The sequence below is a fragment of the Bradyrhizobium sp. cf659 genome, assembly GCF_900113725.1.
In the GTDB taxonomy this organism is placed as follows: Bacteria; Pseudomonadota; Alphaproteobacteria; order Rhizobiales; family Xanthobacteraceae; genus Bradyrhizobium.
This window is the reverse complement of sequence record NZ_FOQJ01000004.1, coordinates 392,708-449,487: the sequence shown is the minus strand read 5'-3', so window position 1 is coordinate 449,487 and position 56,780 is coordinate 392,708. Positions and strand designations below refer to the sequence as shown.

54 protein-coding genes (2 of these 54 running past the window's edge) are annotated in these 56,780 nt (G+C 64.9%); 20 read left to right on the top strand and 34 right to left on the bottom strand.

The genetic code is table 11. From position 1 onward, the window contains the following. From BM118_RS21130 to BM118_RS21100, 7 genes are all read right to left on the bottom strand, one after another. Positions 1–129 carry the 5' portion of a metal ABC transporter solute-binding protein, Zn/Mn family gene (locus tag BM118_RS21130; RefSeq protein ID WP_177234517.1) on the bottom strand. The gene continues 735 nt to the left of window position 1, outside the view, so 129 of the gene's 864 nt are visible here — the first part of the coding sequence; it begins with the start codon at positions 127–129; its stop codon lies off the left edge, out of view. 5 nt (positions 130–134) lie between these two features. Continuing rightward, a complete protein-coding gene (locus BM118_RS21125) occupies positions 135–1,004 on the bottom strand; it encodes a metal ABC transporter permease (protein ID WP_092187397.1) in 870 nt (289 codons plus the stop codon). 6 nt (positions 1,005–1,010) lie between these two features. Next, entirely contained in the window at positions 1,011–1,766 is a 756-nt protein-coding gene (locus tag BM118_RS21120; protein WP_177234516.1) for a metal ABC transporter ATP-binding protein, read from the bottom strand. 2 nt (positions 1,767–1,768) lie between these two features. Further along, positions 1,769–2,005 carry a hypothetical protein gene (locus BM118_RS42365; protein WP_092187395.1) on the bottom strand — a complete coding sequence of 79 codons (237 nt, stop codon included), beginning with the start codon at positions 2,003–2,005 and terminating at the stop codon, positions 1,769–1,771. A 43-nt stretch (positions 2,006–2,048) separates the two neighbouring features. Continuing rightward, positions 2,049–2,549, bottom strand: coding sequence for a hypothetical protein (locus BM118_RS21110; protein WP_008138982.1), 501 nt, complete (start codon positions 2,547–2,549; stop codon positions 2,049–2,051). Then, positions 2,546–3,157, bottom strand: coding sequence for a permease (locus BM118_RS21105; protein WP_177234515.1), 612 nt, complete (start codon positions 3,155–3,157; stop codon positions 2,546–2,548). Before BM118_RS21105 ends, BM118_RS21110 begins: the two co-directional genes overlap by 4 nt. Positions 3,158–3,423: 266 nt before the next feature. Continuing rightward, positions 3,424–4,020: a superoxide dismutase gene (locus BM118_RS21100; protein WP_014491764.1), complete on the bottom strand. Its 597-nt coding sequence runs from the start codon at positions 4,018–4,020 to the stop codon at positions 3,424–3,426. 243 nt (positions 4,021–4,263) lie between these two features. Between BM118_RS21100 and BM118_RS21095 the strand changes: the two genes are divergently transcribed. The 3 genes from BM118_RS21095 to BM118_RS21085 all read left to right on the top strand — a co-directional run bounded on the left by BM118_RS21095 (position 4,264) and on the right by BM118_RS21085 (position 6,785). Then, positions 4,264–4,791, top strand: a complete 528-nt coding sequence (locus BM118_RS21095) for a GNAT family N-acetyltransferase (RefSeq protein ID WP_092187393.1) — start codon at positions 4,264–4,266, stop codon at positions 4,789–4,791. An 81-nt stretch (positions 4,792–4,872) separates the two neighbouring features. Continuing rightward, positions 4,873–6,258, top strand: a complete 1,386-nt coding sequence (locus BM118_RS21090) for an MATE family efflux transporter (protein WP_177234514.1) — start codon at positions 4,873–4,875, stop codon at positions 6,256–6,258. Between the two features lie 92 nt (positions 6,259–6,350). After that, entirely contained in the window at positions 6,351–6,785 is a 435-nt protein-coding gene (locus tag BM118_RS21085; protein WP_092187391.1) for a DUF2147 domain-containing protein, read from the top strand. A gap of 4 nt (positions 6,786–6,789) precedes the next feature. On the opposite strand, the gene BM118_RS21080 is transcribed toward BM118_RS21085, so the two are convergent. Beyond that, positions 6,790–7,935: a DUF3095 domain-containing protein gene (locus BM118_RS21080; protein ID WP_092187390.1), complete on the bottom strand. Its 1,146-nt coding sequence runs from the start codon at positions 7,933–7,935 to the stop codon at positions 6,790–6,792. A gap of 207 nt (positions 7,936–8,142) precedes the next feature. Between BM118_RS21080 and BM118_RS21070 the strand changes: the two genes are divergently transcribed. Next, positions 8,143–8,529 carry a hypothetical protein gene (locus BM118_RS21070; protein ID WP_092187587.1) on the top strand — a complete coding sequence of 129 codons (387 nt, stop codon included), beginning with the start codon at positions 8,143–8,145 and terminating at the stop codon, positions 8,527–8,529. Between the two features lie 4 nt (positions 8,530–8,533). Here the strand turns inward: BM118_RS21070 and BM118_RS21065 are convergent, their stop codons facing one another. The 11 genes from BM118_RS21065 to BM118_RS21015 form a co-directional block, all read right to left on the bottom strand. Further along, a complete protein-coding gene (locus BM118_RS21065; RefSeq protein ID WP_092187389.1) occupies positions 8,534–8,743 on the bottom strand; it encodes a hypothetical protein in 210 nt (69 codons plus the stop codon). A gap of 127 nt (positions 8,744–8,870) precedes the next feature. Further along, a complete protein-coding gene (locus BM118_RS21060) occupies positions 8,871–9,593 on the bottom strand; it encodes an SDR family NAD(P)-dependent oxidoreductase (protein WP_092187388.1) in 723 nt (240 codons plus the stop codon). Then, positions 9,586–10,968, bottom strand: coding sequence for a class I adenylate-forming enzyme family protein (locus BM118_RS21055; RefSeq protein WP_177234513.1), 1,383 nt, complete (start codon positions 10,966–10,968; stop codon positions 9,586–9,588). The genes BM118_RS21060 and BM118_RS21055 overlap by 8 nt, the downstream gene beginning before the upstream one ends. Further along, positions 10,955–11,200 (bottom strand): acyl carrier protein, encoded by a 246-nt coding sequence (locus BM118_RS21050; RefSeq protein WP_008135396.1) that lies wholly within the window; start codon positions 11,198–11,200, stop codon positions 10,955–10,957. Before BM118_RS21050 ends, BM118_RS21055 begins: the two co-directional genes overlap by 14 nt. Before the next feature lie 152 nt (positions 11,201–11,352). Then, entirely contained in the window at positions 11,353–13,167 is a 1,815-nt protein-coding gene (locus BM118_RS21045; protein ID WP_092187387.1) for a long-chain-acyl-CoA synthetase, read from the bottom strand. 229 nt (positions 13,168–13,396) lie between these two features. Then, positions 13,397–13,672: a DUF3551 domain-containing protein gene (locus tag BM118_RS21040; protein ID WP_092187386.1), complete on the bottom strand. Its 276-nt coding sequence runs from the start codon at positions 13,670–13,672 to the stop codon at positions 13,397–13,399. 205 nt (positions 13,673–13,877) lie between these two features. Beyond that, positions 13,878–15,752 carry a molecular chaperone HtpG gene (gene htpG, locus BM118_RS21035; protein ID WP_092187385.1) on the bottom strand — a complete coding sequence of 625 codons (1,875 nt, stop codon included), beginning with the start codon at positions 15,750–15,752 and terminating at the stop codon, positions 13,878–13,880. Between the two features lie 123 nt (positions 15,753–15,875). Continuing rightward, positions 15,876–16,286: a hypothetical protein gene (locus BM118_RS21030; protein WP_092187384.1), complete on the bottom strand. Its 411-nt coding sequence runs from the start codon at positions 16,284–16,286 to the stop codon at positions 15,876–15,878. Positions 16,287–16,942: 656 nt separating this feature from the next. Further along, positions 16,943–20,572, bottom strand: coding sequence for a hypothetical protein (locus BM118_RS21025; protein ID WP_092187383.1), 3,630 nt, complete (start codon positions 20,570–20,572; stop codon positions 16,943–16,945). 524 nt (positions 20,573–21,096) lie between these two features. After that, entirely contained in the window at positions 21,097–21,696 is a 600-nt protein-coding gene (locus BM118_RS21020; RefSeq protein WP_092187382.1) for a nuclear transport factor 2 family protein, read from the bottom strand. A gap of 192 nt (positions 21,697–21,888) precedes the next feature. Beyond that, on the bottom strand, positions 21,889–22,692 hold the full coding sequence (locus BM118_RS21015) for a response regulator (RefSeq protein WP_177234512.1): 804 nt from the start codon (positions 22,690–22,692) through the stop codon (positions 21,889–21,891). Positions 22,693–22,921: 229 nt separating this feature from the next. Here BM118_RS21015 and BM118_RS21010 point away from each other — a divergent pair, with 229 nt between their 5' ends. After that, on the top strand, positions 22,922–23,155 hold the full coding sequence (locus BM118_RS21010; protein WP_177234511.1) for a NepR family anti-sigma factor: 234 nt from the start codon (positions 22,922–22,924) through the stop codon (positions 23,153–23,155). Continuing rightward, positions 23,155–23,703 carry a sigma-70 family RNA polymerase sigma factor gene (locus BM118_RS21005; protein WP_011090521.1) on the top strand — a complete coding sequence of 183 codons (549 nt, stop codon included), beginning with the start codon at positions 23,155–23,157 and terminating at the stop codon, positions 23,701–23,703. Before BM118_RS21010 ends, BM118_RS21005 begins: the two co-directional genes overlap by 1 nt. A 93-nt stretch (positions 23,704–23,796) precedes the next feature. Here the strand turns inward: BM118_RS21005 and BM118_RS21000 are convergent, their stop codons facing one another. The 8 genes from BM118_RS21000 to BM118_RS20965 all read right to left on the bottom strand — a co-directional run bounded on the left by BM118_RS21000 (position 23,797) and on the right by BM118_RS20965 (position 33,010). Further along, on the bottom strand, positions 23,797–24,495 hold the full coding sequence (locus tag BM118_RS21000) for a nitroreductase (RefSeq protein ID WP_092187379.1): 699 nt from the start codon (positions 24,493–24,495) through the stop codon (positions 23,797–23,799). Positions 24,496–24,634: 139 nt separating this feature from the next. Continuing rightward, positions 24,635–25,879: an acyl-CoA dehydrogenase gene (locus BM118_RS20995; protein WP_092187378.1), complete on the bottom strand. Its 1,245-nt coding sequence runs from the start codon at positions 25,877–25,879 to the stop codon at positions 24,635–24,637. A gap of 138 nt (positions 25,880–26,017) precedes the next feature. Then, positions 26,018–27,265, bottom strand: a complete 1,248-nt coding sequence (locus BM118_RS20990; protein WP_092187377.1) for an acyl-CoA dehydrogenase — start codon at positions 27,263–27,265, stop codon at positions 26,018–26,020. Positions 27,266–27,395: 130 nt separating this feature from the next. Then, entirely contained in the window at positions 27,396–28,523 is a 1,128-nt protein-coding gene (locus BM118_RS20985) for an acyl-CoA dehydrogenase family protein (RefSeq protein WP_092187376.1), read from the bottom strand. Between the two features lie 97 nt (positions 28,524–28,620). After that, a complete protein-coding gene (locus BM118_RS20980; RefSeq protein WP_092187375.1) occupies positions 28,621–30,492 on the bottom strand; it encodes an AMP-binding protein in 1,872 nt (623 codons plus the stop codon). A 42-nt stretch (positions 30,493–30,534) separates the two neighbouring features. Continuing rightward, on the bottom strand, positions 30,535–31,341 hold the full coding sequence (locus tag BM118_RS20975) for an enoyl-CoA hydratase/isomerase family protein (protein ID WP_092187374.1): 807 nt from the start codon (positions 31,339–31,341) through the stop codon (positions 30,535–30,537). 196 nt (positions 31,342–31,537) lie between these two features. Continuing rightward, positions 31,538–32,296: an SDR family NAD(P)-dependent oxidoreductase gene (locus tag BM118_RS20970; protein WP_092187373.1), complete on the bottom strand. Its 759-nt coding sequence runs from the start codon at positions 32,294–32,296 to the stop codon at positions 31,538–31,540. Positions 32,297–32,350: 54 nt separating this feature from the next. Then, positions 32,351–33,010, bottom strand: a complete 660-nt coding sequence (locus BM118_RS20965) for a TetR family transcriptional regulator (protein ID WP_177234510.1) — start codon at positions 33,008–33,010, stop codon at positions 32,351–32,353. Between the two features lie 158 nt (positions 33,011–33,168). Here BM118_RS20965 and BM118_RS20960 point away from each other — a divergent pair, with 158 nt between their 5' ends. Together BM118_RS20960 and BM118_RS20955 are read left to right on the top strand one after the other, a co-directional pair. After that, positions 33,169–34,341 carry an acetyl-CoA C-acetyltransferase gene (locus BM118_RS20960; RefSeq protein WP_092187372.1) on the top strand — a complete coding sequence of 391 codons (1,173 nt, stop codon included), beginning with the start codon at positions 33,169–33,171 and terminating at the stop codon, positions 34,339–34,341. Between the two features lie 177 nt (positions 34,342–34,518). Next, positions 34,519–36,063, top strand: a complete 1,545-nt coding sequence (locus BM118_RS20955; protein ID WP_177234509.1) for an acyl-CoA synthetase — start codon at positions 34,519–34,521, stop codon at positions 36,061–36,063. 127 nt (positions 36,064–36,190) lie between these two features. On the opposite strand, the gene BM118_RS20950 is transcribed toward BM118_RS20955, so the two are convergent. Then, a complete protein-coding gene (locus tag BM118_RS20950; protein WP_092187370.1) occupies positions 36,191–36,733 on the bottom strand; it encodes a methylated-DNA--[protein]-cysteine S-methyltransferase in 543 nt (180 codons plus the stop codon). 138 nt (positions 36,734–36,871) lie between these two features. Between BM118_RS20950 and BM118_RS20945 the strand changes: the two genes are divergently transcribed. Beyond that, positions 36,872–37,690: an alpha/beta fold hydrolase gene (locus BM118_RS20945; RefSeq protein WP_092187369.1), complete on the top strand. Its 819-nt coding sequence runs from the start codon at positions 36,872–36,874 to the stop codon at positions 37,688–37,690. A 2-nt stretch (positions 37,691–37,692) separates the two neighbouring features. Next, positions 37,693–38,505 carry an alpha/beta fold hydrolase gene (locus BM118_RS20940; protein WP_092187368.1) on the top strand — a complete coding sequence of 271 codons (813 nt, stop codon included), beginning with the start codon at positions 37,693–37,695 and terminating at the stop codon, positions 38,503–38,505. A gap of 182 nt (positions 38,506–38,687) precedes the next feature. Here BM118_RS20940 and BM118_RS20935 read toward each other — a convergent pair whose 3' ends face one another. Continuing rightward, entirely contained in the window at positions 38,688–39,143 is a 456-nt protein-coding gene (locus BM118_RS20935) for a carboxymuconolactone decarboxylase family protein (protein ID WP_092187584.1), read from the bottom strand. Between the two features lie 99 nt (positions 39,144–39,242). Between BM118_RS20935 and BM118_RS20930 the strand changes: the two genes are divergently transcribed. From BM118_RS20930 to BM118_RS20905, 6 genes are all read left to right on the top strand, one after another. Continuing rightward, entirely contained in the window at positions 39,243–40,112 is an 870-nt protein-coding gene (locus tag BM118_RS20930; RefSeq protein ID WP_092187367.1) for a sigma-70 family RNA polymerase sigma factor, read from the top strand. An 89-nt stretch (positions 40,113–40,201) separates the two neighbouring features. Continuing rightward, on the top strand, positions 40,202–41,458 hold the full coding sequence (locus BM118_RS20925) for a M20/M25/M40 family metallo-hydrolase (RefSeq protein WP_092187366.1): 1,257 nt from the start codon (positions 40,202–40,204) through the stop codon (positions 41,456–41,458). A gap of 193 nt (positions 41,459–41,651) precedes the next feature. Next, positions 41,652–42,329, top strand: a complete 678-nt coding sequence (locus tag BM118_RS20920; RefSeq protein WP_092187365.1) for a GntR family transcriptional regulator — start codon at positions 41,652–41,654, stop codon at positions 42,327–42,329. 118 nt (positions 42,330–42,447) lie between these two features. Further along, a complete protein-coding gene (locus BM118_RS20915) occupies positions 42,448–43,248 on the top strand; it encodes a phytanoyl-CoA dioxygenase family protein (protein ID WP_092187364.1) in 801 nt (266 codons plus the stop codon). A 163-nt stretch (positions 43,249–43,411) separates the two neighbouring features. Continuing rightward, the gene (locus BM118_RS20910; protein ID WP_092187363.1) at positions 43,412–44,725 is read left to right on the top strand and encodes an NAD(P)H-dependent oxidoreductase; all 1,314 of its coding nucleotides are present in this window, start codon (positions 43,412–43,414) and stop codon (positions 44,723–44,725) included. A gap of 180 nt (positions 44,726–44,905) precedes the next feature. Beyond that, the gene (locus BM118_RS20905; protein ID WP_092187362.1) at positions 44,906–45,994 is read left to right on the top strand and encodes a TRAP transporter substrate-binding protein; all 1,089 of its coding nucleotides are present in this window, start codon (positions 44,906–44,908) and stop codon (positions 45,992–45,994) included. A 315-nt stretch (positions 45,995–46,309) separates the two neighbouring features. Here the strand turns inward: BM118_RS20905 and pimD are convergent, their stop codons facing one another. The 5 genes from pimD to BM118_RS20880 form a co-directional block, all read right to left on the bottom strand. Continuing rightward, positions 46,310–47,452, bottom strand: coding sequence for a pimeloyl-CoA dehydrogenase small subunit (gene pimD / locus BM118_RS20900; protein ID WP_092187361.1), 1,143 nt, complete (start codon positions 47,450–47,452; stop codon positions 46,310–46,312). Between the two features lie 182 nt (positions 47,453–47,634). After that, positions 47,635–48,825 carry a pimeloyl-CoA dehydrogenase large subunit gene (gene pimC, locus BM118_RS20895; RefSeq protein ID WP_092187360.1) on the bottom strand — a complete coding sequence of 397 codons (1,191 nt, stop codon included), beginning with the start codon at positions 48,823–48,825 and terminating at the stop codon, positions 47,635–47,637. Positions 48,826–48,986: 161 nt separating this feature from the next. Next, on the bottom strand, positions 48,987–50,174 hold the full coding sequence (locus tag BM118_RS20890) for an acetyl-CoA C-acyltransferase (RefSeq protein ID WP_092187359.1): 1,188 nt from the start codon (positions 50,172–50,174) through the stop codon (positions 48,987–48,989). Then, on the bottom strand, positions 50,171–51,853 hold the full coding sequence (pimA, locus tag BM118_RS20885; RefSeq protein WP_092187583.1) for a dicarboxylate--CoA ligase PimA: 1,683 nt from the start codon (positions 51,851–51,853) through the stop codon (positions 50,171–50,173). The genes BM118_RS20890 and pimA overlap by 4 nt, the downstream gene beginning before the upstream one ends. A 148-nt stretch (positions 51,854–52,001) precedes the next feature. Continuing rightward, the gene (locus tag BM118_RS20880; RefSeq protein WP_092187358.1) at positions 52,002–54,098 is read right to left on the bottom strand and encodes a 3-hydroxyacyl-CoA dehydrogenase NAD-binding domain-containing protein; all 2,097 of its coding nucleotides are present in this window, start codon (positions 54,096–54,098) and stop codon (positions 52,002–52,004) included. A gap of 130 nt (positions 54,099–54,228) precedes the next feature. On the opposite strand from BM118_RS20880, the gene BM118_RS20875 reads away from it, so the two are divergent. The 4 genes from BM118_RS20875 to BM118_RS20860 form a co-directional block, all read left to right on the top strand. Then, positions 54,229–55,095, top strand: coding sequence for an IclR family transcriptional regulator (locus BM118_RS20875; protein WP_177234557.1), 867 nt, complete (start codon positions 54,229–54,231; stop codon positions 55,093–55,095). A 66-nt stretch (positions 55,096–55,161) separates the two neighbouring features. Continuing rightward, positions 55,162–55,959 (top strand): ABC transporter ATP-binding protein, encoded by a 798-nt coding sequence (locus BM118_RS20870; protein WP_027543335.1) that lies wholly within the window; start codon positions 55,162–55,164, stop codon positions 55,957–55,959. After that, a complete protein-coding gene (locus BM118_RS20865) occupies positions 55,956–56,669 on the top strand; it encodes an ABC transporter ATP-binding protein (protein ID WP_092187357.1) in 714 nt (237 codons plus the stop codon). Before BM118_RS20870 ends, BM118_RS20865 begins: the two co-directional genes overlap by 4 nt. Before the next feature lie 13 nt (positions 56,670–56,682). Further along, positions 56,683–56,780 carry the beginning of a branched-chain amino acid ABC transporter permease gene (locus tag BM118_RS20860; RefSeq protein WP_092187356.1) on the top strand. 781 nt of this gene lie beyond the right edge of the window, so 98 of the gene's 879 nt are visible here — the first part of the coding sequence; its start codon is at positions 56,683–56,685; its stop codon lies off the right edge, out of view.

Sequence of the window (56,780 nt, the reverse complement as noted above, 5' to 3'; positions counted from 1 at the left end):
GACCCGGTCGCCGCCGACGTTGCGGACGAAATCGCCGAGGATCGAGAAGCTGGCGACGACGTTGAGCCGTTCCGCGGCGTGCAGCGGCGAGGCGATCAGCAGCAGGGCAAAGAGCGGAAGCAAGCGCATCGCCGTCACGCTTCCAGATGCCGGCCGGGAAACAACTGCCGGACGATACCGCCGACGCGGCCGAACAGCACCGAGACGATGTAGAGCACTGTCGCGACCAGAATGATCGCAGGGCCCGACGGCACGCGGGTCTGGAACGACAGCACGAGGCCGGCATAGCCCGAGACCGCGGCAGCGACGACCGCGATGCAGATCATCACCGTGAGATCACGCGACCAGAATCGCGCGATGCCGGCCGGCAGGATCATCAGCCCTACCGCGAGCAGCGTGCCGAGCGCCTGAAAGCCGTTGACGAGGTTGACCACGACGAGCGCGAGGAAAGCGAGATGCGCAGGTCCCCCGGCCCGGCTGACGGTGCGCAGAAACAGCGGATCGACACTCTCGATCACCAGCGGGCGGTAGATCACGGCCAGCACCAGCAGCGTCACCGTGGCGTTGAAGGCGACCACCAGCAGCGTCTGGTCGTCCATCGCAAGGATGTTGCCGAACAGCACGTGCAGCAGGTCGATATTGGTGCCCTTGATCGAGACGATGGTCACCCCCAGCGCCAGCGAGGCCAGATAGAAGGTCGCGAGCGAGGCGTCCTCCTTCAGCCCGGTCGAGCGCGCGACCACGCCGGCGAGGATCGCGACCGCAAACCCCGCGATCAGGCCGCCGGCCGTCATCGCAAACAGATTGAGGCCGGAGAGCAGGAAGCCGACGGCGGCACCGGGCAGGATCGCATGCGCCATGGCGTCGCCAACGAGGCTCATCCGCCGCAGCATCAGGAATACGCCGATCGGCGCGCCCGCCAGCGACAGCGCGATGACGGCGGCAAGCGCCCGCCGCATGAACTCGAATTCGGTGAACGGACCGATCAGCGCGTCATGGAGCATTGGGCGTCACGCCGCCCGCGAACGGGCATCGTCGGCCGCGCAGGCCGCGGCGCTGTCGTCGAACGCCTCGCACATCCGCATCGCGACGACGAGGTTTTCCGGCGTCAGCACCTCCGCCGTCGGGCCCCAGGCTACAGGGCCCCGCGCCAGCACCAGGGTCTCGGTGAAATGGCTGCGCACCATCTCCATGTCGTGCAGCGCGGCGAGCACGGTGCGGCCCTCGCCATGCCAGTGCTTCACCAGCGCAAGCAGGTCGGTCGTGGTCTTGCTGTCGATGGCGTTGAAGGGCTCGTCGAGCACGATCAACCGCGCATCCTGCAGCAGCACGCGCGCGAACAGCACGCGCTGCATCTGCCCGCCCGAGAGCGTGCCGATCGGGCGGTTCTCGAAGCCATTGAGACCGACGGACGCGATCGCGCGGAGGATTTTTTCGCGCGCGGCTTTGCCGATGCCGCCGAACAGGCCGCTGCCGCGCCACAGCCCGGTGCCGATGAAGTCGAACACCGAGATCGGGAAGCTGCGGTCGATCTCCGCGCTCTGCGGCAGATAGGCGATATCACGGGAGTCGAGCCCGCCGAGATGGATGCTGCCGTCGAGCGGCCTGAGGATGCCGACGATGCCGCGCAGCAGGGTCGATTTGCCGGCGCCGTTCGGGCCGATCACGGCGACCAGCGCACCTGGCGCGACCTCGCCGTTGAGATGATGCACGGCCGGATGCCGGTCGTAGCCGAGCGTGACGTTGTGGAAATGCAGCGCCGCCATGGTCACCTCATCGCCAGAAAGACGATGCCCCAGAGCACGGCGCAAACGGCGACCGCCGCGCCAAGGCGGCCCGCCATGGTCATGCGCAGGATCGACCAGGTCGCGGCCTGGGCCGGATGCGGTGAGGTTGCGTCATGGACGTGGGCATGGGTGTGGTCGTGCCCGTGCGAATGCCCATGGCTATGGGAATGGCCGTGGGCATGGTCGTGATGGTGGGTGTGGGACGCGGCGGGAACCATGTCCGGACGTTATATTATAACATTACGCCTGTCCACGCCGGGCTCAGGGCTTGCCGATCACCATCGCGATGGCGGCCGCCACGAACGGGAACGGCACCGAGACGGCGCAGCGAAACCAGACGAACCGGGCCGGCATGAACGGGATTTCCCATAAGATCACCCGCTGGAAGGCGAACAGCGCCCAGGCGACGACATAGGCGACCACCTGCGGCACCCCACCGCCCGACTTCAACGCCACCGTGCCGATGGAAAAGCCGATCACCGGGCCGCCGGGCGTGGCGGCACCGGCGACCACGGCGGTCGCAACCCCGAGCCAACCGCTGTCCGGTCCGAGCCAGCCGGTGATCACCTCCTGCGGAATAATGGCGGCGATATAGCCCGAGCCGATCACGCCCAGCGCGATCCGCGGCACGATGTTGATGAAGTCCATCGAGCCTTCGCGCAGCGAGGCCTTGAACACCGGAGGCCCGCGGCGGAAGGCGATCAGGCCGACGCCGAACACCGAGCCCCACAGCAGGATGTCGATCAGGAGCGCCGCGCTCAATTCGCCTCCTCGTCGCTGTCGCGCTTCGGATAGAGCCGGACATAGACGAAGCGGCCGAGGCCGCCTGCGAGCACCGGCAGCGGCAGCGAGATCACGATCCGCCACAGCGTGAAATCGGTGCCCATGATCGGGATTTCCCAGGCGACTGCCCGGCCATAGCCGATCAGGGTCCAGCTCACGACCATGGCGATGGTGGCGCCGAAATCGGCGCCGACCGCCAGCAGCGCGCTCGCCACCGGATAGGCGGTGAAGGGCCCACCGGGCAGGATCGCGCCGAAGGCGGTGCCGATCAGAAGGCCCTTCAGGCCGGATTGCGGCCCGAGCGAGCGCGAGACTCTTTCGTGCGGCAGGATCTCGGAGATGAAGGCGCCGAGCAGGCAGCCGGCCAGCACGCGCGGCAGGATGCCGCCGAACAGCGAGAGGTCGTGGGTGAGAATGTCGAGAACACCGTCGGTGCCGTCACGCCGCCAGACCAGCGCCGCGCTGACCGCCACCAGGGCCGCGATGATGATCGTCGACCAGCCGATCGGCTTACGCACACGGCCCGGCCGCGGCTCGGATTCCGCGTCCTCGGCAGGCGCCGGGTCTTTCGGGAAAGGGTCTGACAACGGGCTCGGGTCGGCTCGATGGTGATGCCCGTTCTGATTAAGGGCGCCGTCCATGCGATGCAAACGGTACGATCACAGATCGATGCGCGCATGACGCAGGACTGATTCAATCAATTCCGCACAGCAAAAAGGCGGCCGCTCATGCGACCGCCTTGTCTGTCATTCCGGGGCGGCGCGCAGCGGCGAGCCCGGAATCCATCGGGCCTCAGCCCGAGTGGATCGATGGATTCCGGGCTCGCGCTTCGCGCGCCCCGGAATGACTCCAATTACGCCTTGTCGAACAGGGACTCGACGTATTCCCAGTTCACGAGGTTCTCGACGAACGCCTTGAGATAGTCCGGACGGCGGTTGCGATAGTCGATGTAGTAGGAGTGCTCCCAGACGTCGCAGCCGAGGATCGGGGTGGCGCCGTGCACCAGCGGATTCTCGCCGTTCGGGGTCTTGGAGATTTCGAGCTTGCCGTTCTTGACCTGGAGCCAGCACCAGCCGGAGCCGAACTGGCCGACGCCGGCCGCCTGGAAGTCGGTCTTGAACTTCTCGAAGCCGCCGAGATCCTCGTTGATCTTCTTCTCGAGCTTGCCGGGCAGCTTGGTGCCGCCGCCATTGGGCTTCATCCAGCTCCAGAAGTGGATGTGGTTGTAGTGCTGGCCGGCATTGTTGAACACCGCGGGGTTCTTGCCGAACGAGCCCTTGACGATCTCCTCAAGGGACTTGCCTTCCCATTCGGTGCCCTTGAGCGCGTTGTTGCCGTTGGTGACGTAGGCCTGATGATGCTTGTCGTGGTGGAATTCCAGCGTCTCCTTCGACATGAACTGGCCGAGGGCGTCATAGGCGTAAGGGAGTGGGGGCAGCGTAAAGGTCATGGGTTCTTGTCCGCAACTGGTGGGGAACGTTCTAACGGTCACCCCTTATAGAAGGTTCCGTCGCCGTTAAATACCGTCAATTTGCGAAAAGGCGCGATGCGGCCGCTTGGCCGGATTGCATAAAATCGTCGCAGCACGCGGATATCCGATCGGGCGTGGCGGTTCGCCGCAAAATATCATTGCCTTTGAAGCGCTTATGGCAGAACGAACGCACCACGAAGCGGAGACGCGAAAGAGAAAGCAATGAGCATCGAGATCGACATCCTGAACGGCGACGCTTCGTGGCGGATCGCACAGCCCCTGCTCAGCGCGGTCTGGGGACGCGACGCCGCCGAGAAGCCGTCGTGGAGCCACGTCAAATGGGCCAATGCCGACCTTCGCGTGCTGATCGAGACGCCCGAGGACGGCCTCGTCTGCCACGTCGGCATCTACTTCCGCACCGTCACCTGGAATGGACAGAAGGTTCACATCGGCGGCATCGGCGGGGTCTGCACCCGCGAGGACCGGCGCGGACGTGGCTACGCGACCATGGCGATCGACGCGGCGGTGCACACCATGCGGGCCAACGAGGCGGTCCGCTTCGCGCTGCTGTTCTGCGAGCCGCACAATGTCGCGTTCTACGAGGCCCGCAAATGGCAACCCTTCACGGGCGAGGTCTATTGCGAGCAGCCGGAGGGGCGGATCCGCTTCACCCATATGGCGCCCTACGTGTTCGACATCGTCCGCGCGCCGACGCTGGGCACGATCGACCTCTGCGGCCTGCCCTGGTGAGCCCTGCGTGAGGCGCGGCTGGCGCGCCAGCCGCGCGCCTTGTAGCATGTCGATCATCATTCAATATTCCGCCCGGTGAACATGACGATCGACGCCCCCATAGACGCCGTCCCGCCGCGTGCACCGGTCGCCTCCCCCATCGCCAGCCTGCTGACGGCGCCGATCCTGCCGACGCTGCTGCGGCTCGCGATCCCCAACATGATCGCGATGGTCGGCAGCACACTGGTTGCGATCGCCGAGACCTCCTATATCGGCCGGCTCGGCACCATTCCGCTCGCCGCGATCGCGCTGGTGTTCCCGTTCGCGATGCTGACGCAGATGATGAGCGCGGGCGCGGTGGGCGGCGGCGTCTCATCCGCGATCAGCCGCGCGCTCGGCGCCGGGGATCGCGGCCGCGCCGCGACGCTGGCGCTGCATGCCACCATCATCGGCCTCTGCGGCGGGCTGTTCTTCACGGTGATGATGCTCGTCTTCGGCCGCTCGTTCTTCACGCTGCTCGGCGGCCGCGAGCGCGTGCTCGAGGAAGCCAGCGGCTATTCGCAGGTGCTGTTCTCCGGCGCGGTCGCGATCTGGCTCGTCAACACGCTGGCCTCGGTGATCCGCGGCACCGGCGACATGCGCCTGCCTTCGATGACGCTGATCGGGGCGAGCGTGCTCCAGATCGCGCTCGGCGGCACGCTGGGGCTCGGCCTGTTCGGCGTGAAGCAATTCGGCATGCCGGGCGTCGCCACCGGCCAGTTGATCGCATTCAGCTGCGCCGCGGTCTTCTTCCTCTGGTATCTCCTGTCCGGCCGCAGCCGGCTGCCACTGGATCTCCGCGCGTTTCATTTTGAGCGCGCGATGTTTCTGGACATTCTCAGGGTCGGCGCGGTCGCCTGCCTCTCGCCGCTCCAGACCGTGCTCACCATCCTGATCTTCACGAAGATTCTGGCAACGTTCGGCACCGAGATGCTGGCCGGTTACGGCATCGGCTCGCGGCTGGAATTTCTGCTGATTCCGATCACCTTCGCCTTTGGCATCGCCTCGGTGCCGATGGTCGGCATGGCGATCGGCGCCGGACATGTGAAGCGCGCACGGCGCGTGGCCTGGACCGCAGCCGCGGCGTCCGGCCTCACCGTCGGCCTGATCGGCGTCGTCATCGCGCTCGATCCCGCGTTGTGGGTGTCGCTGTTCACGGCCGATCCCGGCGTCACCGCCGCCGCGCACAGCTATTTCCACTGGGCCGGCCCGGCCTTTGCGTTCTTCGGCATGGGCGTGTCGCTGTACTTCTCTTCGCAGGGCGCGGCGCGCGTCGGCGGACCGGTGCTGGCCTCCACCGCGCGGCTTCTGATCGTCGCGATCGGCGGCATCGGCCTCATGATGGCGCAGGCGCCGGCCTGGACCTTGTTCGCGCTGGTCGGCGGCGCCATGGTCGTGTTCGGATTGTCGACCGCGGCCTCTGTCGCCTTCGCGCGCTGGGGCAAATGAGCGCAGGCAAATAAGCGCGGGAATGTGATTCCATCCAGCGTTGCACTATCCCGCCGGGCTGCTATGGAGGCGCTCCACTTCGGGGCCTCTCCATGATTACCAGATTCGCTGCTCTCATCGTCCTTCTGGCTGCGCTGCTTGGCGCGACCACCGCCCAAGCGCAAAGCGCCGACGGGACCTGGCTCACGCAGGCCGGCGATGCCCGCGTCAAGGTCGGCAAATGCGGCGGCGGCATCTGCGGCGTCATCGTCTGGCTGCGCGAGCCCACGGACACCGCGACCGGCCAGCCCGCCACCGACAGCAAGAATCCCAATCCCGCGCTGGCGAGGCGCCCGATGATCGGCCTGCCGTTGTTCAGCGGCATGCAGTCGTCCGGCCCGAACAAATGGTCGGGCCAGATCTACAATGCCGACGACGGCAGCACCTATGCGAGCAGCGTCACGGTCACGGGTGCAGACTCGCTGCGGGTCGAGGGCTGCGTCGGCGCGCTCTGCGGCGGCGAGACCTGGACGCGCGCGGGACGCTAGCGCTTCACGCCATCATCGCCTTCAGGGCCGTCGCCGCCGAGGCATAGCCGCCCCGCGCGCCGTCGATGAAGTGCACGTGGTCGCTGCGCAACGCCGACGGCGTGAAGCAGGTCATCATCGCGGCGTCCTGCTGGTAGAGGCCGTAGCGAACGATGCCGTCGCGCGCGGCAGCCGCGAGACGATCGCTGAGGGCGCGCTCGAGCTCGGCCGTGCAGTCGAGGATCATGCGCAGGCCGTCGTCATATTTCCTGAAGTCCGAGTTCTCGACCACCTGACGCTTGTAGAGGCTGGGCACGAAGCCGCCGACCTTGATGTCGAAGCGCATGATCAGATAGGCGAACAGCGTATAGGCCAGCACGCCGGCGCGGCGCGCGAGCAGCGGGCCGCCGCGCTTGGTGCGGGCTTCATAGTCGAGCCCCTGCGGCGGCCATTTCAGCGGCGGCCCCTGCGGCGGCACCGGACGGGCGCCGTCCGGGCTGCGCTCGACGAGGTGAATGACGTCCTCGATCACCTTGCGGAACGCCAGCGGGTCCGCGCCACGCACCGGCATCACCAGAACCGACAGGATCAGGCCGCGCGAGGCCGGAATCACCTCGAAGCGGCAGGACAGGCCGGACAGATCCGGCTGCGCGCCGGCCGGCGCCTCAGCGACCGCGAACTCGCCGCGCTTCATCGCTGCGTCGGCCCAGGCGAGCCCGCCGCCGGAGAACATCGCATAGGACAGGTTCGCCGACGGACCGAAGCGGGCGACGCGTACGTCGAGACCTTGCGCCCGGATGGCACTCACCGGCACCAGCGCAACGCGCATCGTCAGATCGAGATCCTCCCGCACCCAGGTCGCGGTCGCAGCCAGCGCGTCGCGGGCGCGATCGAGATCGCCGGGCGCGACCGCAAAGCTGGCGCCGTCACCGCCGAACACGAAGGGGAATTCACGTCCCTCCAGCACATTGGTCACCGCCGCGATCACGGCGGCGCCGGCCATGTTGACCGCCTTGTAACGCTGCGCCGCGATCGCCTTGGTGGAATCGACGATGTCAGCGACGCCGATGCTCCAGTCGTCCGGCAGCGGCGCATAGAGCGCGGGGTCCATCAGGCTGGTGAAGCCGCGGAAGACGGGAATGCCGCCATAGAAGGATTCGCCTGATGTCATCGGGTGATGCCGAATGGTTGGGACGCGTCCAGGAGAAATACGTGGCAGGATCGATCCGGGTTCGCCGGCCGACGCGATCATTGGCCGAAATGGAGGCGGACAACAAGATCGCACCGCGCCGCAATGCCGCAGTTCGTCATTGATCGGCATCAAACTGCCGGCCGCAAATGACGTTTACGGTTGAGTTATCTGAAATGGCTGCGCGGGATGATCGGGGTGTCTGATTTTGGCAACAAGGACTCCACCTCGCCGGTACGCCGACGTACGGGGCTCGATGCGGTCAGTGCGGTGAAAATGCCGGAGATGCTGACCGCCGCCGTCGATGCCTGGGCCGAGGCCCATCAACTGTCGCGCGCGGATGCGATCTGCAAGCTGGTCGAGTTCGGCCTGAGGATTGCGCCTGCCGCACCGGCATCAGCGTCCACGGTCGCCTCGGACGCGACCAGCCTCGAGGAGCTCGCGGTGCACGAGATCGAGGGGCTGCTCGATCCCGCATTGCCGGAGGACGAACGCGAGCGCCGCATCCGCCGCCTCACCGAGGGGCCGCCGGAATTCTCACATGAACGGATTGACTTGCCGAAGCACCGGACGTGACCGACTAGTGCAGCTTTTCATCCTCGCGCTTGCGCAACGCGTCGTGAGACGCGTCATGGCAGCCGACCAAGCGCACGAATTGCTGCGGATACATCTCGTGACCGTGGTCGCCGGAATTCTGATGCGTCATCGGCGGGCAACGGACGTCGTCCGGCTTCGCGCGCGATTGCTCCGTCCGGCCCTGATTTGACGCGGTCATGTTTGGCATGGTCATGCACTGCTCCCTGTCGATTGGGGCAGATCGATTGACGTAACCCAATCGATTGCGGGGCATCTTACGACCAAATCCGGGGGAATGTCATTGCGCAGAATCAACGCAATTGTGGCGGCGAGGTTCCGTTTTACGCCGTATTGCCGGCATCGACCGTGAACACGGTGCCGGTGACGTTGCGGCCGCCCTCGCCGAGCAGATATTCCACCATGCGCGCGACGTCTTCCGTTTCCGGCAGCCGGCGCAATGCACTTCGGCCCGCGATGCGCTTGCGTCCCTCGTCGGAGAGATTGTGGGTCAGCTCGGTGTCGATGAAGCCAGGGGCGATCGCGTTCACGGTGATGCCGAGCTTGCCGACCTCGCGCGCGAGCGAGCGGGTGAAGCCGGTGGCGGCGGCCTTGGTCGCGCCATAGACGGACAGGCCGTTATAGCCGGTGGTCGCGATGATGGAGGAGATGTTGATGATGCGGCCAGCGCCATCCGCCATCATCTGCCGCGCGACATATTTGGTGAGGATGATCGGCGACAGCACGTTGAGCTGCACCAGCGCCTCGATCTCGGAATTGTGCATGGTGGCGAGCAGGCCTTCGGTGCCGAGGCCGACATTGTTGACGAGGCCGTAGATCGGGCCGAATTCGTCACGGATGAGCTTTGCGAAAGCGGGAATCGCGTCGATCACCGCGAGATCGCAGGCGCGGAAATGCAGAAGGCCCCCGGACTCGGCGATCGCCGCCTTGAGCTCGTCGCTCTCGCGCCGCGCCGCCGCGATCACGTTGTAGCCGGCGCCGGCCAGACGCTTGCCGATCGCAAGGCCGATACCGCGGCTGCCGCCGGTGACGAGGACATTATGCATCGGTGCGCGCCAATTTGCCGGCCGGGGTGACATCAAGTGCCTCGACGAAGCGGATCACCGCCGGCACCTTGTGGGAAGCGAGCTGGGCGCGGCACTGATCCAGGATCTGGTCGCGAATCTCCTTCACGCGCGCCTGATCGGTGCCGTCGGCGAGGATCACGTCGGCGACGACAATGCCGCCGGTGATCGGACTCTTTCGCGACTTGGCCCGCGACATCCGCACGTCGGAATGGCGGTTGATGACCGCCTCGATCTCTTCGGGGTGGACCTTCAGCCCGCCGATATTGATGATGCCCCCGCGGCGGCCGACGAAATAATAGCGGTCGCCGCGCAGCTCGACAATGTCGCCGCTGTCGACAAATCCGTCATCATCGGTGAGTGCGCCGGCGTTGCGGCCGATATAGGCATGCGCGGTACGCGTCGAGCGAATGCGCAGCGAGCCGTCCACGACCTTCATCTCGACGCCATTGCGGTTGCCGAGATAGTCGGCCGGAAAGCCTTCGAGCCCGTCATTGACGGCGAAGCCGACGCCGGCCTCGGTCGAGGCGTAGGCATGGCCGACGGAGGAATCGGGAAACGCCGCCTTCAGGCCGTCGAGCACCGCCTGGTCGGCGATCTCGCCGGAGAGACGGACGTAAGCCGGCGCGAATTGCGCGGCCGAGCCGCTCATCAGAAGCTTGCGCCAGTGCGAAGGCGTACCCGAGATGTGAGAGACGCCGCGCGCGTTCAGCCGCGCGACGTGATCGGCGAGCGCCTCATGCGGATCCGACAGCACCATGGAGCCGCCGGAGAGAACGGCGCGGAGGAAGATCTGGAGGCCGCCATAGCGGCGAATGTCGTAGAACGTCGCCCAGACCGGCGCGGGTCCACGCGCGGGGCCTTCGGCGACGATCGCGCCGGTCAGCGCTTCCAGCGTATGGCCGGCGATCTTCGGCACGCCTGACGTGCCCGAAGTGAGCATCAGCCATTCGGTGGCGCGCTCGGTCTGCGCGGGCGCGGTGGTTTGAAGCGGCAATTGCGCGGTGACGACCAGCGGCACGCCGGTCTCAGCCCAGCGATCGGGCTCGTCGGTGACGACGGCATCGATCCCGGCATCCGCGATCAGCGCGTCCAAATAGGTCGGATTGAGATCGGGCGGACACAGCAGCATGCGGCGGGCGATACCGTCGAGCTCGATCATGGCAATACCCGACCGGAGCTGGTCGGACAATTTGAGCAGCACGGCGCGGCCGGACAGCTCGCGCAGGCGGCCGCCCAAGACCGTCCGCGACAGGATGTCGGTCAGCGACACGACATCGTGCGCATCCGACAGCGTGCGGCCCTTCAGCTCCGCGCCGAGATGGTCGCGAAGCGCAAAGATCTCACGCGGGGACATTTTCGTAGGCCCGCACGAAATCGCCGACCGTGGCGGGGAACGCTGCGTCCTCGGAAATGGTGAAGGGATCGACGCCGGTCTCGTCCTCGAGCCGAGCGACGAGGATCGCGAAGGCGAGCGAGTCGAAACCCGTCTCGTGCAGGGACAGATCGTCCGAGAGTGCGGGAAGCGTGACGTGCTGTTCCCTGGCGATCTGCTGGATCGCTTCAATGACCTTGGACCTCACCGACATGACTGGCTTGCCTCTTGCTTTGTTAATCGATCGGATGTCTTGCGGCGGTTCTTGATGACCGCCTCCCCATGGCCGTCTGTTTACCCGACAGAAGTAAATGGCTTCTTGGACAATTCAGATAAAATTGGACCTATCTCCGGATTTTGGTTCCGCTAGAGCCTGATCGTACCACCCGCGATCTGCGCATAGGCGCCGGAATCGAGTGCGACATAGGCGCCCGACTTCGGATCGAGCATGAACAGCGGATCGAAGATCGCGCCCGGGTCAAATCCCTCGCGCGCGAGCTCGCCCTTCTTCTGCTTGAACGTCTCGGTCGCATCGAGCTCGCGTGAGATGCGGATGAAGACCGGGCGGGCGTAAGCCGGCAGGCGCCGTGCGAGATGCGCAGGTAACGCCGCGACGTCAAAGCCCTCATTCACGACGATCGCGCTCATCCCGGCGCGGCCATCAGTGCCGGGGACGCTGACGCCGTAAGTGGTGGCGTCGATGACGCCGGTAAAATCGCGCACGGCGTCGTTGACCTCCGAGGTCGCGACGTTCTCGCCCTTCCAGCGAAAAGTGTCGCCGATGCGATCGACGAAATGAAAGAAACCCTTGTCGTCGAGCCGCATCAGATCGCCGGTGCGGAACCAGGCGTCGCCCTTGGCGAAGACGTCGCGCAGGATCTTCTTCTCGGTCTCGCCGGCGTCGGTGTAGCCCTCGAAGCGGCCGCCGCCCTGGTCCGCCGTGCCGATGCGGCCGATGGCTTCGCCCGCCTCGCCGCGGGCGGAGGCAACGCAAAGACCCTGTTCATTGCGCAACGGCGCGCCGCTATCAGGGTCGAGCTTGACGAGACTCGCAGGGAAACGATGCGCGAGCAGCGGCGGGATGCGGCCGATCGCGCCCGGCTGGCCCTCGACGTTGAACAGGGAGAAATTGCCTTCGGTCGCCGCATAGAATTCGAGGATGCGGGGAATGGCGAAGCGGGTCTGAAAGTCCTCCCAGATGTCGCCGCGCAGGCCATTGCCGCAGACGAGCCGCAGCCGATGGCGGTTCTCGTATTCCGACGGCGGCGCCTTGAGCAGATAGCGGCAGAGCTCGCCGATATACTGGAATAGCGTGCAGTCGTGCCGCACGATGTCGGGCCAGAAATTCGAGGCCGAGAACTTGTCCGCGATCACCACCGAGCCGCCGGCGGCCAGCATGCTGCACGGCGCGACGATGCCGCCGACCGAGTGGAATAGCGGCAGACAATCGTAGAGCCGATCCTGTGGCCCGGCGCCAGTGAGGCCGGCGAACCAAAAGCCCCAATTGAGGATGCGGCGATGGCTGATGCTGGCGGCCTTGGGCAGGCCTGTCGTGCCGGACGTGTAGATCAGCAGCGCGCGATCATCGATGGTGACGTCGCCGTGCTCGTCGGGAAAAAGCGGGCCGTCGTCGAGCGCGGCAAGCGCGACATCGATGGCACGCTCGCTGCGGGCATCGCCATGGGTCCAGACCTTGGCCTCGGTCTTCAGATGCGGCTTCGCACTCTCCAGCGTCTCCACCAGGTCGTGCGCGACGATGATGTGCAGGGGCCTCGCGACATCGAGGCAATGCGCGAGCGATTGCCCGACGAGCTTAGTATTGATTAGCGCGACCACACCGCCGACGCGGCTGATGCCGAGCCATGCGGCGACATAATCGACGCCGTTCGGCATGATCAGGCCGACAGTGTCCCCCTTGGCGACGCCGACCGAGCGCGCCCAGCGCGCGTAGCGGTTGATGCGTTTCGACAAACCTTCGTAGTCGAGCGTTGCGTCATCCGTGACCAGCGCAACGCGGTCGGGCTGACGCTGCGCCCAATCGTCGATGACGTCGGCAAACAGCCGGCCCGGCAGCGTCTCGATCCGCGCGGTGAGCTCGATCGCCTTCAGCCAGATCTTTGATGCCGATGGCGCGCGCGCGGCCTTCGGTTGCTCGATGACGCCAGTGGTCATGCCGTTCATGCTTTCGGAACGTGTCTGCTGGTTCCGGCAGCTTAGTCCGCGCGCCCTGCCCAGGTGTTAAGAGACAAGGTAAAAGCCGGTTAGTGCGCGATTAACTCTAGTCATCCTTTACCGAGCCGATGGGATCGGCGTGCGGCCCGGCGTGATCCTTGCGATAGCAGATCGACGACGATGCGGCTGATGCCGCGTCACCGACAGGCTTGCGCAATCGGGCGATCTGTGCGGATCGCTAGTGCACCTTCTTGTGGCGCCGGCGCGGCGGCGCCTCGTTAAAGGCGTAATAGGGATTGACGTCGCACGTCGCGGCGAGCCCTGACGCCGTGGCACGGCATTGCTCCAACGAGGTGAAGGAGCAGTCGAAATAGTCACCGCCCCCGCCGCCGAAGCCGCCGCCAGTGTAGCGGTGCATGCAAACGGGATAGGCCGGATCGTATCTCTGCGCGCTGGCATCCGCTACGCCCAGCAGCGTGAAGATCGCGGTGAGGGTCAGGAAGGGCAGGCGCATGGAGAAATCCTCGTATCGGTAGCGCCGGCGACTCTGATGCCGGCGACCTCGTATGGCATAACACCGCGCCGGAGGCGACTGTTCCTGAGGGCATATGACGGCAAGGTGAGCGCGGTGCGCTGTATGGACGCGACCGTTTCGTCGGTTGTCTTGCACAAGCCCGCAGGCGTCAGGCCGGGATTTGCCCCGGCCTGACGCGTAGCGGCTAGCCGAGCCCCTGCAGCACCAGCCGGTTCAGCCTCGCCGCAAACGCCGCCGGATCTTCCGGCAATTCGCCATCCAGGATCTGCGCCTGCTCGAGCAGGAGCAGGCTGAGATCGTCGACCGTCTTCGAGCCGGCCTGCGCCTTGGTGATCGCGGTGACCAGGGGATGGCGCAGATTGATCTCGAGGATCGGCTTGGTGCGCATGCCGCGGTTCTGCTGCGCCAGGATGCGCTCGAGCTCGCGGCTCGGGCCCTGGCTGTCGGCGACGAGGCAGGAGGCGGAGCTCGTGAGGCGCGTCGAAGCCTTGACGTCGCTGACGCGCTCGCCGAGCGCGGCCTTGATCACGGCGATGGTGGCGGCTTCATCCGCCTCGGGCTCGTCCTTCTTCGCTTCGTCCTTGTCGTCGAGGCGCGGGATCAGGTCGAGGTTGAGATCGCCCTGGCTCAGCGACTTCAGCGGCTTGCCGTCGAACTCCGTCGGCATCGAGGTCCAGAACGCATCGACCGGATCGGACAGCAGCAGCACCTCGATGCCGCGCGCGGTCGCGGCTTCCAGCCGCGGATTGGATTTCAGCCGCTCGATGCTCTCGCCGACCAGATAATAGATCTCGGTCTGGTTCGGCTTGAAATCGGCGATGATCTGCTTCAGCGACCGGTTCTCGCCTGACGTCGTGGTGAAGCGCGACAGCGCCAGCAGCTTCTCGCGGCGCTCGAAATCCTCGTAAATGCCTTCCTTCAGAACCGCACCGAAGGCGTCCCAGATCTTGGCAAAATTCTCCGCGTCCTTCTCGGCGAGGCTTTCGAGCTCGGACACGACGCGTGTCGCCACGGCCTTGCGGATCTGGGCCAGCTGCGGATTGTTCTGCAGCATCTCGCGGGAGATGTTGAGGGGGAGATCCTCGCTGTCGACCACGCCGCGGATGAAGCGCAAATACCCCGGCAAGAGATCGGCATCGTCGGTGATGAAGACGCGGCGGACGTAGAGCTTCACCCGGCCCTTGCGGTTCGGCTCGAACAGGTCGAACGGCTTGGTCGAGGGCGCGAACAGCAGCACGGCGTAGGAGTAGCGGCCCTCGGCACGGTAGTGCAGCGTCATCGCGGGATCGTCGAAGGCGGACGCGATCTGCTGATAGGCTTTCTTGTAGTCCTCCGCCGTCAGCTCGGATTTCGAGCGCTGCCACAGCGCGCTCGCCGAATTGATCTGGCGCGGCTCGCCCTCTTCCGGCACGAGCTCGATGGGAAACAGGATGTTGTCGGAATAGGCACCGACGATGCGCTCGATCTCGTAGGTCTCGAGATATTTCTTGGCGTCGTCCTTCAGGTGCAGGACGATCTCGGTGCCGCGCACGACGCGCGCCGCTTCCTCGTCGCTCGCCCGGGCGATCTCGAAGCCGGAGCCGCCGGAGGACGTCCAGCTCCAGACGTCGCTCTCGCCGGCGCGGCGGCTGACGACGACGATCTTCTCGGCGACCATGAAGGCGGAATAGAAGCCGACGCCGAACTGGCCGATCAGGCCGAGGCCGTCCTTGGCCTCCTTCAGCTTCGAGACGAACGCCTTGGTGCCGGAGCGCGCGATGGTGCCGAGATGGTCGATCAGCTCCTGCCGCTCCATGCCGATGCCGTTATCGACGATCGTGAGCGTGCCGGCCGTCTTGTTCGGGATGATCCGGATCTTGAGCGCGTCGCCCTCGCCCAGCAGGGCGGGGCTGGCGATCGCCTCGTAGCGCAGCTTGTCGCAGGCATCCGAGGCGTTGGACACGAGCTCGCGCAGGAAGATGTCGGTCTCCGAATAGACGGAGTGCACCATGAGGTGCAGCAGTTCGGAAACCTCGGCCTGGAAGGGCTGCGTATGCACAGCCGTATCTGACGTCGTCATGCGTTTACCCGATCAATCAAAAGGGGAAAGCCGGGATATAACGCGATGAGACAGCGGATCAAGAGGACGTGAGCAGTCACCCCCTGCCCGCAGCAGAGGCGCCTGTCCCTCGGCCCGGGGCAATCAGGTCACGCAACGGCCCGGCTGGAGCAGCTTGGCGACCTCGGTCAGGGAGCTGACCATCGGCTCGCAGGCGATGGTCGGCTTGTTGCGGCCCTGCTTCTGGTTCTGGTTCTGGAGCGCCACGGGCGGCTTGGCGTTGCCGGTCTCGATCACCGCGGGGACCCGCAGCAGCACCGAGGTATCGGCAAGGTCGTTCAACCGCATCGACACGGTGCGGGTGGGAACCGCACCCGGCTTGATCTCGGCGAGCCGGTCGGCCTTGCCGGTCCGATTGACGTCATGGCCGGGCTTGTCGGCGACCGCCTGCCAGCGGTCGGCCAGATCATGGCCGGAGGCCAGTTGCACCTGCACCGCGCCGAGCGTTGCGACAATCGCGACGGCGCCCAAAAATACCTTTTGAATCTGTGACATGGCTGTAGATCCCTCGCCCCATGGCGATCGCGGGAACAACGCGGCCGGAGGAGCGGGGGTTCTCGGCAGTCACGATCACTTAACCGTGTGCAAAAAAGTCGCGCCCCGAAAAATATTTCCGGAGCCCTGGAACGACTCCCGCGCCTGGGAGTCTTCTCAACAGCCGGCTATTCCCCCCTGCCCCATAAGCCGGCGACGTAGGGCGCGACTGTGGTGATGCCAGTCGCGCCTTACTTTTTTTTATACGGGGGTTTTGCGAGTTCTTGTCTGCCCCCCACCATCCGTTTCACCAAGTTGGCCGAGAGCCTGCGGTCGCGGATGGGACTGGCACGGTGCGCATGCGACCATTAAACGGCTCACCCGCTCGGCGGGAGGACAGGGCGTCGGGCTGCGGCAGTCCCATTCCCATGTAGCCGGCGCCGCCGCGATGAGGGCGGGCCTGAAGGCCATACCAAACAGATCAAGCTGGCATCAGCGGCGGGTGCGTATCCTGCGCGGCCGGCTCGGCCAGCGAGGACAAGCCCCAAGAGCGTCCCCATGGAACCAAATACCGGGATTAACGCGCTTTTGTCCGGTACCGGAGCCATCCGCGATGGGATCATGCCGACGAGTCCGGCTCCTGCTTTCGTAAAGGGCGTTGCAAGGAAGCTGAGCCTCTACACGATCATAAAATTCGATGCGTGCAATTGGCTGATCGCGGTATCAATGAAGTCAATAGACCCCGCGCTAGAACCGCTCCCCAGCGCGAGCAGGGTCCCGCCGTGTCCATCGCTCCTAAGCGCGCTCATGATGTCGGCGACGGAGTGGTAGTTGCCTACACCGTTCGCAAGATCGACGACGCCAAGCGCGTCATTCCCAAATCCGGAAATCGTATCGACCTGGCTGCCGGAGTTGATCGAGACGGTCAGACCCGTGCCGTGATCGAGGATGTCTACATGGGCCGGGCCGTTGATGATCACCTGATTGCCAAACCCGACAAAGTTAAACTGGTCTGATCCGCCATTGACCGTAATGACGTCTTGGCCAATCTGGTTTGTCACATTTGCCTGGGACCCGTTGAGCATCACGTGATTGGCAGTTCCGCCAAGGATGATTGTATCGTGCCCCGCGCCAGCAACGACGTTGTCCGATCCGCTGCCGGCTATGATCGTGTTTGTTCCCGAGCCGACGGTGATCTGGTTTCCCATCCCGCCGAGATTCACGGTGCTGTTGCCATCACCGAGAGTGACACTGTTGGCGCCATCTCCACCCGCGACGACATCGTTGCCATTCCCAAGCGTGACCGTGTTGCCATATCCGGAGAGCGTCACCCGGTCGTTGCCGTTGCCAGCCGTTACCCGGCTTGCGCCGTCACCGGGATGGACAACATCGTTGCCGTTACCCAGCGTGATGACGTTCCCGTATCCGCTGGCGTCGATGATGTCATTGCCATTGCCGAGCGCAATCGTCGTGGCGCCTGTCGATCCCGTTACCGTAACATTGCCGTTGCCGCCGGTGACGTGGTTGACGATCCCCTGCAGATAGACGGTGCTGTCGCCGCTCGGCACATCAACCGTACCGTATAATCCGGCGTAGATCGTGTCGCTCCCGCCATTGCCGTGGATGGTATTGAACATGCCATAGGCGTGGATGATGTCGTTGCCCGTCGTGCCCTGAATGATCGCATAACCGGAGGCCGGGCCGTCGATCGTCGTGGAGCCGGCTTGATGCGTGTCCGTGACGGACGTGTTGGCGTCGCTGACGGCCAGGCCGGCGCTGCTTGTGTCGCTCAGAGTGAACGTGGTCGTTGCGCTGCCGTCCCCGTGCGGCGAGGCCACAAAGGTGAGGGCGTGCAACTCGGCGGTCAGGTTGGCAGCGGCGGTCGCTGCCAGCTCGTAGGTTCCGTTTCCAAGCGAGATCAATCCTGTCCCGGACAGGATGCCAGCCGCGCCTGCGAGCGTGATGATCAGACTGTCCGTTGCTGCTACGTTTGGATCTGTGATCGTTACGGTCGCAAATGGATTGATCGCAGCTCCGTTGCTGGTCGTTTGTCCCGATACGGCGCCAGCGATGGCCGGCAGGGCCGCCGCTGTCAGCAGAATGCCGCCGGAGCTGTCTTTCGCGATGCCGAAGCGTGTGACCGAGTTATCTGCCAGCGTGAAAGTCTCGCTCGCCGCACCGTTGCTGACCGTGAGCTTCGAGCCGGATAGAGTCGCCGTTGCGCCGCTCGTATAGGACAGCCCGGAAAGGTCGATCTGGTCGCCGAGCGCAATGCCTTTGATCTGGCTTGCAAAGGTCAATAGGCCCGAAACCAGCTTCTGCTCGATCTTGAGCGTGCCTTGGCCGGAGAAAGTGATCGCGTCGTCGGAAATCGCGCCCGCCTTGAGATCAAGCGTGCCGCCGGCGATCGTGGTCGCGCCGACAATGCCACCCGCTTCGACGAGTTCTGTGGCGCCATGATAAATTGTCGAAGCGTTCGCGGTGCCCTGATCGAGCACATCAAGCGTGCCGCCGTTCAGAGTCGTTGAGGTGATGATGCCGCCGTCCGAGACGGAGAGGCTTCCTGAATTGAGGATTGTCCCGCTCGCCGCGCTGGCGTCGAGTGCCGGTGCGCTTGGGTCGTTCGTGGGGTCTGCAATGGATCCCGAAACCGTCACCACACCACCGTTGATGGTGGCTTTCTTGGCGATCCCCGCCCCGAACAGGTGCAATTGGCCGCCGCTGCCGACAACGGCAAAATCGACTTCGCTTCTGATGACGGTGCTGTATTGGCCCCCGGGAGAATGATAGAGAGTCTCTCCCGAAGCATTGATGACGCCGCCCGACTTGACGATGGTGCCGCTGGCAAAGCCCCCATTGGTGAGATTCTGGACACCGCCGGCATTGACGGTGGTCGATGTCACGATGCCGGTATCGACGTCCTGCTCGGCACCATTGTTGACAGTGGTGTGATCGGCCCGCCCTGGACCCGGCGCATCGTGCAGATAAATGCCGGCGACACGTTGAATGCCGCCCGTGTTGATCGTGGTATAGCTCGCGGTGGACGCAAGCCCGACATCCTGTTCGCCGCCATTGATGACGGTGTTGCTGGCGGCGGCCCCTAGATCGTAGTTGCCTAAGATCTGCTTACCGCCCGCTGATATCGTCGTGTTCGTTGCCGTACCGAACACCTTGAACAAGATGCCGTTCGATACGGTGAAGCCGTTTTCCGTGTAGCCATAGTCGGCAACAAAGGTTGCGCCACTCTGGAAGGTTGTGTTGGCCAGCGTCGCGCCAGCTTCAGCGATGAGCGTTGCTCCTGCGGAAATGACACTGTTACTGAGCACACCACCGTCCAGGACGGCCAGCGTCACGCTGTTCGCGACAACAAATCCGTTTTCAATCGTGCCGTCGCCGATCTGCAGAGTGCTGCCGGCGTTGAAGACTGTCCCCGAAAAATCGGCGTTACCAAGCACAATGAGGCCGCCATACTGATTGACGGTCGTGTTGATCGCCGTCGCGCCGGCGGACAGCACCATCGTTCCGTAATTGATTATTGTGCCGGTTGCCGTGCCGCCTGCATCAACGTTCAGCGTGCCGAAGTTCTGGAGTATCGTGCCCGATACGATCGCTCCGTCCGACACAGTTAATGTTCCAAAACCTTCAACGATAGTGCCGGTCGCCATGCTGGCGTCGACGGCCGGCTGGCCGGGAACATTCGCGAACGGATCCGGTATCGATCCCGAGACAGTCATGACGCCACCGTTGACGATGGCGTTCACGGCGGTCCCACCGCCAGTGACGTCGAACTCACCCTGATAGTTGATGGTTGCAGCGGTCGCCACGCTTTGGATAACCGGCTCCGGATACACGGGCGCCGTTTCGACAGTTTCACCCGAAACTCTGAGAACACCGCCGGAATTGACGATGGTGCCGCTGGCGCTGCCACCATTCGTCACGTTCTGGAGGCCGCCGGAATTGACAGTCGTCGCCGTTGCGGTGCCCGTGTCGATGTCCTGCTCGCCGCCGCCATTGATCGTGGTGTGATCGGCCTTGCCGGGGGTTGGACCTTCATGGACATATTCGCCGGTGACACGCTGGATGCCGCCTGCGTAAATGGTCGTATAGCTGGCGACGCCATCAAAGACGACGTCCTGTTCTCCGCCATAGATGACAGTGTGGGTTGCGGTGCTTGTTGCGAAAGATCCGCCGACCGTCTGCAAGCCGCCAGCCTGGATCGTCGTGCTATCGACGGAAGCGCCGCCAGTGACATCCATCGTGTCGCCGCTGTGGAGGGTGATGCCACTGGCAGGAGGAATAGCTGTCATATAAATGCTCCACATTTGGTGCTTGGAAAAGCAAACAAGCAAAGCAAAATCATTCCACGGCTATTCAACCTAAAACTGCGATAGCTGAAAATGTCTGTCAAGCAGACCGCATTTTTCAATGAAGGTTTTGAACGGTGCCTCGCGCGATTTCTGCTGACAAAGTCGTGACGTATACGCGCGCGAATATTGCTGGATGAATTTATCAGCAGCGTGACGAAAATTGCGGCGACCACGCGCACTCAAGATTTGCGCGAGAAATCCGCGTCAGAAGTGGATCATAGCGCATCGAAAGTTCCATTGTCGTTCCGCGCCTACACTGGCCACTCTCGGAGCCTCTGCGCAACGGCAACAGGTTATCATCGCGATGCGTGGTGGCATCTGCCGCAATGTTTGCGCACCCGGCTTTGCCGCAACGATGATCGGCAGCCCAAGCTTCTTGGAGAGCTCATCGGCGACGATGCGCAACAAGGTATCGGCGGAGCCGCCAGGTACAAAGCCAGTCGCACCTTACTCTTGTCCGGGGCTTATTTCGCTTTCCCCGCCAGCCACGCCCGCCCCTCGCCATAGAGCTTCTCGACCTCGGCGCCGGTGAGGCCCGGCATGTCGCGCTTGACCTTGTAGCCGATCAGCTCCTGCATGTAGGCGAGATGGCGGTAGCCTTCCGGCAACGCGGCGAGCGCTGTCTGGTCAAGGCGGAGCGTCGCGGCGGGGTCGACCGGGTCGATCCGGTCCTTCTCGTAGATCGGCTGGCGGCGGACGATGCCCCAACGGCCCTGCCGCTTCTCCAGGAAATCGTAGAAGCGTCCGGTGCAGACGACGTCGCAGAGCACATCGTGCACGCCCGCGCGCTGCGAGATCGTCATCTTGGTCTGCGCAATGGCGCGCTCGCCGGACAAATCGATGCTGGTGCCGCCGAGGAAATGCAGGATGCGCACGCCCTTGGCAAAGCCCTCCTGGCTGACGCGGATGAAATCGCGCGCAGGCCCCTGAAACCAGGTGGCGGACATCCAGCCCTCGTCATGCCAGACGGTCGCAAACCGCTCCCAGTCGCCGGCATCCCGCCAGACCGCCCAGTTTTCGACGAGGTCGCGGATGGCGAGGCGATCGAGGAGTTGCTGGTCCATGGGCACATCTCCGGTTGCGGGCCGCAGCGGGGGGCCGCCGCACAGGTATGAGCGGCGAAATCAACGGCCGTCAAGCGCGGGCAGGCGCCCCAGGAAATCGCGACCAGAAATCGCCGCAAGAAAAATCCGGCGCACCTTGCGGTACGCCGGATCAGATCATCGTCAACCAATCTCAGGCGGCTGGCGCCTTGCTTACGCCGCCGGCGCCTTGGGCGTGCGGTTGCGCGAGTTGCGCTGGAAGAACAGCGCCTGGCTGGCCACCGCCGACACCATCGCCGGCTGGAACGGCTTCGAGATCAGGAACGCCGGCTCGGGGCGCTCGCCGGTGAGGAAGCGCTCCGGATAGGCGGTGATGAACACCACCGGCACCTCAAAGGTGCGCAGCAATTCGTTGACCGCATCGAGCCCCGACGATCCGTCGGCGAGCTGGATGTCGGCGAGGATCAGGCCGGGCCGCCTGTTCTTGGCCAGCGCCACAGCATCGGCATGCGTGCGCGCGACGCCGACGACGTTGTGGCCGAGATTCTTCACCAGGCTCTCGAGGTCCATGGCAATGAAGGTCTCGTCCTCGATGATCAGCACGTCGGTGGCGATCTCGGCCGCCATCTCGCGTCCCGCGGCATCCGCAAGCCGCCGCGTCTCGGCGACGTCGGTGCCGAGGATGAAGGCGACTTCCTCCTCGGAAAATCCCTCGAGCGAAAGCAGCAGGAAGGCCTGCCGCGGCAGCGGCGTGATGTTCGACAGCCGCCGCTCCGGCGGCATCGGCAGGGGCGTCACCTCGGCGTCGTTGACGGAGACGGAATTCCAGATCTGGGTGAACAGCCGGAACAGGCCGGCCCGCGGCCCATGGCTCTCGTCGAGCACGGCGGGATCCCCGAGCATGGCTTCCAACATGGCTGCGACATAGGCGTCGCCGGAAGCCTGGCTGCCCGTCAGGGCGCGTGCATACCGGCGCAACAACGGCAAGTGTTCAGCAACAAGCTGTGAACGGGACATCCCCACTCCATTCATCTTCGGACCGACCTTAAGAGAAGACTTTAGAGACATCACAAGGGGAGGTCCGGGTTCCCCTGCTGGGGCTGACTACGCCTCATGGCAAGAAAAGTTCCGTAGCCGGCGGAACTTTTTCTCGAACCTGGAATTGTGCCTATCCAGGGAACGGCTCCCGGTTGAGAAAACTTCTCGATTTTACAGTCACTTAACTCGGGGAAACGTGGAACAGGTCATGAAAGATCTCAAGTCTCAAGCCAGCAAAAGCACGACCCCCGGCAAGGGAGGGCTCACTCCGGAGATCCAATCCCGGATCGGGCATCAGCTCCGCGCCATGTACGACGACGTCGTCCGGCAGGGGGTTCCGGATCGGTTCGCTGAACTGATCAAGAAGCTTGATGCGCCGGGAGCGACACCCCACGTGGAAAATGATGGCGGATCCAACGACAACAACAATGGGAGGGATTAATGCCTCTCACGGACTCCCTGCGTAACGACATCCTCGCGGCCGTGCCAAGTCTGCGCGCGTTCGCGATCTCGCTCAGCGGCAACGCCGACCGCGCCGACGATCTGGTGCAGGAAACGCTGTTGCGTGCGCTTGCCAACATCGACTCATTCCAGCCCGGCTCCAACCTGCCGGCCTGGCTGTTCACGATCCTGCGCAACCTGTTCCGCTCCGACTATCGCAAGCGGCGGCGCGAGGTCGAGGACGCCGAGGGCAATTATGCGAAGACGCTGAAGACACAGCCCTCGCAGAACGCGCATCTCGAGTTCGAGGAGTTTCGCACCGCGCTCGAGAAGCTTCCGCAAGACCAGCGCGAAGCGCTGATCCTGGTCGGCGCCTCCGGCTTCTCCTATGAGGACGCAGCCTCGATCTGCGGCTGTGCGGTCGGCACGATCAAGAGCCGGGTCAACCGTGCACGCTCGAAGCTCGCCGCGCTGCTCTATGTCGACGGCGCCGAGGATTTCGGGCCCGACGAGACCGTGCGCGCCGTGATCGGCGGCAGCGGCGGATAGCGGCAGGCCGTCATCGGACCCGGACGACAAACGGAAAGGCGGCCGTTCACGCGGCCGTCTTTGCGCGCGTCTGACGGTACTTGAGCCGCTAAATCACTCGTCCACGAAGGTCACGGTGTCGGCGACGCTCGCCCGCGAGGTGCGGTAGCTGTTGACCTTGTGGGCATGGTCGGCATAGCCGAACGAGATGCCGCAAACGACGCGGCGGTCATCGGGCAGATTGAAGTGACGACGGATCAGGCCGGAGTGCCGCGCCAGCGCCGCCTGCGGAATCGTGCCGAGCCCGAGCGCCTGGGCGGCGAGCATGAAATTGGAGACATAGGCGCCGCAATCGATCGCGCCGTAGATGCCGAGCGGCTCGTTGGTGTGGATGACAGCGACATGCGGCGCGCCAAAGAAATTGTAGTTCTCCAGCGCCTGCTTGGCGTAGCCCATCTTGTCGCCACGAGGGATCCCGAGCGTGTTGTAGAGCTGAAACCCGCTTTCGCGGCGGCGATCGAGATAGACGCCGACATATTCGCGCGGCGGGGTGAAATCGTAATCGTCGCCGAGTCCGCCGGAGGCTTCCTTGTAGATCGACTGGCGAAAGCGCTCCTTGGCCTCGCCGCTGGCGATGATGACCTGCCAGGGCTGGCTGTTGCACCAGGACGCGGTGCGCTGCGCGGTCTTCAGCACATGCTCGATGGTGGCGCGATCGACCTGCCTGGGCAGGAAGGCGCGCACCGAGTAGCGCTCGTTGAGCAGCTCTTCGAGCACGCCGATGCGGTCGTTCTGGCTGACTTTTGCGTCCATTGCCTAACTCGCTTTCGTGCCCCGGACGCGACGCAGCACGAAGTGATGCGGCGCAGAGCCGGGGCCCATTGTGACACTCTGGGGTCCGGCTCTGCGGAGCGGCACTTCGCGCCGCACCGCGTCCGGGACACGGGAATTCTCATCTACCCTTGGTCGGGATCTTGTTATACGGCACGTCCTTGTCGACGCGGATGTCGCCCGGCAGGCCGAGCACGCGCTCCGCGATGATGTTGCGCAGGATCTCGTCGGTGCCGCCGGCGATGCGCATCGAGGGCGAGGACAGCAGCATCTGCTGGAACTGGCCCTGCACCGTCTCCTCATCGCTGCCTGTGAGAACACCGGCCGCGCCCTGGAGGTCCATGGCGTAGGTCGCGATGTCCTGGAGCATCATGCCCGAGACCAGCTTGCCGATCGAATTCTCCGGGCCCGGCCGCTCGCCTTTCGACAGCGCCGAGATCGCGCGGTAGCTGGTATATTTCAGCCCGCTCGACTTCACCGCCCAGCTCGCAAGCTTGGAGCGCACCGCGGGATCGTCGATGGCCAGGCCGTCCTCGAGCATCAGGTTCGCGCAGAACTCGAACATCTCTGGCACACCGGTCGCAAGCCGCGCGCCGATCGACATGCGCTCGTTCATCAGCGTGGTCAGCGACACGCTCCAGCCCTCGCCGACGGCACCGAGACGCTGGCTGTCCGGGATCACCACGTCGGTGAAATAGACCTCGTTGAACTCCTGCATGCCGTTGGCCTGCTTGATCGGCCGCACCTCGACGCCCGGGCTCTTCATGTCCAGGAAGAACATGGTGAGGCCCTTGTGCTTGGGCACGTTCGGATCGGTGCGCGCGATCAGAAGGCCGAAGTCGGAATAATGCGCGCCCGAGGTCCAGATCTTCTGGCCGTTGACGACCCAATTGTCGCCCTTCTTCTCCGCGCGCGTGCGGAGGCCCGCGACATCAGAGCCGGCCGAGGGTTCGGAGAACAGCTGGCACCAGATCTCCTCGCCCGAGGCGAGCTTCGGCAAGTACCGGCGCTTGGCGTCCTCACTGCCCCAGGCCATCACGGTCGGCCCGCACATGCCCTCGCCGATCTGGAACGGCTGCGTCAGCTTGCCGTAGACGCCCTCCTCCTGCTGCCAGATCACGCGCTCGATCGGCGTGGCGCCGCGGCCGCCATATTCCTTCGGCCAATGCAGGCAGGCCCAGCCGCCCTCCGCCTTCTTCTTCTGCCAGGCCTTGCCGACATCGACGATGTCGTGCTGGGCGAGCCGGATGCGGCCGAGCGAGGATTTTGACAGTTCTGCCAAAAACTCCTTCGGCGCGTTGGCCTCGACCCATTTGCGCGCGGTCTCGCGGAATGCGGCTTCCTGCGGGGTATCGTCGAAGTTCATGGCGGCTTCCTTTTCCTAGTCATTCCGGGGCGCGCAACGCGCGAACCCGGAATCCAGAGGTTACTTACGCATCTCGAGATTCTCAGATGTGCAATTGCACATCGTAGTTCGGCTCTTCGAGCCGCCCCGGAATGACGGCTAATTCCTTCCCTTCGTCGGGATCTTGTTGAACGGCACGTCCTTGTCGACGCGGATGTCGCCGGGCAGGCCCAGCACCCGCTCGGCGATGATGTTGCGCATGATCTCGTCGGTGCCGCCTTCGACACGGGTGCCCGGCGCACGCAGCAGCATGGCCTGGAAACGGCCGGCGAGTTCGGCATCCTCGGGGCCGCTGATGACGCCGCTCGCGCCCTGCAAGTCCAGCGCGTAGGTCGCAACGTCCTGGATCATCGATCCGGCAACGAGCTTGCCGATCGAATTTTCCGGCCCCGGCCGCTCGCCCCTCGACAACGCCGAGATCGCGCGCATGCTGGTGTACTTCAGCCCGCTCGCCTTCACCGCCCAGTTCGCCAGCTTCGAGCGTACCGCGCGATCCTCGATCGCCGGGCCGTCGTCGAGCATCAGGCTGGAGCAATACTCGAACAACTCCGGGAAACCGGTCGAAACGGCCGCGCCGATCGCGCTGCGCTCGTTCATCAGCGTGGTCAGCGAGACGTTCCAGCCGTCACCGACCTCGCCGAGACGCTGATGGTCGGGGATACGCACGTTGGTGAAATAGACCTCGTTGAAGTCGGAAGCACCGCTCGCCTGCTTGATCGGCCGCACCTCGACGCCCGGGCTCTTCATGTCCAGGAAGAACATGGTGAGACCCTTGTGCTTGGGCACGGTCGGATCGGTGCGGGTGAGCAGGATGCCGTAGTCGGAATAATGCGCGCCCGACGTCCAGATCTTCTGGCCGTTGATGATCCAGTCGTCGCCATCCTTTTCCGCGCGGGTTCGCAACCCAGCGACATCCGAGCCGCCGGCGGGCTCGGAGAACAGCTGGCACCAGACTTTTTCGCCGGAAGCGAGCGGCGGCAGATAGGTGCGCTTATGTTCTTCGCGCGCGAACGCCATCATGGTCGGCCCGCACATGCCGTGGCCGATGATGAACATGCGGGACAGCTGGCCGAACGGGCCCTCTTCCTGCTGCCAGATCACGCGCTCGATCGGCGAGGCACCGCGGCCGCCATACTCCTTCGGCCAGTGCAGGCAGGCCCAGCCGGCGTCGGCCTTCTTCTTCTGCCAGGCCTTGGCGACCTCGAGGATGTCAGCGTTCTTGAGCTGGGTGCGGCCCAGCGAGGATTTTCGCAGCTCATCCTCGTACTGCCTGGGTGCGTTCGCCGCGATCCAGCCGCGAGCCAGGCTGCGGAATTCGGCTTCCTGCGGGGTGTCGTCGAAGTTCATGGTCTTGTCTCTCGGTTCGTTCCCCGGACGCTGCGCAGCACGAAGTGATGCGCTGCAGATCCGGGGTCCATTGCGGCCCCTGGGTCCCGGCTCTGCGGCGCTTCGCGCCGCGTCCGGGACACGATCATTATCAAGCCGCGTTCTTCTTCCGCATGCGGTCGATCAACTGATCTTCCCAATAGGACAGGCTGCCGAGGGCCAGCGCCATCGCGTTCGCCCGGCGGTAGTACATGTGGCAGTCGAACTCCCAGGTGAAACCCATGCCGCCGTGCACCTGGATATTGTTCTTGGCGCAGTGCTGGAACGCCTGCGTTGCGCTGATGCGCGCGGCGGCGGCGGCTTCCGGCAATTCGGATGCGTTGGTCGAAAGCGCCCAAGCGCCGTAATAGCTGTTGGAGCGCGCCAGCGTCGCCGAGACGTACATGTCGGCGAGCATGTGCTTCACCGCCTGGAACGAGCCGATCTGGCGGCCGAAGGCGATGCGGTCGAGCGCGTAGTCGCGGCCCATCTCCAGCGCGCGGTCGGAGCCGCCAACCTGCTCGAAGGCGCACAGCACGGCGGCACGGTCGAGCACCTGGGTGAGGATGCTCCAGCCCTCGCCGGCCGCGCCCAGCGGCTCGGCCTTGCAGTCCTTGAAAGTGATCTCCGCCTGGCCACGAGTCGGATCAAGGTTGGTCAGGCTTTTCACCTCGACGCCGCCGCCCTTGAGATCGACCAGGAACAGCGAGATGTCGCTCTCACGCCCACTCGACCCCGTACGCGCTGCAACGACGGCGAAGTCGGCGATCGCGCCATCGGCCACAGGCTTCTTGACGCCGTTGAGCACGCCATTCGCAGCAGTCAGCTTGATGGCCTTCGGCGACGGATTGCCCTTGCCCTCGAACAGCGCCAGCGTCCCGATCGCCTCGCCCGAGGCAATCGCCGGCAGCCACTTCTTCTTCTGCGCGTCGCTGCCGGCGATCAGCAGCGCTTCGGCGGCAAGATAAACGGTCGAGGAGAACGGCACCGGCGCGTTGGCCCGGCCCATCTCTTCCGCAATCACGCAAAGCTCGAGATGGCCGGCGCCCGCGCCGCCGAATTCCTCGGGGATTGCGACGCCGAGAAAACCCATCTCGGCGAGGCCCTTCCAGAGTTCCTTGTCGTAGGGTGCCTTGCCGTCGAGCACGACGCGCACCGCCTTGGGCGAGCATTTTTCGGTGAGGAATTTGCGCGCCTGGTCGCGGAGCTGCTTCTGGTCGTCGGAGAAGTCGAAGTTCATGGCGGCTTGCCTTCTTATTGTGTCGCTTGAATTGATGCCGTCATTCCGGGGCGCGACGAAGTCGCGAGCCCGGAATGACGATGGAGAGAGGAGTGCTTCATCGCAGCACGATCACATCCTGAGCCGGTTTGTCCGCATAGAGCCGTTCCACCAGCACAGCTCGACGCTCCAGGCCGGCGCGCTGGTTGATGTAGCCCTTGTCGGTCAGCTCATTACCGTCGATCGAGGGCGGCTCGACCATCAGCATGGCGCGCGCGATGATGCGGCTGCTGGCGCCTTCGCACTCCCTGTTGTGCGCTTCTAGACCGCGCCTGAAGCAGGCGATCACCTCGGGATGTTTCACGGCCTGCTCAAAGCCGAGATCGGGATTGCCGACAAGCTGGCGGCAGGCATGCAGGTTCGGCCAGCCGAGCAGGCCGATGAAGGCGCGATCCTGCCCCGCGATCAGCGCGTCATGCACGACGGGCGTTGCTGCTGCGATGGCGTCGGTGCGGAGCGAGCCGACATGGACGAACGTGCCGGTGGTCAGCTTGAAGTCTTCGACGACGCGCCCCGCGAAGATGATGCCCTTCACCGGATCGGCGTCGTCGACGAAGATGCCGGCGTCGCCGATGCAGTAGAAGCCTTCCTCGTCGAACATCTTCCTGGACAGCTCCGGCTGGCCGAAATAGCCGGGCGTGACGTTGACGCCGCGCAGGCGCAGCTCGTATTTCGAGCCGCACGGCACCATCTTCAATTCGACGCCGGGGAACGGCAGGCCGATCAGGCCGACACGCTCGGTGTCCCAATAGGTGCCGGTCGAGGTCGGCGCGGTCTCGGTCGAGCCCCAACCGGTGTAGAACACGATGCGCTCGCCGGTGGTCTTCACCGCGAGGGCCTGCATGCGGTCGTAGAGATCGTCAGGCAGCCGCGCGCCGCCATAGGCCATGATCGACAGGTTCTTGAAGAAGGAGCGGCACAGCGCATCGTCCTTCTCCATCGCGGCGGCGAGCGCGGCGTAGCCGGCGGGCACATTGGCGTAATAGGTCGGCGAGATCTCGCGCAGATTGCGCAGCGTCTCCTCGAACTGGCCCGGCATCGGCCGGCCGTCGTCGATATAGAGCGTGCCGCCGTCGACCAGGATGGGATGGAACGCCGCATTGCCGCCCATCGTGTGGTTCCACGGCATCCAGTCCAGCATGGTCGAGATCGGACCGCCCGGGTCGCGCGGCCGCACCTGCATCATCATCGCGGCATTGGCGCACATCATGCGTTGCGTGTTGATGACGGCTTTTGGCATGCCGGTCGAACCGGAGGTGAAGAGCAGCTTGCCGACGGTGTCGGGCGTGATCTTGGCAATCGACTCCGCGACAGCGGCGGTCACCGGCGTTGCCGCAAGCTCGGCAAAGCTGACGCTCTCGATGCCGTCGCAGGGACGCAAGACGTGGACCACGGTGACGCCGGTGAGATCGAGCGCTTTGAGTGCCTTCTCGAAGGTCGGCCCGTCCTGCACCATCACCACGGCCGGCTTGATCAGGTCGAACAGGTATTTCAGCTTGACGTGATCATGACTCATCAACGAGTAGGCCGGCGACACGGGAGCCGCCGGAACGCGCGCCTGCATCGCGGCCTGCGTCATCAGCGCATGCTCGATCGAATTGCCGGAGAGAATCGCGACCGGGTGGCCATCGAGACCGAGATTGAGCAAGCCTTGCGTCAGCGCATCCACGGTGCGCTTGGCTTCGCCGTACGAGACCTTCCGCCATTCGCGGTTCGGGCCGCCGCGCTGGGCGAGCCAGATGCGCTCGGGTGCTTCCTTCGCCCATTTGGCGAGCGAGGCCGGGATGTGCTTCTCGTAAGATTGCAACGGAATGTGCGACTTCAGCACCACCGTGCCGTCGCCGCGGCGCTCGACGTCGATGTCGCGTGCCAGCCACTCGACCTTGCGAAAGGCGGGCTTCGTCATCACCGCCGCCGCGCTACCACTCATTTTGCGTCTCCCGGAATTACTGTCCTTTGCGGATCTTCGTCGTTAGCGCCTGATATAGACAGGCTTTCGCTTCTCAAGGAAGGCCCTGATGCCTTCCGAAAATTCCTCGGAGCGGCTGCACAGGACCTGATTGCGGTCTTCCATCGCGATAACAGCTTCCAGCGATCCGGCATCGACGCTCATGTTTAGGCACTCTTTCGAGAGGCGCAGACCTACCGGCGAGGCCGTGATCATCGCATCGATGTAAGGCTCGGCCGCGTCATCGAGCTTGTCTTCGTCGACGACCTCGGAGACGAGACCGACCGCGAGCGCCCGCTCGGCACCGATGAAGCGCCCCGTGAGGATCAGCTCGGAGGCGACGGAGACACCGACGAGGCGCGGCAGAAAATAGCTGGTGCCGATGTCGCAGCCGCCAAGGCCGAGCTTGATGAAGGCGCAGTTCATCCGCGCCGACTTCGTCGCGATGCGGATGTCGGCCGCAAGCGCCAGCGCAAAGCCGCCGCCGGCCGCCGCGCCCTGCACCAGCGCCAGGATCGGCTGTGGACAGCGCCGCATCAGCATCACGATGTCGGCGATGCGCCGCTGCGAGTCCAGGGATTCGGTGACGCCGGGCGGCTCCTGCTGCCCGGCGCGGCGGGCCATCGCGCTCTTGAGATCAAGGCCCGCGCAGAAATTCTTGCCGGCGCCTTTCAGCACCACGACGCGCGTGTCGCGATTGCGCTGGAGGCCCTGGAAGTAGGTGTTGAGCGCGTCGATCAGCGCAGGATCGAGCGCGTTGAGGCTGTCGGGACGATTCAGCGTCACCCGGTCAACGCCGTCGTTGTGCTCGATCAGCAGCGGTTGGGACATGCGCGACTTCCTTCATCCGCAACGATGGTGCCGATTACTGCGCCCTCTCCCCTTGTGGGAGAGGGCATGTATGTCGCTCGCCGCGCATTCGCTCGGGTGAGGGGTCTGCCTCCACAGGTGAGATCGCGGAGAGAACCCCTCATCCGTCGCGCTGCGCGCGCCACCTTCTCCCACAGGGGGAGAAGGGAAGAGAGCTTTACCGCGGCGCCATGCGGATCGCGCCGTCGAGGCGGATGGTCTCGCCGTTCAGCATCGGGTTCTCGACGATGTGCACCGCGAGCATGCCGTATTCGTTGGCGTCGCCGAGCCGCGCGGGATGCGGCACCTGGGCGCCAAGGCTCTTGCGGGCCTCCTCGTTCAGGCCCATCAGCAGCGGCGTCAGGAACAGGCCGGGCGCGATCGTATTGACGCGGATCTTCTGGCTCGCGAAATCGCGCGCGGCCGGCAGCGTGAGGCCGACGACGCCGCCCTTCGAAGCCGCATAGGCGATCTGGCCGATCTGACCTTCATAGGCCGCGACCGACGCCGTGTTGATGATGACGCCGCGCTCTTCCCCAATCGGCTCGATCGTGACGAGGCGCTCGGCGAACAACCGCAGGCAGTTGAAGGTGCCGATCAGGTTGACATTGATGATGCGCGCGAACTTCTCCAGCGGATAGACGCCGTCGCGGCCGACGATGCGCTGCGAGCCGCCGATGCCGGCACAGTTCATCAGCACGCGGGCGACGCCATGCGCGGCTTCCGCCTTCGCGATCGCCGCCTTGATCTGCTCCTCGCTGGTGACGTCGGCATGAAGCGCGACGCCCTTCACTTCGGCCGCGACCTTCTCGGCGTTTTCCTTGCTCTGGTCGATCACGCCGATCCTGGCGCCCTTGGCGGCCATGGCGCGGGCGGTCGCGGCACCAAGGCCCGAACCACCGCCGGTGATGAGAACGGCTACGTCTTTCAGCTGCATCGCAAATACCTTTCCTTGGGCGTTTCTTCTCTGGACTTGACGAGTTCGGCCGGATCATCCGGCCGCGGCAGCTTCCTCGGCTTGCGTGAGGATGCCGCCGCAGATCAGCGTTTCCATGTGCTTGATGTATTGCCGGCAGACTTCATCGGTGACCGGGCCGACGCCGGTCGCGCGGGACATCGCGTGCCGGCCGAAGAACAGATGATCGCAGGCACCGATCAGGCTGGTGTAGAACAGCACCGGATCGGTCTGGCGGAATTCGCCGCGGCCGACGCCTTCGGCGAGCAGGCGGCGATGAAAATCCAGCAGCGGCGCGACGAAGAATTTCGAGACTTCGTCGGCGGAGCCCGCATTGGTTTCGTGCAGGAGATAGTGGATCAGCCGGTTCATATAGGGGAACCGGTGATAGGCGCGAATGATGCCGCCGATATGCAACTTCAGCTTCGCGGTCGGCGTGATCGGCTGGGCCAGCAGATATTCGAGGTTGGAAAGCTCCGTCCCCGCGTCGCGCTCGAGCAGCGCCAACAGCAGGCCGTCCTTGTTACCGAAGTGATATTTGACCAGCGCGGCGTTGGCGCCCGACTTCTGGGCGATGTCGGAGAGCGAAATCTCGATCGAGGAACGTTCGATCATCAGCTCGCTCGCGGCCACGAGCAATTTCTCTGCCGTGGAATTCTTTCCGCTGGGGGGCCTGTTAGGTACGCTGGTAGCCACGGAGATCCCTGTTCTCGCCGCTTGAAGCGGGGCGCAGATAAGCCCAAGCAGCGTCTCATCACAAGAGTTAATTGATCGATTGACTAAATGATGTCGCGCCCTTTTAATCCGCCCCCGACAACCCAACCCGATCCAGAAAAATTCAGGGAGAAACCGAAATGGCCGAGGCTTACATCGTCGCCGCCGCGCGTACCGCCGGCGGGCGCAAGGGGGGCCGCCTCGCCGGCTGGCATCCGGCCGATCTCGCCGCCAAGGTGCTGAACGAGCTGGTCGATCGTACCAAGGTCGATCCGGCCCTGGTCGAGGACGTGATCATGGGCTGCGTGATGCAGGTTGGCGAACAGTCCAACAACGTCGCGCGCAATGCGATCATGGCCTCGAAGCTGCCGGAAAGCGTGCCGGGCACCTCGATCGACCGCCAGTGCGGCTCCTCGCAGCAGGCGCTGCACTTCGCGGCCCAGGCCGTGATGTCCGGCGCGATGGACGTCGTGATCGCCGCCGGCGTGGAATCGATGACGCGCGTGCCGATGGGCCTGTCCTCGCAACTCCCGGCCAAGAACGGCTTCGGCAATTACAAGAGCCCGGGCATCGAAGCGAGGTACCCCCACATCGTGTTCAGCCAGTTCACCGGCGCGGAGATGATGGCCGAGAAGTACGGCCTCTCCAAGGATGAGCTCGACGAATATTCCTACAACAGCCATCAGCGCGCGATCGCGGCGACGCAAGCCGGTCACTTCAAGAAGGAGATCATGCCGCTCGAGATCACCCGCGCCGACGGCAGCAAGGATACCCACCACATCGACGAGGGCATCCGCTTCGATGCCACGCTCGACGGCATCAAGGGCGTCAAGCTGATCGCCGAGAACGGCAAGCTCTCCGCGGCCAGCGCCAGCCAGATCTGCGACGGCGCCTCCGGCGTCATGGTGGTGAACGAGCGCGGGTTGAAGCAGCTCGGCGTCAAGCCGCTCGCGCGCGTCCATCACATGACCATGATGGGCGGCGATCCCGTAATCATGCTGGATGCGCCGCTGCACGCCACCAAGCGCGCGCTGGAGAAGGCCGGCATGACGATCGGCGACATCGACCTGTTCGAGGTCAACGAGGCCTTCGCCTCGGTGCCGACCGCCTGGCTGAAATCCACCGGCGCCGATCCGGAGCGGCTCAACGTCAACGGCGGCGCCATCGCGCTCGGCCATCCGCTCGGCGGCTCCGGCACCAAGCTGATGACGACGCTGGTCCACGCGCTGCACCAACGTGGCAAGCGCTATGGCCTGCAGACCATGTGCGAAGGCGGCGGCATGGCCAATGTGACGATCGTGGAGCGGCTGTAAGCTGCTGCTGCCACACTAGCGGTGTCGTCCCGGCGAAAGCCGGGACCCATACCGCGAAATCTATCGATTGTGGTTGGTCGCAGTACCGAACGACGAACCTCCGCCAAACGACGCCCTGTGGTTATGGGTCCCGGCTTTCGCCGGGACGACATCTCGTGTGCCTTGGGACCTACACTTATGACCCACCCCTCCATCCACGCCCGCACCACGCCGAACAAGATCGCCTACCAGATGGCCGGCACCGGCAAGGCGATCACCTATCGCGAGCTCGACGAGCTCTCGAACCAGGGCGCACACCTGTTCCGCTCGCTCGGCCTGAAGGCCGGCGACCACATCGCGCTGTTGATGGAGAACCGCCTCGCCTTCATGGAGATCTGCTGGGCCGCGCAGCGCAGCGGGCTCTATTACACCGCGATCAGCCGCTATCTGAAGCAGGACGAGATCGACTACATCATCGCCGATTGCGGCGCCAAGGTCGTGATCACCACGCCGAAATGCGCCGACCAGATCAAGGCCCTGATCAAGGGCACGCCCGGCGAGCCGATCTTCTACATGATCGACGAGCCGCTGCCCGGATTCCGCTCCTACGACAAGGAAGCAATCGCACAGCCGACGACACCGATCGCCGACGAGGTCGCCGGCTACGACATGCTGTACTCGTCCGGCACCACCGGTCGGCCCAAGGGCATCAAGAAGGCGTTCGAGGGCAACAAGATCGACCTGCCGAACGCCTTCCTGCGCGTGCTCTGCGCCGACATGTGCGGCATGAACGCGGAGAGCACGTATCTCTCGCCCGCGCCGCTCTATCACGCAGCTCCCCTGCGCTTCAACATGATGGCGATCGTGCTCGGCGGCACCTCCATCATCATGGAGCGCTTTGACGCCGAAGAGTTCTTGAAGCTGGTCGAGAAGTACAGGATCACACAATCGCAGCTCGTGCCGACCATGTTCGTGCGCATGCTGAAGCTGCCGGACGAGGTCCGCACGAAGTACAACGTCTCGGCGCTCAAGGGCGCCATCCACGCCGCCGCCCCCTGCCCGGTCGACGTCAAGGCAGCAATGATCGAATGGTGGGGACCGATCCTGATCGAATATTACGCCGGCTCGGAAGGTAACGGCGTCACCGTGTGCAATTCGAAAGAATGGCTGGAGCATCGCGGCAGCGTCGGTCGCGCCGTGGTCGGCAAGATCAGGATTCTCGACGAGAACGACGAGGAGCAGCCGACCGGCGAAATCGGCACGGTCTATTTCGCCGATGCGCCTGGTTTCACCTATCACAACGATCCCGAGAAGACCAAGAAGGCCTACAACGCCAAGGGCTGGTCGACGCTCGGCGATGTCGGCTATCTCGACAACGACGGCTTTCTCTATCTCACCGATCGCAAGTCCTACATGATCATCTCGGGCGGGGTGAACATCTACCCGCAGGAGACCGAGGACGTGCTCATCACCCACCCGGAGGTCGCCGACGTCGCCGTGTTCGGCGTGCCGAACGAGGAGATGGGCGAGGAGGTGAAGGCGGTGGTGCAGCCGCACGACCCCAAACGCGCCGGCAAGGAGCTCGAGGCCGATCTGATCGCCTACTGCAAGGGCCGCCTCTCCGCCATCAAGTGCCCGCGCTCGATCGATTTCGAGGCCGAGCTGCCGCGCACGCCAACCGGCAAGCTGGTGAAGCGGCATTTGCGCGACCGGTACTGGCCGAAGACGGCAGCGAAGATTTAGCCCGAGCAGTCGTTGCGAACACCGTCATGCCCGGGCTTGTCCCGGGCATCTACGTTCTTTGTGCGGCAGGGAAGACGTGGATGGCCGGGTCAAGCCCGGCCATGACGCCGAGCAAGTTACGGCATCTTCAATCAAACAGGCTCGGTGTGTGGTTCACCAGCGCGCCTTCGATCTCGAGCATCTTCAGCTTCGTCACCACGCCGCCGTTGGCCGAGAAGCCGCCGGGCTTGTTGCCGGCCGCCAGTACACGATGGCAGGGCACGACGATCGGGCACGGGTTGCGGCCCAGCGCCTGGCCGACATCGCGCGACAGCTCGACGCCGCCGAGCTGCTTGGCGATGTCGCCATAGGTGATGGTCTTGCCGGGCGGGATGGTACGGGCGATCTCGTAGACGCCGCGGTTGAAGTCGGGCACGCCGTCGAGATCGAGCGGGATGTCGGTGAGGTCATCCGGCTCGCCGGCGAGCAGATTTGTGATCCGGTCGATCGCCTGCTGCACCTCGGCGGGCGGCTCGGCTTCACTGGCATCGATGTGGCGCTGGCTGATGCGGGTGCGGATCTTCTGCTCGCCGCCCATCGGCAGCTGCGTGCCGTTGATGCCGCGCGGGCCCCAGGCGATGGCGCAGAGGCCGATCCGGGTATCGAACAGGGCAAAATGCTGGTCGGTCATGGCTTGGTTCCTGGCTGCGTCCTTGTCGCATGCCCCCAATGTGATCTCTGGCCAAATCTAGGCTTGGAAATAGTTGCGATCCACCCGGTTTCCGGGAATCTTGCACAGGAGTTCCGTTTCCCTTCTCGCGAGCCAAGAATGCAGAGCCTCCACGTCAACGGATACGACATGCCCTATCTCGACGTGGGCGAAGCCAAAGGCGGCCCGCCGCTGGTCTGCGTGCATGGCTCGCTCTCGGACTTCCGCATCTGGGGCTGCGTGCTCGGGCCGCTGACGCAACGGCACCGGCTGATTGCCGTCAGCCTGCGGCACTTCTTCCCCGAGCAGTGGGACGGCAACGGCGACACCTATTCCATCGGCCAGCACGTCGACGACGTCATCGCCTTCATCGAAAAACTCGACCTCGGTCCGGTCGACCTGATGGGGCATTCCCGCGGCGGGCACATCTGCTTCCGCGTGGCGCAACGGCGGCCGGAGCTGCTGCGGCGGCTGATCCTCGCCGAGCCCGGCGGCGAGCTCGATGCGAGCCTCGATCCCGATTACGCCGGCGGTCCCTCGCCGCTGCTGGCGCGCTTCACGGCGTCGGCGGCGAAGATCGCGGCCGGCGACGTCGACGGCGGCCTCGCCGTGTTCGTCGACACGCTGGAGGGCGCCGGCACCTGGCCGCGGCTGCCGGCGATGGTGAAGCAGAACCTGCGCGACAACGCCATGACGCTGATCGGCCAGGTCCGCGATAACCGCCCGCCCTTCTCGAAGGCGGATGCGGAGCAGATCAGAATGCCGACGCTGTTCATCCTGGGCGCGCGAACCAAGGGCCTGCTGCCGAAGGTGCTGCATGCGCTGGCCGCGCATGTGCCTTATTCCAGGACGGCGATCATCCCGAACGCGACGCATCCGATGTTCGAGCAGGCGCCGCAAAAATACTCCGAAGTGGTGCTGGACTTTCTGGCGGGCTGAGCATGCAGACCTTTCACGTCAACGGTTACGACATGGCCTATCTCGAGGTCGGAGAAGGCGATCCGCTGGTCTGCGTGCACGGCACGTTAGGGGATTTCCGCACCTGGTATTCGGTGCTCGGCCCGCTGTCGAAGAGCCATCGCGTGATCTCGGTCAGCCTGCGGCATTTCTTTCCCGAGCATTGGGACGCCATCGGCGACGACTACAAGATGGCGCAGCATGTCTCTGACATGATCGCCTTCATCGAGCAGGTGAGGCCCGCACCCGTCGATCTGATGGGACATTCGCGCGGCGGCCACATCGCCTTTCGTGTGGCGCAGGCGCGGCCTGATCTGTTGCGCAAGCTGGTGCTGGCCGAGCCCGGTGGCGATCTCGACGCCAGCCTGCCGGCGCCTGAAGGCACGCCCGCGCATCCGCCGCTGGCGACGCGCACGGCGCGCTCGGTCGAGATGATCCGCGCCGGCGACATCGAGGGCGCGCTGCAGAACTTCTACGAGGGTATCGAAGGCGACGGCTCGTGGCGGCGCGTGCCGGCGGCGGCGAAGCAGCAATTGCGCGACAACGCCATCACCTTCCTCGGCCAGATCAACGAGCAGCGCAGGCCCTATACGCTCGCGGATGCGCAGGCGATCAGGACGCCGACGCTCCTGATCGGCGGCGGCGCCACCACCGGCAGCCTGTCGGTGATGTGGCGCGTGCTGGCGGAGCACATCGCAGGAGCCAAGACGGCGGTGATCGAAAATGCCGGCCACTGGATGTTCGAGCAGGCGCCGCTGGAGTTCGGCGAGGTGGTGAACAGGTTTCTGGCGGAGTAGGCGAGTGTAAGGAACGCACCGTCGTTGATCCCCCTCGCCCCGCTTGCGGGGAGAGGGTGGGGTGAGGGGGAGCCTCCGCGCAGACGGTGAGAGCGAGTCTCGGGGAGACTCCCCCTCACCCGGAATTTGCGATGCAAATTCCGGCCTCTCCCCGCAAGCGGGGAGAGGCGAAGGAAGAGCCTTCACACCTTCCACACGCCGACCGGCATCTTGATCGTCGCGTTGAGGCGGTTCCAGACGTTGATGGTCGCGATCGAGAGGATCAGGGTTGCGAGTTCGCGCTCGTCAAAATGCTTGGCGGCCTCGTTCCAGATCGCGTCGGGCACCGGATCCTCACGGTCGGCGATACGGGTGACCGCCTCGGTCAGAGCCAGCGCGGCGCGCTCGGCTTCGGTGAAATAGGGGGTGTCGCGCCAGGCCGAGACGGCGAACAGGCGTTCGTCGGTCTCGCCAGCCTTGCGGGCGATCTTCGGGTGCATGTCGACGCAGACGCTGCAGCCATTGATCTGGCTGGCGCGCAGGTGCACCAGTTCCAGGAGCTTTTCCGGCAGGCCCTGTTTGGTCACATTGCCGAGAGATTGCAGGACATTCATGGCCTCGGGCAGGACCATGACGGGGTGATTCATGCGGGCGTGCATCATTGTCGTCTCCATCTGTCGAATTTCGAAGGTTCCGGTCACATTGGCCGGATTGGCTTCGTCATGGGCATGACGGATCGCGATGAGGGAATGTGACCGATGACCCAAAAAAACTTTGAAGACAATTTTCTCAGCCAACAGTTCGAGGCCAGCAGGGACCATTTGCGCGCGGTCGCCTACCGGATGCTGGGTTCCAGCGCCGAGGTCGACGATGCCGTGCAGGAGGCCTGGCTGCGGGTCAGCCGCTACGATATGTCCGATGTCGCGAATTTGCGGGGCTGGCTGACCACCGTGGTCGCGCGCATCTGTCTCGACATGCTGCGCGCACGGAAGTCGCGCCGGGAGGACCCGATGGGCCCGCATGTGCCGGAGCCGGTCGACGAGACGCGGGAGCGCGACGCGGAGATGGCCGATTCCGTCGGTGCGGCACTCCTGATCGTGCTGGAAACCTTGCAACCGGCAGAGCGGCTCGCCTTCGTGCTGCATGACATGTTCGCGGTGCCCTTCGAGGAGATCGCGCCGATCGTCGGGCGCTCCGTCGATGCCTCGCGCCAGCTTGCCAGCCGTGCGCGGCGGCGCGTGCAGGGTGCGCCGGTGCCCGAGACGGACCTGTCGCATCAACGCAAGATCGTCGATGCCTTCCTCGCAGCTTCGCGCGAAGGCAATTTCGAGGGGCTGCTTGCCGTGCTCGACCCCGACGTCGTCTTTCGCGCCGACGAGGCCGCGGTGCGGCTCGGTACGCTGCCGGAGATCCGCGGCGCGGATGCGGTCGCGCAGCTCTACAAGGGCCGCGCCCAGGCCGCGCGCACAGCGCTGGTCGATGGCGAGATGGGTGTTGCGGTCATCCTCGGCGGGCAATTGCGCATCGCGCTGCGCGTGACCTTCAGCGGCGACCGGATCGCGGCGATCGAGGCGGTGGCCGATGCAGACGAGATCGCGGCGATCGAGGTGGAGGTGCTGGAGCGCTAGGCCGGCGTGGCATCGCGCCTGTCCGGATGCTAGGCTTTCCGCACAATCGCGCGCGGTGCCTGCGCTCAAGACGCGAGAGGACGCAAGTCATGATATCCCGCCTCATTCCCCTGCTCGCACTATCCCTGCTCAGCCTCGCCGCCGGCGCCACGACTGCGCTCGCCGCCGCCGACGAGAAGCTGAAAGCCGCCGCAGAGCAGGAGAAGGCGCCGCTGATCGAGACCTTGCGCGACATGGTGATGATCGAGAGCGGCAGCAGCGACGCCGAAGGCCTGAAGAAGATGGCAGACTTCACGGAAGCCCGCCTGAAGGCGCTGGGCGCCACCACGGAGCGGCGCAAGACCACCGCGGGCACGCGCGCCGACATGGTGATCGCGACGTTCCAGGGCTCAGGCACGCGAAAGCTGATGCTGATCGCGCTTATGGACACGGTCTATCAGCGCGGCATCCTCGGCAGCGAGCCGTACCGTGTCGACGCCAACCGCATCTATGGCCCCGGCATCGCCGACGACAAGGGCGGCATCGCCGTGGTGCTGCATGCACTCAAGATCCTGAAGGACGCCGGCTGGAAGGACTACGCGACGCTCACCGTGTCGTTCAATCCGGATGAGGAGGTCAGCTCGATCGGGTCGGGCGAGATCATCGCTGAGCTCGCCGATCAGCACGACGTCGTGCTCTCCTGCGAGCCGACGGTGGCGGCGCCCGTGGCCAAAAATGACGGGCTGCTGCTCGGGGCCAGCGGCACTGCGACGGCGAAAATGGAAGTGAAGGGCCGGGCCTCGCATGCGGGTGCCGCCCCCGATCTCGGCCGCAATGCGCTGATCGAGCTCGGGCACCAATTGCTGCAGACCAGGGATGTCGCCAAATCGATTCCCGGCACGCAGCTCAACTGGACCACCGCGCAGGCCGGCACCGTGCGCAACCAGATCCCGGAGAAGGCCGAGGCCGGCGGCGACATTCGCCTCACCATCCCCGACGGCGTCGCCAAATTGCAGGCGGCGCTCGACGCAAAGCTGAAAGAGAAGCTCGTTCCCGACACCGAGACGACGGTGACGATCACGCCGGGTCGCCCGCCCTTCGTCGCCAGCGATCGCGGCCGCGCACTCGCCGAGATGGGCCAGGCGATCTATGCCGAGATCGACCGCAAGCTCGACATCGCCGAGATGACCGGCGGGGCCACCGACGCCGGCTACGCCAACCGCAGCGGCAAGGCGGTCGTGGTCGAGAGCTTCGGCCTCGCCGGCTTCGGCTACCACGCCCGCGACGAATTCATCGACACCAACTCGATCGTGCCGCGGCTCTATCTGATGAGCCGGATGCTGATCGAGCAGGGCAAGAAAAAGTAGGCGCCAAACCGGGCCAAATCATTTTCGCGAAAACAACCCCATGCACAGTAGACGGCCCTAGCGATATCAATGGCTTAGGCTACCTCCAAAATTAGAGGCGACCGTCCCCCGGGACCGCTTGACGCCCTCTGCCATACCGCGTAGCTTCGAATACGGAATTCCGTATTCCTTCTCTTGTTTCGGAGCCGCCGGCGTGATCCCTCTCGACCCGCTCCCGAACCTGATCGACCAGGTCTATGCGCGCATCCTGGAGGCGATCTCCGATCGCACGCTGCAGCCGGGCCAGCGCATCCGGCAGAACGAGCTTGCCGACAAGCTCGGCGTGTCGCGCCAGCCGGTGTCGCATGCGCTGCATCTGCTGCATCGGCAGGGCCTCGTCGCCGAAAGCGGCCGGCGCGGCTTTGAGGTCACCCAGCTCGATCCCGCGCGCATTCGCCAGCTCTACGAGGTGCGCGGCGCCCTCGATGCACTCGCCGCCAGGCTCGCCGCGATGCGCGCCGCAAGCGATGCGGCAGGACGCGCGCGGCTCGAGGCGGCGCTCGCCGCCGGGCGCCGCATCGATCGCAACACGTCGCTTGCCGAGCTCATCACCCTCGACGTCGATTTTCATCGTGCGATCTACCAGCTCGCCGGCAATCCCGTGATCGAGGAGACGATCGCGCCGCAATGGCCGCATATGCGCCGCTCGATGGCGACCGTGCTGTCGGAGCTCGACTATCGCGGCAGCGCCTGGGCCGAGCATGCGACGATCGCCGGACACATTCTCGCCGGCGAGGCGAATGCCGCCGAACGGGCGGCACTCGCGCATGCGCAGACGGCGGGACGGATGACCGAGGAGAGATTGAGGGCGACGGACGAGGCGGCGGCGTAGCAATAAGCGCCGTCATTCCGGACGCGCGAAGCGCGATCCGGAATCTCGAGGTTCCGGGTTCGGTCCTGCGGACCGCCCCGGAACGACGAACAAAAATCAAAACAGGAGGAAACGGCCCATGAAACTGTCTCAGGAGCAATTGGAGTTCTTCCACCGCGAGGGCTGGCTGTTCCTGCCCGAATTGTTCAGCCAGGAGGAGGTCGATCTGCTCGCTCGCGAGGCGGTCGGCATTTACGATGCCAACCGGCCGGAGGTCTGGCGCGAGAAGAGCGGCGCGCCGCGCACGGCGTTTGCCGCGCATCTCTACAACGAGGCCTTCCGCATCCTGGGCGCGCATCCGCGCATGATCGACCCGGTCGAGCAATTGTTCGGCGAGCCTGTCTACATGCACCAGTTCAAGATCAATGCGAAATCGGCCTTCACCGGCGACGTCTGGCAATGGCACCAGGATTACGGCACCTGGAAGCGCGACGACGGCATGCCGGAGCCGCGCGCGATGAACATCGCGATCTTCCTCGACGAGGTGATGCCGATCAACGGCCCCCTGATGCTGGTGCCGCGCAGCCAGAACGCCGGCGATCTCGAAGCCTCGCATGACCTTGCCACCACGTCCTACCCGCTGTGGACACTGGATGAGGACACCGTGACGCGCCTCGTCAAGCAGGGCGGCATCGTCGCGCCAACGGGCAAGCCCGGCGGCATGCTGATGTTCCACGGCAATCTCGTGCACGGCTCGGCCGGCAACATCACGCCCTACCCGCGCAAGATCGTGTACCTGACGCTGAACGCGGTCTCGAACTACATCCGCACCCCCACGCGGCCCGAGTACATCGCCCACCGCGATTTCGCGCCGATCAAGACGGTGGACGACGACGCCCTGCTGCGGCTCGCACGTGCGCCGCGGCAGGCGGCGGAGTAGACAGGTATCGTGCCCCGGACGCGGCGCAGCGTCTCTTCGACGATGCGCTGCAGAGCCGGGGCCCATGCCGCACGGAATTCCCTCACACTGGGTCCCGGCTCTGCGGAGCGGCACTTCGCGCCGCACCGCGTCCGGGACACGATAGTTGTACTGGACACACCCCATGAACCTCTTCCGCCTCCTCCAGGCCCGTGCGTCCGCCGGCAAGCCTGTGCGTGTCGCGCTGATCGGCGCGGGCAAATTCGGCTCGATGTTCCTGGCGCAGGTGCCGCATACGCCGGGGCTGGAGGTGCCCATCATCGTCGACATCGACCGCGAGCGGGCGCGCGAGGCCTGCCGCACGGTCGGCTGGGATACGGCGCGCATCGCAGCGACTGTCTTCACCGATGACGGCGCACGCGCGATTGCCGGCGGCGCAATGGACGTGGTGGTGGAAGCGACCGGCAATCCGGCCGTCGGCATCAGGCACGCACGCGCCGCGATCGCGGCGGGCAAGCATATCGTGATGGTGAATGTCGAGGCGGACGTGCTGGCGGGCCCGCTGCTCGCCGAGGAAGCGCGCAAGGCGGGCGTGGTCTATTCGCTCGCCTATGGCGACCAGCCGGCATTGACGGCGGAGATGGTCGACTGGGCCCGCGCTACCGGCTTTCGCGTCGTCGCCGCCGGCAAGGGCACGAAATATCTGCCGGCCTATCACGACGTGACGCCGGACGGCGTCTGGCAGCATTACGGCCTGACCGCGGGCGAAGCGCAGTCTGCCGGCATGAATCCGCAGATGTTCAACTCATTCCTCGACGGCACCAAATCGGCGATCGAGATGGCCGCGATCGCCAATGCCTGCGGCCTCGACGTGCCGGCGGAGGGACTGCTGTTTCCGCCCTGCGGCGTCGACGATCTGCCGCATATCATGCGGCCGCGCTCGCGCGGCGGCGTGCTGGAGCGCTCCGGCGTGGTGGAAGTCGTCTCCTCGCTCGAACGCGACGGGCGGCCGGTGTTTCGCGACCTGCGCTGGGGCGTCTATGTCGTGCTGGAAGCCCCGAACGACTATGCCGCGGACTGCTTCAAGCAGTATGGCCTCAAGACCGACGCCAACGGGCGCTTTGCTGCGATGTACAAGCCCTATCACCTGATCGGGCTCGAGCTGAACATCTCGGTGCTGTCGGCCGCGTTGCGGGGCGAGCCGACCGGCCAGCCCTACGGCTTCCGCGGCGACGTCGCAGCGGTGGCAAAACGCAATCTGCGCGCCGGTGAGATGCTGGACGGCGAAGGCGGCTACACCGTGTGGGGCAAGCTGGTGCCGGCGGCCGAGAGCCTCAAGGCCGGCGCGCTGCCGATCGGGCTGGCGCATCGACTCAAGCTGAAGCACGACGTCGCCCATGGCGAGATCTTGCGCTGGAGCGACGTCGAATTCGACGTCAACAACGAGACGGTGAAGATCCGCAAGGCCATGGAGGCCGCCTTCGCAGCGCAGCATTGAACGGCTCCGCCGGTAGCGCAACCAAAGCGGGCTTGCTTTGCAACCCCCCTTTGGTCATCCTGACCGCGATCCGAATTTGAATTTCGGACGCCAAGGAACGTCGGCCACCGGCGAAGACAAAAGCGGCGACAAGACCGCGATCCCTCGTCGAGGACTCGACAACACACAGAGGGGAAATGCATGGAACGTCGTAAATTCCTGACGGCAGGCGGATTGGGCCTTGCCGCGAGTGCCGTTGCTGCGCCGGCGATCGCACAATCGATGCCGGAGGTGAAATGGCGGCTCGCCGCGAGCTGGCCGAAGGCACTCGACACGCTCTATGGCGGCTGCGAATATTTCTGCAAGCGCGTCGCCGAAGTCACCGACAACAAATTCCAGATCCAGCCGTTCGCTGCCGGCGAGATCGTCCCGGGCCTCCAGGTGCTCGACGCCGTGTCGAACGGCACCGTCGAGATGGGCAATACGGCGCTGTATTACTATTGGGGCAAGAACCCGGCCTTCACCTTCGGCACGTCGCTGCCGTTCGGCCTGAATACGCGCGCGCATATCTCCTGGCTGCTGTTCGGCGGCGGGCAGGACCTGCTCAACAATCTCCTCAAGGAGCATAACACGATCGGCGTTCCAACCGGCTCGACCGGCGCCCAGATGGGCGGCTGGTTCCGGAAGGAGATCAAGTCGATGGAGGATTTCAAGGGCCTCAAATTCCGCGTCGGCGGCTTCGCCGGGACCATCATCGCCAAGGTCGGCGGCGTACCGCAGCAGATCGCGGGCGGCGACATCTATCCGGCGCTGGAGAAGGGAACGATCGACGCGGCCGAATGGGTCGGGCCCTATGACGACGAGAAGCTCGGCTTCGTGAAGGTCGCGAAATTCTACTACTATCCGGGCTGGTGGGAAGGCACCGGCCAGGGCCACAACATCATGAATCTCGACAAGTGGAACACGCTGCCCAAGCACTACCAGGCCGCGATCGAGATGGCCTCACGCGATACCTTCACGTGGGTCACCGGGAAATACGATTACGTCAACCCGCCGGCGCTGAAGCGCCTGCTGGTGGCCGGCGCAATCCTGAAGCCGTTCCCGCAGGAGGTGCTGGAGGCCTGCTACTCCGCCGCGAACGAGATTTACGCAGATCTCTCCAAGACCAACCCGCACTTCGCCAAGATGTACACGAGCCTGTCCGCGTTCCGGAACGAATCGCTGGCCTGGATGCAGGTCGCCGAGCTCAGCTACGACAGCTTCATGATGCGGATGCGAACAAGGACGTGAGGCGGTGAGCCGATAGGTCGAGCCACGCTGAAGGTGTCATCGCCCGGCTCGACCGGGCGATCCGACATCCCAGAGGCGGGCGTTGGAAAGCGCGCTCCTGCCACATCCGCCGCGGCGTACCGGATGCCCGCCTGCCGCCTACGCTAAAGCTTCGGCGCCCCTGGACCTCAACCCCGGCGAAGCTTGGCGTAGCCGGGTCGCGGGCATGACAGCGGTGACTGTGGTGGAACGGGCAAGATCAAACGACGAAAGCCCCGGAGATCTCTCAGGGGCTTTCGCTTTGGTCTTCCAATGCGTCCAAGCGCGCGGTGGCGACTAGATCAACCCGCCGGCGTCTGCGACGCGGCGCTGGTGATAGTCGGTGTCGCCGAACGTGTTCTCGATCATGGTCAGGCGCTTGAAGTAGTGGCCGATCTTCGCCTCCATGGTCATGCCGATGCCGCCGTGGAGCTGGATCGACTGCTGGCCGACGAATTTCAGCGACTTGCCGATCTGCACCTTGGCCGCGGCGATCGCGTTGGAGCGCTCCTTGGCGTTCTCGAAGTCGCTCGCCATGGTTGCGAACATCGACATCGACCGCGCCTGCTCGGCCGCGACGAACATGTCGGAGGCGCGGTGCTGGAGCGACTGGAACGAGCCGATCGCGACGCCGAACTGCTTGCGCGTCTTGATGTACTCGACCGTGGTCTTGAGCGACTCGTCCATCAGCCCGACCGCTTCGGCGCAAAGCGCGATGCGGGCTTCGTCGACGACGCGTTCGATCAGCGCGAGCGAATCCTCGGGATTGCCGATCGCGGCATCCGCGCCCACCTCGACACCGGTGAAGGTGATGTCGGCGGCGTGCAGGCCGTCCTGGGTCGGGTACGATTTCCTGGTGACGCCCTTGGCATTCGCCGGCACCAGGAACACGCCGATCCCGGTCTTGTCGCGGCGGTCCCCCTTGGTGCGCGCGGTGACGAGAAGCGTGGCGGCGTTCTCGCCGTTGAGCACGACGAACTTTTCGCCGTCGATGATCCAGCCGTCGCCCTTCTTCTTCGCGGTCGTCGAGACATCGAACAGATCGTAGCGCGAGTTCTTCTCGAGCTGGGCAAACGCAAGCGTTTTGCTGCCGTCGATGATGCCAGGCACGTGCGCAGCCTTCTGCGCATCGCTGCCGGCATGGCGCAGGAAGCCGCCGCCGATCACGACGGTTGCGAGATAGGGCTCGAGCACCAGCGCCTTGCCGAGCGCTTCCATCACGATCATGGTCTCGACGCCGCCGCCGCCGAAGCCGCCATCGGCCTCAGCGAACGGCAGGCCGAGCAGGCCCTGCTCGGCGAGCTTGCCCCAGACGGCCTGGCTCCAGCCGCCCTTCTCCTTCATGTACTTCTTGCGCTGCTCGAAATCGTAGGAATCGGTCAGCAGGCCGTCGATGCTTTCCTTGAGAAGCCGCTGCTCCTCGGACAGATCAAAATCCATTTTTCTCTCCAAATCGGCGGGAATTGCCCTGCCGTCGCCTCACCCTCAGACGTCATCCCCGCCTTGTGCGCAATTGCGCACTGGGGCGGGGATCCAGTAAACGCAGCCGCCTGCCGTACTCACGACCGCCGCGGCGTACTGGGTCCCCCGCCTTCGCGGGGGACGACACCGTCATTGTTGACTCACAGCCCCAGCACCGCCTTGGCGATGATGTTGCGCTGGATCTCGTTGGAGCCGCCGTAGATCGAGACCTTGCGGTTGTTGAAGTAGCTCGGCGCGATCTGGGCGGTCCACTCCATGGCTTCGTTGGAGCCGTCGTCGCCGTGCACGTCGTAAGGCGCGGCGAACGGGCCGATCACTTCCATCAAGAGCTCGGTGGTGGTCTGCTGGATTTCGGAGCCCTTGATCTTCAGCACGGACGAGGCCGGATTGGGCTTGCCCTTGCCGTGCTTGCCTTCGTCGGCGACGACGCGGAGCTGCGTCAGCTCGAGCGCCTTCAGCTCGATCTCGCACGCCGCTAGCTTGTCGCGGAAGGCGGCGTCCTGGATGATCGGCTTGCCGCCGGATTCGACCTTGGAGGCGAGATCGCGGATGCGGCGCAGCCGCTCCTTGGAGACGCCGACCCGCGCGATGCCGGTGCGCTCATTGCCGAGCAGGAATTTGGCGTAATCCCAGCCCTTGTTCTCCTCGCCGATCAGGTTCTCGACAGGAACCTCGACGTCGTCGAAGAACACTTCGTTGACCTCGACGCCGCCGTCGATGGTCTGGATCGGGCGCACGGTGACGCCCTTCGACTTCATCGAGAACACGATGAAGGAGATGCCCATCTGCTTCTTGGCGCCGGGATCGGTGCGGCAGAGGCAGAAGATCATGTCGGCATGCTGGGCCAGCGTCGTCCAGGTCTTCTGGCCGTTGATGATCCACTTGTCGCCCTTGCGCTCGGCCTTCGTCTTCAGCGAGGCGAGGTCGGAGCCGGAGCCGGGCTCGGAGAAGCCCTGGCACCACCAATCGTCGACGTTGGCAATGCGCGGCAGGTACTTCTTCTTCTGCTCCTCGTTGCCGAAGGTGTAGATGACGGGGCCGACCATGCTGACGCCGAAGGCGAGCGGCTGCGGCGCCGGATAGGACTGCAGCTCCTCGTTGAAGATGTAGTGCTGCACGGATGTCCAGCCGGTGCCGCCATATTGCTTGGGCCAGTGGCTGACGCCCCAGCCCTTCTTGTTGAGGATGCGCCACCACGCCACCATTTCGTCCTTCGAGAGGTGACGGCCCTCGACCAGCTTGCGCCGCGTGTCCGGCGGCACGTTGTCGCGGAAGAATGACCGCACTTCCTCGCGAAACGCCTGCTCTTCTTTCGTGAATGCGAGATCCATCGGATCCTCCTGTTTCCCCGTCGTCCTGGCGAAAGCCAGGACCCATTACCACCGGCCTTCGTTTTGCGAAGGCAATTGCTGTCTGTCCGCCACACTCCTGCTGCGGAGTATGGGTCCTGGCTCCCGTGCGCAATTGCGCACTAGGCCAGGACGACAGAAAATTACTGCAACACCTCGAACAATCCCGCCGCGCCCATGCCGCCGCCGACGCACATGGTGACGACCGCGTACTTGGCCTTGCGGCGGCGGCCTTCGATCAGGGCGTGGCCGGTCAGGCGCGCGCCGGACATGCCGTAGGGATGACCGACCGCGATCGCACCGCCGTCGACGTTGATCTTCTCGGGATCGATGCCGAGCTTGTCGCGGCAATACAGCACCTGCACCGCGAAGGCTTCGTTCAGCTCCCACAGGCCGATGTCGTCGACGGTGAGGCCGTGGCGCTTGAGCAGGCGCGGCACGGCGAAGACCGGGCCGATGCCCATCTCGTCCGGCTCGCAGCCGGCGGAGACGAAGCCGCGGAAGATGCCGAGCGGCTGCAAGCCGCGCTTCGCCGCTTCCTTGTCGCTCATGATGACGGAGGCGCTGGCGCCGTCCGAGAGCTGGCTGGCGTTGCCGGCGGTGATCGAAAAACCTTCGCCGCGCACGGGCTTGAGGCCGGCGAGGCCTTCAGCGGTGGTCTCGGGGCGCGGGCCCTCGTCCTGCGAGAGCGTGACGTCCTTGAAGGAGACCTCGCCGGTCGCCTTGTCGGTGACCGCCATTTTGGTGGTGATCGGCACGAGCTCGTCCTTGAACTTGCCGCCCTGTTGCGCTGCCACGGTGCGGCGCTGGCTCTCCAGCGAATATTCGTCCTGCTTCTCGCGCGAGATGCCGTAGCGCTTGGCGACGATTTCGGCCGTGTCGATCATGGGCATGTAGACCTCGCCCTTGATCTTGAGCAGCGCGGGATCTTGCGCGTGGAAGCCGTTCATCTTGTCGTTCTGCACCAGCGAGATCGACTCGCCGCCGCCGCCGACTGCGATTTCGACGCCGTCGAAGATCACCGAGCGCGCGGCGAGCGCGATGGCCTGGAGGCCCGAGGCGCATTGCCGGTCGATGGTGGTGCCAGCGACGGTGACGGGAAGGCCGGCACGGAGCAGCGCCTTGCGCGCGATGTTGCCGCCGGTCGCGCCCTGCTGGAGGGCCGCGCCCATCACGACGTCCTCGACCTCCTTCGGATCGACCTTGGCGCGGGCGACGGCTTCGCCGATGGCGTGGCCGAGCAGCGTGGCGCCCTCGGTGGCGTTGAGCATGCCGCGATAGGCCTTGCCGATCGGCGTGCGGGCGGTGGAAACGATGACGGCGTCGGTCAAGAGCGACCTCCTGATACGGTTTTGGTGGATTGTGACGATTTCTGCTGCTGGCGCAATTCGTGGCGCGACAGCTTTCCGACCGGCGTGCGCGGCAGGTCGTCGACGAAGGCGACCTCGGCCGGCAATTCGTGCTTGCCGAGCTTGCCGGCGAGCTGGGTGCGCAGCTCGTCGAGCGAGAACGGTTTGGCGTCGGGCCTCAGCTTGATGAAGGCCTTGGCGGCCTCGCCGCGATACTGGTCGGGAATGCCGAGCACGATCACCTCGTGCACCCCGGGAATGGTGTAGATCGCCTGCTCGATCATCTGCGGATAGACGTTGAAGCCGCCGGAGATGATCATGTCCTTCTTGCGGTCGACCAGAAAGAAATAGCCGTCGGTATCGACATAACCGATGTCGCCGGTGAGGAAGCGGCCGTCGATGAAAGCCTCCGCGGATCCCTCGGGCTTGTTCCAGTATCCCTTGGTGACGTTCGGGCCCTTGATGCGGATCTCGCCGACCTCGCCCGGCGGCAGCACTTTTGTCGGATCGTCCAGCGACACCACGTCGAGCTCGATGCCGGGCAGCATCAGGCCGATCGAGCCGGGCTTGTCCGGTCCTGTCGGCGGATGGCCGGTGCCGGGCGAGCAGGTCTCGGTCATGCCCCAGCCGCTGCGCAGCTTCTTGCCGACCTTGCGCTCGAAGAAGCTGGCGATCTCCACCGGCAGCGGCGCGCCGCCGGAGCCGATGGTGGCGAGCGAGGAGAAATCGCGCTTGTCGAGATCCGGCAACGCCGCGATCGCGATCCACATCGTCGGCACGCCCGGAAAGTATGTCGCGCGCTTGACCTCGATGTCGCGCATCACGGCCTCGACGTCGAAACGCTGGTGCAGCGAGATCAGGTTGCCGCGGCGGAGCGAGGACAACAGCACGACGGTGAACGCATAGATGTGAAACAGCGGCAGCACGCAGATCACGCGCTCGATGACGTCGCCGCGGGTCGCGCGCGACGGCTTGCCCCAGACGTCGTAGATCGACACCGCTGAGGTGAGGTTGCCGTGGGTGAGCATCGCGCCTTTGGGCAGGCCGGTGGTGCCGCCGGTATATTGCAGCAGGGCGACGTCGTCGGCTGTCACTTTCGGCCATTCTGCCGGCGCGGCCGCGCCCTCGACGAAGGCTTTGAACGTGACGATGCGGGGATCGTCGGGGATCGCCGCCTGCGGCGTGCCGACCTTGCCCCAATTATCGTCCTCGCAGACGACGAGGCGGTCGATCAGGCCCTTCTCCAGGAATTTCAGCGCCGTCGGCAGCAGCGCGGCGAGGTTGGAGGTGACCAGCAGGCGCGAGCCGGAGTCGGACACCTTGTGCGTCAGCGCGATCTCGCCGTCGAGCGGAGAAAGGTGCGCAACGCGGCTGCCTGCCTTCAGCGCGCCGAAGAAATTGACGGGGTGATCAGGCGTGTTGCCGAGGAACAGCGCGACGGAGGTGTTCTTGCCGCAGCCGGCGCGGAGGAACGCCGCCGCCGCGCGCTCGGCCATCGCGGCGAGCTCGGTGTAGGTGATCGGACGATCGCGGAATTCCAGCGCGGTGCGCGGGCCGAAATCGGCAGCGGCTTTCGACAGCAGGTCGGGCAGCGTGCCCTGGACGATGGTGTCGTCCCAACGCACGCCCTCGGGATAAAACTGTTCGCCGGGATGGGTCATTTTCTGCATCACACTCAGTGGTCATTCCGGGGCGCGACGAAGTCGCGAGCCCGGAATCCATCAGGCAGCACACTCAGAGGCGAAATGCATTCCGGGCCTGGCCCTACGGGCCATCCCGGAATGACCCCAATAGAGGCAACAGCCCCCATCACGCCGCTTTCGACGCCGCCGCCAGCGAGGCGAAGGTCTTGCCCTCCGCCGCGAGCTTCTTCAGCAGCGGTGCGGGCTCGAGGCTGGGGTCGTTGGTCTCCTTGGCGTAGAACGACAGGCGATCGGCGATGTGCTTGAGGCCGACGGTGTCGGCCCAGAACATCGGGCCGCCGCGATAGATCGGCCAGCCATAGCCGTAGAGCCAGACCACGTCGATGTCGGAGGGGCGCGCCGCGATGCCCTCTTCGAGGATCTTCGCGCCCTCGTTGATCATCGGATACATCATGCGCTCGAGGATCTCCTCGTCGCTGACGACGCGCTTCTTGCGGCCGAGACGGGCAAGCGTCTCGTCGATCAGCTTCTCGACTTCAGGATCGGGCAGCGCCGAACGGGAGCCCGCTTCGTACTTGTAGTAGCCCTTGCCGGTCTTCTGGCCGAAGCGGCCGGCTTCGCAGAGCGCGTCCGCGATCTCCGACTTGATGCCGCGATCCTTGCGCGAGCGCCAGCCGATGTCGAGGCCGGCGAGGTCGCCCATCGCGAACGGCCCCATCGGCATGCCGAACTTGGTGACGACCGCGTCGACCTGCTGCGGCAAGGCGCCTTCGAACAGCAGCTTTTCCGACTGCTTGCCGCGCTGCGCCAGCATGCGGTTGCCGACGAAGCCGTCGCAGACGCCGACCACGGCCGGCACCTTTGCGATTTTACGCGCGATCGTGACAGCGGTGACGAGGGCATCCGGCGCGGTCTTGTCGGCGCGGACGATCTCGCACAGCTTCATGACGTTGGCCGGCGAGAAGAAGTGCATGCCGAGCACGTCCTGCGGACGCTTGGTCGACTTCGCGATCTCGTCGATGTTGAGATACGAGGTGTTGGAGGCGAGCACGGCGCCCGGCTTGACGAACTGGTCGAGCTTGCCGAACACTTCCTTCTTCACCGCCATGGTCTCGAACACGGCTTCGATCACCAGGTCAGCATCACCGACGTTCTCGATGCCGACGACGCCGGTGATCAGCGCCATGCGCTTGGCGGGCGCATCGGCCGGGATGCCGCCGCGCGCCGCGGTCGCTTCCCAGTTCTTCTGCATGATGCCGAGGCCGCGCTTGAGCTGCTCCTCGCCGGTCTCGATCAGGGTGACGGGAACGCCGGCATTGGCAAACGACATCGCGATGCCGCCGCCCATGGTGCCGGCGCCGAGAATGGCAACACGGTTGACGGGACGCGACTTGGTGCCTTCCGGCACGCCCGCAATCTTGGCGGCCTCGCGCTCGGCAAAGAAGGCGTAGCGCTGCGCCTTGGACTGGTCGCTGGCGACCAGCTTGAGGAAGCCCTCGCGCTCCTTCTTCAGGCCCTCGTCGAACGGAAGATCGATGGCGTAGCCGACCGCGTCGGCGGCCGCGAACGGCGCTTCCAGGCCGCGCGACTTCTTGGTCATGGCGGCAACCGCATTGGTGAAGATCGAGCGGTCGGCCTTGGCGGCCGCGATCTTGGAATCGTCGTCGCGCAGGCGGCGCAGCGGACGCTTCTCGGCGAGCAATTTGCGGACGAAGGCTTCGCCGCCGGAGGCCGGACCTTCGACGATCTCCTCGATCAGGCCGCTCTTCAGCGCTTCCGCAGCACCGATCGGATCGCCGCCGACGATCATCTTGACCGCGAGCTCGGGGCCGACCGCGCGCGGCAGGCGCTGGGTGCCGCCGGCGCCCGGCAGCAGACCGAGCTTCACTTCGGGCAGGCCGAGCTTGGCCTCCTTCACCGCCACGCGGAAATGGCAGGCCAGCGCGACCTCGAGGCCGCCGCCGAGCGCGGTGCCGTGAATTGCGGCAACGACCGGCTTCGGCGAGCTCTCGATCTCGGACAGCACGTCGTTGAGGGCGGGCGGCTTCGGCGGCTTGCCGAATTCGGTGATGTCGGCACCGGCGATGAAGGTGCGGCCGGCGCAGGTCAGCACGATGCCCTTGATCGCGGGATCGGCGACCGCGGCCTTGATGCACTCCAAAATGCCACCACGGACTGCGGCACTCAGCGCATTGACCGGAGGGCTGTTGACCGTGACGATCCCGACTTCGTCATGACGCTCAAGCTTGACCACTTCGCTCACGGTTTCCCTCCTTGGTGGGGATTTACTTTTGTTCGATTTCGCGGTGCGGAATTTAATTCCGCATCTTGACGGCAGGGTTATTTTGAAGCACGGACGTTGTCAACGACTCCGCGCAAGAAGCAGATCAGGGATGAAGCGTACAGGAAAGAAGACTGCGACCGATCGGAATTTCGTCGTCGCGCTTTCCCGCGGACTTGATGTATTGCGCGCATTCCAACCCAGCGACGGCCTTCTCGGCAACCAGGAGATCGCGGCCCGCACCAACCTGCCCAAGCCGACCGTTTCGCGCCTGACCTATACGTTGACGAAGCTCGGTTATCTGACGCCGGTTCCCCGCTTCGAGAAATATCAGCTCGCGCCGGCCGCGATGGCGCTCGGGTATGCGGCGCTGTCCAATCTCGGTGTTCGACATTTGTCCGAACCGTTTCGCGAGGAAGTGATGCGCGCGACCGGCGGCGCGGTCGCGATCGGGGGCCGTGACCGCCACAGCATGATCTATTTCGGGCAGAGCCGCGGCAGCGAGACGGTCGGCGTTCAACTTGACGTCGGCTCCCGCGTGCCGATCGCAACCAGCGCGATGGGCCGCGCCTATTTCTGGGCGCTGGCTGAAGACGATCGCGCCGAGCTGTCGCGCGTCCTGCGCGAACATTACGGCAGCCGCTGGCCGAAGATGCGCGATGGCCTCGAACGTTCCGGCGAGACCGTCGCGAAATACGGCTTTGCGATTTCCGTCGGCGACTGGCACGACGACATCGGCGCCGCCGGCGTCGCGCTCAGGCTCAACGATGGAACCGGACCTTACGCATTCAATTGCGGCGCGCCCGCATTCCGCTTCACGGAAGAGCGTTTGATCAACGACATTGGACCGCGTCTGCTTGCGATGGTAAGGAACATCGAAGCGGCACTCGGGGGTCTGATGCCGCATTCCAAAAAAGAAGTCAGCAAAAAGCTGAAATCAGGAGGAAAAGTTGCGCGTGTGGCCGAGGGGTTCAGATAGCCTTTGTCATGATCGGGAGCGGTTCGCATCGCCCCGCCGCCCACTGAAATTCGCGGGCGAGACGAGATGACGCAGGCACAGCTCGCGCAGGGGACATCGCCCCTGCTCGCGGTTCGCGACGTCAGCGTCGTGTTCGGCGGCATCATTGCGCTCAACGGTGTGTCCTTCGACATGCACAAGGGCCAGATCCTCGGATTGATCGGCCCCAACGGCGCCGGCAAGACGACGCTCTTCAACTGCCTGTCGCGGCTCTACCAGCCGTCGTCCGGCGACATCCTGATGGAGGGCGCGAGCATCCTGTCGCGGCCGCCGCACCGGATCGCCGAGATCGGCATCGGCCGCACCTTCCAGAACGTGGCGCTGTTTCCGAACCTGTCGGTGATGGACAATGTCCGCGTCGGCACGCATGCCCGCACCTCCAGCGACATCATCAGCGACTCGCTGCGCCTGGCCTGGATTCGCCGCAGCGAGACCGACGTCAACAAGAAGGTGCACGAGATCCTCGCCTATCTCGACCTCGAGGACGTCGCCCACACCGTGGTGTCCGGCCTGCCCTTCGGCACCCAGAAGCGCGTCGAGCTGGCGCGCGCGCTGGCGGCCGATCCGAAGATCCTGCTGCTCGACGAGCCGGCCGGCGGCCTCAACCACGAGGAAGTCTACGTGCTCGGCGACCTCATTCGCCGCATCCGCGACGACCGCCACATGACCGTGCTGCTGGTCGAGCATCACATGGGCCTCGTGATGTCGATCGCCGACCACGTCGTTGCGCTCAATTTCGGCAAGAAGCTCGCGGAAGGCACGCCCGCCCAGGTGCAGGCGGACCCCGACGTCATCAAGGCCTATCTCGGGAGCAAGGACCAATGACGACGCTGCTCAACGTCAAGGACCTGCGCGCCTATTACGGCCAGGTCCAGGCGCTCCATGGCCTGTCCTTCTCGCTCAACGAGGGCTCGCTGACGACGCTGCTCGGGGCCAACGGCGCCGGCAAGACCACCACGCTGCGCGCGATCTGCAACATGGTGCGCTCGACCGGCGGCATCGAGTTCGACGGCAAGCCGCTCAACAACCGCTCAACCGAGAGCATCGTGCGGTTCGGCATCGCCCATGTGCCGCAGGGCCGCGGCACCTTCACCAACATGACGGTGGAGGAGAACCTCCAGTTCGGGGCGATCACCCGCAAGGACGGCGCCGGCATCGTCTCCGACATCGAGCGCATGTATGCGCATTTCCCGGTGCTGAAGCAGCGCCACACCCAGCAGGCCGGCACGCTGTCGGGCGGCGAGCAGCAGATGCTCGCGGTCGCCCGTGCGCTGATGCTGCGGCCGCGGCTGATGCTGCTGGACGAGCCGTCCTTCGGCCTCGCGCCGCTGGTGGTGCGCGACCTGTTCGGCATCCTCGGCAAGATCAACCGCGAGGACAAGGTGTCGATCCTGGTGGTCGAGCAGAACGCCCAGCTCGCGCTCGAGCTCGCCGACAAGGCCTACGTGATCGAGACCGGCCGCATCGTGATGTCGGGCAACGCCAAGGACATCGCGAACAACGAAGAAATCCGCAAATCCTATCTGGGTTACTGAGGGAGCCGGCACTATGGAGCTGTTCACCAACCAGGTCCTGGCCGGCATCGCCACGGGCGCGATCTACGCCTGCATGGCGCTCGCCGTGGTCATGATCTACCAGGCCATCGA

Excerpts from the sequence above, each read along its gene's own strand:
- BM118_RS21125 (WP_092187397.1), bottom strand. The coding sequence starts at position 1,004 with ATGCTCCATGACGCGCTGATCGGTCCGTTCACCGAATTCGAGTTCATG.
- BM118_RS21120 (WP_177234516.1), bottom strand. The coding sequence starts at position 1,766 with ATGGCGGCGCTGCATTTCCACAACGTCACGCTCGGCTACGACCGGCAT.
- BM118_RS42365 (WP_092187395.1), bottom strand. The coding sequence starts at position 2,005 with ATGGTTCCCGCCGCGTCCCACACCCACCATCACGACCATGCCCACGGC.
- BM118_RS21100 (WP_014491764.1), bottom strand. The coding sequence starts at position 4,020 with ATGACCTTTACGCTGCCCCCACTCCCTTACGCCTATGACGCCCTCGGC.
- BM118_RS21095 (WP_092187393.1), top strand. The coding sequence starts at position 4,264 with ATGAGCATCGAGATCGACATCCTGAACGGCGACGCTTCGTGGCGGATC.
- BM118_RS21090 (WP_177234514.1), top strand. The coding sequence starts at position 4,873 with ATGACGATCGACGCCCCCATAGACGCCGTCCCGCCGCGTGCACCGGTC.
- BM118_RS21085 (WP_092187391.1), top strand. The coding sequence starts at position 6,351 with ATGATTACCAGATTCGCTGCTCTCATCGTCCTTCTGGCTGCGCTGCTT.
- BM118_RS21080 (WP_092187390.1), bottom strand. The coding sequence starts at position 7,935 with ATGACATCAGGCGAATCCTTCTATGGCGGCATTCCCGTCTTCCGCGGC.
- BM118_RS21070 (WP_092187587.1), top strand. The coding sequence starts at position 8,143 with ATGATCGGGGTGTCTGATTTTGGCAACAAGGACTCCACCTCGCCGGTA.
- BM118_RS21065 (WP_092187389.1), bottom strand. The coding sequence starts at position 8,743 with ATGACCATGCCAAACATGACCGCGTCAAATCAGGGCCGGACGGAGCAA.
- BM118_RS21060 (WP_092187388.1), bottom strand. The coding sequence starts at position 9,593 with ATGCATAATGTCCTCGTCACCGGCGGCAGCCGCGGTATCGGCCTTGCG.
- BM118_RS21055 (WP_177234513.1), bottom strand. The coding sequence starts at position 10,968 with ATGTCCCCGCGTGAGATCTTTGCGCTTCGCGACCATCTCGGCGCGGAG.
- BM118_RS21050 (WP_008135396.1), bottom strand. The coding sequence starts at position 11,200 with ATGTCGGTGAGGTCCAAGGTCATTGAAGCGATCCAGCAGATCGCCAGG.
- BM118_RS21045 (WP_092187387.1), bottom strand. The coding sequence starts at position 13,167 with ATGAACGGCATGACCACTGGCGTCATCGAGCAACCGAAGGCCGCGCGC.
- BM118_RS21040 (WP_092187386.1), bottom strand. The coding sequence starts at position 13,672 with ATGCGCCTGCCCTTCCTGACCCTCACCGCGATCTTCACGCTGCTGGGC.
- htpG (WP_092187385.1), bottom strand. The coding sequence starts at position 15,752 with ATGACGACGTCAGATACGGCTGTGCATACGCAGCCCTTCCAGGCCGAG.
- BM118_RS21030 (WP_092187384.1), bottom strand. The coding sequence starts at position 16,286 with ATGTCACAGATTCAAAAGGTATTTTTGGGCGCCGTCGCGATTGTCGCA.
- BM118_RS21025 (WP_092187383.1), bottom strand. The coding sequence starts at position 20,572 with ATGACAGCTATTCCTCCTGCCAGTGGCATCACCCTCCACAGCGGCGAC.
- BM118_RS21020 (WP_092187382.1), bottom strand. The coding sequence starts at position 21,696 with ATGGACCAGCAACTCCTCGATCGCCTCGCCATCCGCGACCTCGTCGAA.
- BM118_RS21015 (WP_177234512.1), bottom strand. The coding sequence starts at position 22,692 with ATGTCCCGTTCACAGCTTGTTGCTGAACACTTGCCGTTGTTGCGCCGG.
- BM118_RS21010 (WP_177234511.1), top strand. The coding sequence starts at position 22,922 with ATGAAAGATCTCAAGTCTCAAGCCAGCAAAAGCACGACCCCCGGCAAG.
- BM118_RS21005 (WP_011090521.1), top strand. The coding sequence starts at position 23,155 with ATGCCTCTCACGGACTCCCTGCGTAACGACATCCTCGCGGCCGTGCCA.
- BM118_RS21000 (WP_092187379.1), bottom strand. The coding sequence starts at position 24,495 with ATGGACGCAAAAGTCAGCCAGAACGACCGCATCGGCGTGCTCGAAGAG.
- BM118_RS20995 (WP_092187378.1), bottom strand. The coding sequence starts at position 25,879 with ATGAACTTCGACGATACCCCGCAGGAAGCCGCATTCCGCGAGACCGCG.
- BM118_RS20990 (WP_092187377.1), bottom strand. The coding sequence starts at position 27,265 with ATGAACTTCGACGACACCCCGCAGGAAGCCGAATTCCGCAGCCTGGCT.
- BM118_RS20985 (WP_092187376.1), bottom strand. The coding sequence starts at position 28,523 with ATGAACTTCGACTTCTCCGACGACCAGAAGCAGCTCCGCGACCAGGCG.
- BM118_RS20980 (WP_092187375.1), bottom strand. The coding sequence starts at position 30,492 with ATGAGTGGTAGCGCGGCGGCGGTGATGACGAAGCCCGCCTTTCGCAAG.
- BM118_RS20975 (WP_092187374.1), bottom strand. The coding sequence starts at position 31,341 with ATGTCCCAACCGCTGCTGATCGAGCACAACGACGGCGTTGACCGGGTG.
- BM118_RS20970 (WP_092187373.1), bottom strand. The coding sequence starts at position 32,296 with ATGCAGCTGAAAGACGTAGCCGTTCTCATCACCGGCGGTGGTTCGGGC.
- BM118_RS20960 (WP_092187372.1), top strand. The coding sequence starts at position 33,169 with ATGGCCGAGGCTTACATCGTCGCCGCCGCGCGTACCGCCGGCGGGCGC.
- BM118_RS20955 (WP_177234509.1), top strand. The coding sequence starts at position 34,519 with ATGACCCACCCCTCCATCCACGCCCGCACCACGCCGAACAAGATCGCC.
- BM118_RS20950 (WP_092187370.1), bottom strand. The coding sequence starts at position 36,733 with ATGACCGACCAGCATTTTGCCCTGTTCGATACCCGGATCGGCCTCTGC.
- BM118_RS20945 (WP_092187369.1), top strand. The coding sequence starts at position 36,872 with ATGCAGAGCCTCCACGTCAACGGATACGACATGCCCTATCTCGACGTG.
- BM118_RS20940 (WP_092187368.1), top strand. The coding sequence starts at position 37,693 with ATGCAGACCTTTCACGTCAACGGTTACGACATGGCCTATCTCGAGGTC.
- BM118_RS20935 (WP_092187584.1), bottom strand. The coding sequence starts at position 39,143 with ATGCACGCCCGCATGAATCACCCCGTCATGGTCCTGCCCGAGGCCATG.
- BM118_RS20930 (WP_092187367.1), top strand. The coding sequence starts at position 39,243 with ATGACCCAAAAAAACTTTGAAGACAATTTTCTCAGCCAACAGTTCGAG.
- BM118_RS20925 (WP_092187366.1), top strand. The coding sequence starts at position 40,202 with ATGATATCCCGCCTCATTCCCCTGCTCGCACTATCCCTGCTCAGCCTC.
- BM118_RS20915 (WP_092187364.1), top strand. The coding sequence starts at position 42,448 with ATGAAACTGTCTCAGGAGCAATTGGAGTTCTTCCACCGCGAGGGCTGG.
- BM118_RS20910 (WP_092187363.1), top strand. The coding sequence starts at position 43,412 with ATGAACCTCTTCCGCCTCCTCCAGGCCCGTGCGTCCGCCGGCAAGCCT.
- BM118_RS20905 (WP_092187362.1), top strand. The coding sequence starts at position 44,906 with ATGGAACGTCGTAAATTCCTGACGGCAGGCGGATTGGGCCTTGCCGCG.
- pimD (WP_092187361.1), bottom strand. The coding sequence starts at position 47,452 with ATGGATTTTGATCTGTCCGAGGAGCAGCGGCTTCTCAAGGAAAGCATC.
- pimC (WP_092187360.1), bottom strand. The coding sequence starts at position 48,825 with ATGGATCTCGCATTCACGAAAGAAGAGCAGGCGTTTCGCGAGGAAGTG.
- pimA (WP_092187583.1), bottom strand. The coding sequence starts at position 51,853 with ATGACCCATCCCGGCGAACAGTTTTATCCCGAGGGCGTGCGTTGGGAC.
- BM118_RS20875 (WP_177234557.1), top strand. The coding sequence starts at position 54,229 with ATGAAGCGTACAGGAAAGAAGACTGCGACCGATCGGAATTTCGTCGTC.
- BM118_RS20870 (WP_027543335.1), top strand. The coding sequence starts at position 55,162 with ATGACGCAGGCACAGCTCGCGCAGGGGACATCGCCCCTGCTCGCGGTT.
- BM118_RS20865 (WP_092187357.1), top strand. The coding sequence starts at position 55,956 with ATGACGACGCTGCTCAACGTCAAGGACCTGCGCGCCTATTACGGCCAG.